Origin of the sequence: Gluconacetobacter johannae (assembly GCF_014174305.1) — a bacterium.
GTDB lineage: Bacteria > Pseudomonadota > Alphaproteobacteria > Acetobacterales > Acetobacteraceae > Gluconacetobacter > Gluconacetobacter johannae.
The window spans coordinates 55,301-111,307 of sequence record NZ_JABEQH010000013.1 but is presented as its reverse complement, the minus strand read 5'-3'; the positions used below and the strand labels follow the sequence as shown (position 1 = coordinate 111,307).

55 protein-coding genes and 2 tRNA genes (2 of these 57 only partly in view) are annotated in these 56,007 nt (G+C 67.6%); 36 read left to right on the top strand and 21 right to left on the bottom strand.

What is annotated here, in order from left to right:
• Together HLH21_RS10930 and HLH21_RS10925 are read right to left on the bottom strand one after the other, a co-directional pair.
• Window positions 1-282, bottom strand: the beginning of a protein-coding gene (locus HLH21_RS10930) for a 50S ribosomal protein L11 methyltransferase (RefSeq protein ID WP_182943785.1). 630 nt of this gene lie to the left of the window's left edge; 282 of the gene's 912 nt are visible here — the first part of the coding sequence; it begins with the start codon at window positions 280-282; the stop codon falls past the left edge of the window.
• Window positions 279-2,543 carry an ATP-dependent helicase gene (locus HLH21_RS10925; RefSeq protein WP_220789773.1) on the bottom strand — a complete coding sequence of 755 codons (2,265 nt, stop codon included), beginning with the start codon at window positions 2,541-2,543 and terminating at the stop codon, window positions 279-281. The genes HLH21_RS10930 and HLH21_RS10925 overlap by 4 nt, the downstream gene beginning before the upstream one ends.
• A gap of 35 nt (window positions 2,544-2,578) precedes the next feature.
• On the opposite strand from HLH21_RS10925, the gene HLH21_RS10920 reads away from it, so the two are divergent.
• The gene (locus tag HLH21_RS10920; protein ID WP_182943784.1) at window positions 2,579-3,313 is read left to right on the top strand and encodes a JAB domain-containing protein; all 735 of its coding nucleotides are present in this window, start codon (window positions 2,579-2,581) and stop codon (window positions 3,311-3,313) included.
• Window positions 3,314-3,317: 4 nt separating this feature from the next.
• On the opposite strand, the gene HLH21_RS10915 is transcribed toward HLH21_RS10920, so the two are convergent.
• Window positions 3,318-4,061, bottom strand: a complete 744-nt coding sequence (locus HLH21_RS10915) for an HAD hydrolase-like protein (protein ID WP_182943783.1) — start codon at window positions 4,059-4,061, stop codon at window positions 3,318-3,320.
• Between the two features lie 122 nt (window positions 4,062-4,183).
• Between HLH21_RS10915 and HLH21_RS10910 the strand changes: the two genes are divergently transcribed.
• Window positions 4,184-4,852 (top strand): JAB domain-containing protein, encoded by a 669-nt coding sequence (locus HLH21_RS10910; RefSeq protein WP_264812056.1) that lies wholly within the window; start codon window positions 4,184-4,186, stop codon window positions 4,850-4,852.
• A gap of 18 nt (window positions 4,853-4,870) precedes the next feature.
• Here HLH21_RS10910 and HLH21_RS10905 read toward each other — a convergent pair whose 3' ends face one another.
• A complete protein-coding gene (locus tag HLH21_RS10905; RefSeq protein ID WP_246379601.1) occupies window positions 4,871-6,631 on the bottom strand; it encodes a sensor domain-containing diguanylate cyclase in 1,761 nt (586 codons plus the stop codon).
• Window positions 6,632-6,795: 164 nt separating this feature from the next.
• Window positions 6,796-6,870, bottom strand: a tRNA-Thr gene (locus tag HLH21_RS10900).
• Window positions 6,871-7,237: 367 nt separating this feature from the next.
• Between HLH21_RS10900 and HLH21_RS10895 the strand changes: the two genes are divergently transcribed.
• The gene (locus tag HLH21_RS10895; RefSeq protein ID WP_246379599.1) at window positions 7,238-7,447 is read left to right on the top strand and encodes a hypothetical protein; all 210 of its coding nucleotides are present in this window, start codon (window positions 7,238-7,240) and stop codon (window positions 7,445-7,447) included.
• Window positions 7,448-7,475: 28 nt separating this feature from the next.
• Here HLH21_RS10895 and serA read toward each other — a convergent pair whose 3' ends face one another.
• The 3 genes from serA to HLH21_RS10880 form a co-directional block, all read right to left on the bottom strand.
• Window positions 7,476-8,741, bottom strand: a complete 1,266-nt coding sequence (serA, locus tag HLH21_RS10890; RefSeq protein WP_182943781.1) for a phosphoglycerate dehydrogenase — start codon at window positions 8,739-8,741, stop codon at window positions 7,476-7,478.
• Between the two features lie 99 nt (window positions 8,742-8,840).
• Window positions 8,841-9,653, bottom strand: coding sequence for an inositol monophosphatase family protein (locus HLH21_RS10885; RefSeq protein ID WP_182943780.1), 813 nt, complete (start codon window positions 9,651-9,653; stop codon window positions 8,841-8,843).
• On the bottom strand, window positions 9,650-10,183 hold the full coding sequence (locus HLH21_RS10880; RefSeq protein WP_182943779.1) for a c-type cytochrome: 534 nt from the start codon (window positions 10,181-10,183) through the stop codon (window positions 9,650-9,652). The genes HLH21_RS10885 and HLH21_RS10880 overlap by 4 nt, the downstream gene beginning before the upstream one ends.
• Before the next feature lie 177 nt (window positions 10,184-10,360).
• Between HLH21_RS10880 and HLH21_RS10875 the strand changes: the two genes are divergently transcribed.
• From HLH21_RS10875 to smpB, 4 genes are all read left to right on the top strand, one after another.
• A complete protein-coding gene (locus HLH21_RS10875) occupies window positions 10,361-11,104 on the top strand; it encodes a 3-deoxy-manno-octulosonate cytidylyltransferase (protein ID WP_182943778.1) in 744 nt (247 codons plus the stop codon).
• Window positions 11,101-11,982: a prephenate dehydratase gene (locus tag HLH21_RS10870; protein ID WP_182943777.1), complete on the top strand. Its 882-nt coding sequence runs from the start codon at window positions 11,101-11,103 to the stop codon at window positions 11,980-11,982. The genes HLH21_RS10875 and HLH21_RS10870 overlap by 4 nt, the downstream gene beginning before the upstream one ends.
• Window positions 11,983-12,164: 182 nt before the next feature.
• The gene (gene dapA / locus HLH21_RS10865) at window positions 12,165-13,058 is read left to right on the top strand and encodes a 4-hydroxy-tetrahydrodipicolinate synthase (protein WP_182943776.1); all 894 of its coding nucleotides are present in this window, start codon (window positions 12,165-12,167) and stop codon (window positions 13,056-13,058) included.
• 4 nt (window positions 13,059-13,062) lie between these two features.
• Complete coding sequence (gene smpB / locus HLH21_RS10860) at window positions 13,063-13,554, top strand: SsrA-binding protein SmpB (RefSeq protein ID WP_182943775.1); 492 nt, start codon at window positions 13,063-13,065, stop codon at window positions 13,552-13,554.
• Between the two features lie 216 nt (window positions 13,555-13,770).
• Here smpB and HLH21_RS17155 read toward each other — a convergent pair whose 3' ends face one another.
• On the bottom strand, window positions 13,771-14,442 hold the full coding sequence (locus HLH21_RS17155; RefSeq protein ID WP_182943774.1) for a cold-shock protein: 672 nt from the start codon (window positions 14,440-14,442) through the stop codon (window positions 13,771-13,773).
• A 367-nt stretch (window positions 14,443-14,809) separates the two neighbouring features.
• On the opposite strand from HLH21_RS17155, the gene HLH21_RS10850 reads away from it, so the two are divergent.
• Entirely contained in the window at window positions 14,810-15,823 is a 1,014-nt protein-coding gene (locus tag HLH21_RS10850) for a lipid A deacylase LpxR family protein (protein WP_182943773.1), read from the top strand.
• Window positions 15,824-15,886: 63 nt separating this feature from the next.
• Here HLH21_RS10850 and recG read toward each other — a convergent pair whose 3' ends face one another.
• On the bottom strand, window positions 15,887-18,001 hold the full coding sequence (gene recG, locus HLH21_RS10845; RefSeq protein WP_182943772.1) for an ATP-dependent DNA helicase RecG: 2,115 nt from the start codon (window positions 17,999-18,001) through the stop codon (window positions 15,887-15,889).
• A gap of 114 nt (window positions 18,002-18,115) precedes the next feature.
• Here recG and HLH21_RS10840 point away from each other — a divergent pair, with 114 nt between their 5' ends.
• Genes HLH21_RS10840 through HLH21_RS10830 form a run of 3 tightly spaced genes read left to right on the top strand, consistent with a single transcriptional unit; the run spans window position 18,116 to window position 22,720 of the window.
• On the top strand, window positions 18,116-18,427 hold the full coding sequence (locus tag HLH21_RS10840; RefSeq protein ID WP_182943771.1) for a succinate dehydrogenase assembly factor 2: 312 nt from the start codon (window positions 18,116-18,118) through the stop codon (window positions 18,425-18,427).
• The gene (gene mfd / locus HLH21_RS10835; RefSeq protein WP_182943770.1) at window positions 18,424-21,897 is read left to right on the top strand and encodes a transcription-repair coupling factor; all 3,474 of its coding nucleotides are present in this window, start codon (window positions 18,424-18,426) and stop codon (window positions 21,895-21,897) included. Before HLH21_RS10840 ends, mfd begins: the two co-directional genes overlap by 4 nt.
• Window positions 21,898-21,925: 28 nt before the next feature.
• Window positions 21,926-22,720 (top strand): SDR family NAD(P)-dependent oxidoreductase, encoded by a 795-nt coding sequence (locus HLH21_RS10830; RefSeq protein ID WP_182943769.1) that lies wholly within the window; start codon window positions 21,926-21,928, stop codon window positions 22,718-22,720.
• Window positions 22,721-22,740: 20 nt separating this feature from the next.
• Here HLH21_RS10830 and HLH21_RS10825 read toward each other — a convergent pair whose 3' ends face one another.
• Window positions 22,741-23,667 carry a hypothetical protein gene (locus tag HLH21_RS10825; protein ID WP_182943768.1) on the bottom strand — a complete coding sequence of 309 codons (927 nt, stop codon included), beginning with the start codon at window positions 23,665-23,667 and terminating at the stop codon, window positions 22,741-22,743.
• 154 nt (window positions 23,668-23,821) lie between these two features.
• Between HLH21_RS10825 and HLH21_RS10820 the strand changes: the two genes are divergently transcribed.
• Window positions 23,822-24,820, top strand: coding sequence for a bile acid:sodium symporter family protein (locus HLH21_RS10820; protein ID WP_182943767.1), 999 nt, complete (start codon window positions 23,822-23,824; stop codon window positions 24,818-24,820).
• Window positions 24,821-24,837: 17 nt separating this feature from the next.
• Here the strand turns inward: HLH21_RS10820 and HLH21_RS10815 are convergent, their stop codons facing one another.
• Window positions 24,838-25,635 carry an alpha/beta fold hydrolase gene (locus HLH21_RS10815; protein ID WP_182943766.1) on the bottom strand — a complete coding sequence of 266 codons (798 nt, stop codon included), beginning with the start codon at window positions 25,633-25,635 and terminating at the stop codon, window positions 24,838-24,840.
• Window positions 25,636-25,752: 117 nt separating this feature from the next.
• On the opposite strand from HLH21_RS10815, the gene HLH21_RS10810 reads away from it, so the two are divergent.
• A complete protein-coding gene (locus HLH21_RS10810; protein ID WP_182943765.1) occupies window positions 25,753-27,186 on the top strand; it encodes a pyridoxal phosphate-dependent decarboxylase family protein in 1,434 nt (477 codons plus the stop codon).
• A 14-nt stretch (window positions 27,187-27,200) separates the two neighbouring features.
• Here the strand turns inward: HLH21_RS10810 and cobT are convergent, their stop codons facing one another.
• From cobT to HLH21_RS10795, 3 genes are all read right to left on the bottom strand, one after another.
• Window positions 27,201-29,105, bottom strand: a complete 1,905-nt coding sequence (cobT, locus tag HLH21_RS10805; protein WP_182943764.1) for a cobaltochelatase subunit CobT — start codon at window positions 29,103-29,105, stop codon at window positions 27,201-27,203.
• Window positions 29,106-29,121: 16 nt separating this feature from the next.
• Window positions 29,122-30,153 (bottom strand): cobaltochelatase subunit CobS, encoded by a 1,032-nt coding sequence (cobS, locus tag HLH21_RS10800; protein WP_182943763.1) that lies wholly within the window; start codon window positions 30,151-30,153, stop codon window positions 29,122-29,124.
• Between the two features lie 114 nt (window positions 30,154-30,267).
• The gene (locus HLH21_RS10795) at window positions 30,268-30,870 is read right to left on the bottom strand and encodes a J domain-containing protein (RefSeq protein WP_182943762.1); all 603 of its coding nucleotides are present in this window, start codon (window positions 30,868-30,870) and stop codon (window positions 30,268-30,270) included.
• Between the two features lie 70 nt (window positions 30,871-30,940).
• Here HLH21_RS10795 and HLH21_RS10790 point away from each other — a divergent pair, with 70 nt between their 5' ends.
• Together HLH21_RS10790 and HLH21_RS10785 are read left to right on the top strand one after the other, a co-directional pair.
• Window positions 30,941-31,252: a BolA family protein gene (locus HLH21_RS10790; protein ID WP_264812055.1), complete on the top strand. Its 312-nt coding sequence runs from the start codon at window positions 30,941-30,943 to the stop codon at window positions 31,250-31,252.
• 14 nt (window positions 31,253-31,266) lie between these two features.
• Complete coding sequence (locus HLH21_RS10785) at window positions 31,267-31,857, top strand: LolA family protein (protein WP_373319733.1); 591 nt, start codon at window positions 31,267-31,269, stop codon at window positions 31,855-31,857.
• On the opposite strand, the gene lipB is transcribed toward HLH21_RS10785, so the two are convergent.
• Entirely contained in the window at window positions 31,830-32,534 is a 705-nt protein-coding gene (gene lipB / locus HLH21_RS10780) for a lipoyl(octanoyl) transferase LipB (protein WP_182943759.1), read from the bottom strand. The genes HLH21_RS10785 and lipB overlap by 28 nt on opposite strands.
• 55 nt (window positions 32,535-32,589) lie before the next feature.
• On the opposite strand from lipB, the gene HLH21_RS10775 reads away from it, so the two are divergent.
• From HLH21_RS10775 to moaA, 5 genes are all read left to right on the top strand, one after another.
• Window positions 32,590-32,675, top strand: a tRNA-Leu gene (locus HLH21_RS10775).
• Window positions 32,676-33,058: 383 nt separating this feature from the next.
• Window positions 33,059-33,937, top strand: coding sequence for a UTP--glucose-1-phosphate uridylyltransferase GalU (galU, locus tag HLH21_RS10770; RefSeq protein ID WP_182943801.1), 879 nt, complete (start codon window positions 33,059-33,061; stop codon window positions 33,935-33,937).
• Window positions 33,937-35,346, top strand: a complete 1,410-nt coding sequence (gene pgmG / locus HLH21_RS10765) for a phosphoglucomutase/phosphomannomutase PgmG (protein WP_182943758.1) — start codon at window positions 33,937-33,939, stop codon at window positions 35,344-35,346. The genes galU and pgmG overlap by 1 nt, the downstream gene beginning before the upstream one ends.
• A 144-nt stretch (window positions 35,347-35,490) precedes the next feature.
• The gene (locus HLH21_RS10760) at window positions 35,491-35,676 is read left to right on the top strand and encodes a DUF3553 domain-containing protein (protein ID WP_182943757.1); all 186 of its coding nucleotides are present in this window, start codon (window positions 35,491-35,493) and stop codon (window positions 35,674-35,676) included.
• A gap of 10 nt (window positions 35,677-35,686) precedes the next feature.
• Window positions 35,687-36,703, top strand: coding sequence for a GTP 3',8-cyclase MoaA (moaA, locus tag HLH21_RS10755; protein ID WP_373319732.1), 1,017 nt, complete (start codon window positions 35,687-35,689; stop codon window positions 36,701-36,703).
• Window positions 36,704-36,725: 22 nt separating this feature from the next.
• On the opposite strand, the gene HLH21_RS10750 is transcribed toward moaA, so the two are convergent.
• Complete coding sequence (locus tag HLH21_RS10750) at window positions 36,726-37,589, bottom strand: methyltransferase domain-containing protein (RefSeq protein WP_182943756.1); 864 nt, start codon at window positions 37,587-37,589, stop codon at window positions 36,726-36,728.
• Between the two features lie 50 nt (window positions 37,590-37,639).
• On the opposite strand from HLH21_RS10750, the gene HLH21_RS10745 reads away from it, so the two are divergent.
• The 5 genes from HLH21_RS10745 (at window position 37,640) to HLH21_RS10725 (ending at window position 41,157) form a co-directional block, all read left to right on the top strand.
• Window positions 37,640-38,494 (top strand): ComF family protein, encoded by an 855-nt coding sequence (locus HLH21_RS10745; protein ID WP_182943755.1) that lies wholly within the window; start codon window positions 37,640-37,642, stop codon window positions 38,492-38,494.
• Between the two features lie 57 nt (window positions 38,495-38,551).
• Complete coding sequence (gene grxC / locus HLH21_RS10740) at window positions 38,552-38,812, top strand: glutaredoxin 3 (protein ID WP_182943754.1); 261 nt, start codon at window positions 38,552-38,554, stop codon at window positions 38,810-38,812.
• An 18-nt stretch (window positions 38,813-38,830) separates the two neighbouring features.
• Window positions 38,831-39,280 carry a DUF1178 family protein gene (locus HLH21_RS10735; RefSeq protein ID WP_182943753.1) on the top strand — a complete coding sequence of 150 codons (450 nt, stop codon included), beginning with the start codon at window positions 38,831-38,833 and terminating at the stop codon, window positions 39,278-39,280.
• Between the two features lie 64 nt (window positions 39,281-39,344).
• Entirely contained in the window at window positions 39,345-39,887 is a 543-nt protein-coding gene (locus HLH21_RS10730) for a DUF2147 domain-containing protein (RefSeq protein ID WP_408871381.1), read from the top strand.
• A 34-nt stretch (window positions 39,888-39,921) separates the two neighbouring features.
• Entirely contained in the window at window positions 39,922-41,157 is a 1,236-nt protein-coding gene (locus HLH21_RS10725) for a lactonase family protein (RefSeq protein ID WP_182943752.1), read from the top strand.
• Between the two features lie 33 nt (window positions 41,158-41,190).
• Here HLH21_RS10725 and ubiG read toward each other — a convergent pair whose 3' ends face one another.
• Complete coding sequence (gene ubiG, locus HLH21_RS10720) at window positions 41,191-41,940, bottom strand: bifunctional 2-polyprenyl-6-hydroxyphenol methylase/3-demethylubiquinol 3-O-methyltransferase UbiG (protein ID WP_182943751.1); 750 nt, start codon at window positions 41,938-41,940, stop codon at window positions 41,191-41,193.
• A 157-nt stretch (window positions 41,941-42,097) separates the two neighbouring features.
• Here ubiG and HLH21_RS10715 point away from each other — a divergent pair, with 157 nt between their 5' ends.
• The 6 genes from HLH21_RS10715 (at window position 42,098) to prfA (ending at window position 49,169) form a co-directional block, all read left to right on the top strand.
• Window positions 42,098-43,351 (top strand): aspartate kinase, encoded by a 1,254-nt coding sequence (locus tag HLH21_RS10715; protein WP_182943750.1) that lies wholly within the window; start codon window positions 42,098-42,100, stop codon window positions 43,349-43,351.
• A 1-nt stretch (window position 43,352) separates the two neighbouring features.
• Window positions 43,353-44,408, top strand: a complete 1,056-nt coding sequence (locus tag HLH21_RS10710) for an NAD(P)H-dependent flavin oxidoreductase (protein WP_246379597.1) — start codon at window positions 43,353-43,355, stop codon at window positions 44,406-44,408.
• On the top strand, window positions 44,405-45,487 hold the full coding sequence (locus HLH21_RS10705) for a helix-turn-helix domain-containing protein (RefSeq protein ID WP_182943748.1): 1,083 nt from the start codon (window positions 44,405-44,407) through the stop codon (window positions 45,485-45,487). Before HLH21_RS10710 ends, HLH21_RS10705 begins: the two co-directional genes overlap by 4 nt.
• A gap of 124 nt (window positions 45,488-45,611) precedes the next feature.
• Window positions 45,612-46,772, top strand: coding sequence for a flavodoxin-dependent (E)-4-hydroxy-3-methylbut-2-enyl-diphosphate synthase (gene ispG / locus HLH21_RS10700; protein WP_182943747.1), 1,161 nt, complete (start codon window positions 45,612-45,614; stop codon window positions 46,770-46,772).
• A gap of 82 nt (window positions 46,773-46,854) precedes the next feature.
• Window positions 46,855-48,105 carry a histidine--tRNA ligase gene (gene hisS / locus HLH21_RS10695; protein WP_182943746.1) on the top strand — a complete coding sequence of 417 codons (1,251 nt, stop codon included), beginning with the start codon at window positions 46,855-46,857 and terminating at the stop codon, window positions 48,103-48,105.
• A 5-nt stretch (window positions 48,106-48,110) separates the two neighbouring features.
• A complete protein-coding gene (prfA, locus tag HLH21_RS10690; RefSeq protein WP_182943745.1) occupies window positions 48,111-49,169 on the top strand; it encodes a peptide chain release factor 1 in 1,059 nt (352 codons plus the stop codon).
• Window positions 49,170-49,185: 16 nt separating this feature from the next.
• On the opposite strand, the gene HLH21_RS10685 is transcribed toward prfA, so the two are convergent.
• On the bottom strand, window positions 49,186-49,650 hold the full coding sequence (locus tag HLH21_RS10685) for a hypothetical protein (protein WP_182943744.1): 465 nt from the start codon (window positions 49,648-49,650) through the stop codon (window positions 49,186-49,188).
• A 31-nt stretch (window positions 49,651-49,681) separates the two neighbouring features.
• Here HLH21_RS10685 and prmC point away from each other — a divergent pair, with 31 nt between their 5' ends.
• Together prmC and HLH21_RS10675 are read left to right on the top strand one after the other, a co-directional pair.
• On the top strand, window positions 49,682-50,554 hold the full coding sequence (prmC, locus tag HLH21_RS10680) for a peptide chain release factor N(5)-glutamine methyltransferase (protein WP_182943743.1): 873 nt from the start codon (window positions 49,682-49,684) through the stop codon (window positions 50,552-50,554).
• 271 nt (window positions 50,555-50,825) lie between these two features.
• Window positions 50,826-51,272, top strand: coding sequence for a DUF4167 domain-containing protein (locus HLH21_RS10675; RefSeq protein ID WP_182943798.1), 447 nt, complete (start codon window positions 50,826-50,828; stop codon window positions 51,270-51,272).
• A 55-nt stretch (window positions 51,273-51,327) separates the two neighbouring features.
• Here HLH21_RS10675 and HLH21_RS10670 read toward each other — a convergent pair whose 3' ends face one another.
• Window positions 51,328-52,593 carry an adenosylmethionine--8-amino-7-oxononanoate transaminase gene (locus tag HLH21_RS10670; protein WP_182943742.1) on the bottom strand — a complete coding sequence of 422 codons (1,266 nt, stop codon included), beginning with the start codon at window positions 52,591-52,593 and terminating at the stop codon, window positions 51,328-51,330.
• A gap of 69 nt (window positions 52,594-52,662) precedes the next feature.
• On the opposite strand from HLH21_RS10670, the gene HLH21_RS10665 reads away from it, so the two are divergent.
• Genes HLH21_RS10665 through bioD form a run of 3 tightly spaced genes read left to right on the top strand, consistent with a single transcriptional unit; the run spans window position 52,663 to window position 55,950 of the window.
• A complete protein-coding gene (locus HLH21_RS10665) occupies window positions 52,663-53,859 on the top strand; it encodes an aminotransferase class I/II-fold pyridoxal phosphate-dependent enzyme (protein ID WP_182943741.1) in 1,197 nt (398 codons plus the stop codon).
• On the top strand, window positions 53,849-54,535 hold the full coding sequence (locus HLH21_RS10660) for an alpha/beta fold hydrolase (RefSeq protein WP_306414195.1): 687 nt from the start codon (window positions 53,849-53,851) through the stop codon (window positions 54,533-54,535). The genes HLH21_RS10665 and HLH21_RS10660 overlap by 11 nt, the downstream gene beginning before the upstream one ends.
• Window positions 54,532-55,950, top strand: a complete 1,419-nt coding sequence (gene bioD, locus HLH21_RS10655) for a dethiobiotin synthase (RefSeq protein ID WP_182943740.1) — start codon at window positions 54,532-54,534, stop codon at window positions 55,948-55,950. Before HLH21_RS10660 ends, bioD begins: the two co-directional genes overlap by 4 nt.
• A 7-nt stretch (window positions 55,951-55,957) precedes the next feature.
• Here bioD and lexA read toward each other — a convergent pair whose 3' ends face one another.
• Window positions 55,958-56,007 carry the 3' end of a transcriptional repressor LexA gene (lexA, locus tag HLH21_RS10650; RefSeq protein WP_182943739.1) on the bottom strand. The gene runs 667 nt beyond the window's last position, so the window shows 50 of its 717 coding nt (coding positions 668-717); its start codon lies off the right edge, out of view — the gene reads right to left on this strand; it ends in the stop codon at window positions 55,958-55,960.

The following is a 56,007-nucleotide window of genomic DNA, read 5'->3' as shown; positions in this document are numbered from 1 at the left end:
GGCCAGCCAGCCCTCGGCCTCGGTCCGGGTGCGGTCCAACGTGGCCTCATGCCCGGTCACGGCGGCGGCTATGGCCAGGGCGCCGGTCAGTTCCACCTCGCCATGGCCGGCGTCGCGGACGCCTTCGACCCGCCAGAAGAGCTGGCTGTCATCCATTTCGAAGATGCCGATGGTCGTGCAGACGACGGCCAGCGCGTCCTCGTACGCCTCGACGGCTTCGGCCGGGACGGTGACGGAAATGGTTTCAAGTTCCGTCGCATGCCGACGGGTCAGTCTTGTCATGATGTTTTCTCAACGAAGGTATCGAGGACACGCTTCAGGCCGGCTTTCTCGAACGCGACCTCCAGCCGGTTTCCGTCTTTGGACGAGACCGTTCCGTATCCGAATTTCTGGTGGAACACCCGGCTGCCCACGGCGATGCCCCGTTCGGGGCTGGTGGCGCCGCCATCGGGCACATCCGTCACGCGCGGACGGCGCGCCATCACCGGGAAGGCGGTGGCGAAGACCGGGACATGCCCGTGCCCCCGCTGGCGGGCCTGCGACGCGGCGCCGCTGAGGGTGACATGTTCGGGCGGCAGTTCGTCGATGAACCGGCTGGGAATCGCCGACTGCCAGTTGCCGTAGATCCGGCGGTTGGCGGCATGGCTGATGATGGCGCGAAGCCGGGCGCGGGTGATGCCGACATAGGCCAGGCGCCGTTCCTCCTCCAGCCCCTTCAGGCCGCCCTCGTCCAACGTGCGTTGCGAGGGGAAGACGCCTTCCTCCCACCCCGGCAGGAAGACGGTGTCGAATTCCAGCCCCTTCGCCCCGTGCAGGGTCATGATGCTGGCCCGCTCGGCGCCGGCATTCTCCTCGTTCTCCATGACCAGGGCAACATGTTCCAGGAAGCCGGCCAGGCTTTCGAAATCGGCCAGCGCGCGGACCAGTTCCTTCAGATTGTCCAGCCGGCCGGGGGCCTCGGGCGAGGTGTCGGCCTTCCACATGTCGATATAGCCGCTTTCCTCCAGCAGGGTTTCGACCACCACCACATGACCCTCGCGCGGCAGGGCCTCGCGGCCCCGGGCCAGGCACGACATCAGGGCGGTCATCTGTTCGCGCGCGCGGCCCTTGAGTTCGTTGCGCGCGATCAGATCCATCACCGCGGCGGCCAGGGGCATCTGCCGCTCGCGCGCGGTCAGGTGGAATTTCTGCATCGCGGCCGCGCCGATGCCCCGCCGGGGCACGTTGATGATCCGCTCGAACGCCAGGTCGTCCGCCGGCTGGTTCATGACCCGCATATAGGCCAGCGCGTCGCGGATTTCGGCGCGTTCATAAAAGCGCAGTCCGCCCACCACCCGATAGGGGATGCCCAGCGTAATCAGCCGTTCCTCGAACGCGCGGGTCTGGAACCCGGCGCGGACCAGGATTGCGATTTCCGACAGCGAATGGCCGCCGGCGCGCGCGCGCTCGATCTCCTCGCCGACCAGGCGGGCCTCGTCGTCCGAATCCCAGACCGAGACGACCCGCACCTTCTCGCCCGTCGCATCGTCGCGTCCCGGACGCAGCGTCTTGCCCAGCCGTCCGTCGTTATGCGCGATCAGCCCGGATGCTGCGCCCAGGATCTGCACGGTCGAGCGATAGTTGCGCTCCAGACGGACGACCGCCGCGCCGGGGAAATCGCGTTCGAAACGCAGGATGTTCTCGACCTCGGCCCCGCGCCAGGAATAGATCGACTGGTCGTCGTCGCCCACGCAGCAGATATTGGCGGGCTGGCCGTCGCGCTGGGCCAGCAGGCGCAGCCACAGATACTGGATGGTGTTGGTGTCCTGATATTCGTCCACCAGGATATAGCGGAAGAACCGGTGATATTGCGCCAGCACGTCCGGATGGGTACGCATGATCTCGGTCATGTGCAGCATCAGGTCGCCGAAGTCGCAGGCGTTGAGCTGCGCCAGCCGGGCCTGGTAGTCGGTGTAGATCGCGCGGCATTTTCCACCCGCGAAATCGCTGTCCTCGGCCGGGGTGACGCGCGCGGGCGTCAGGCCGCGATCCTTCCAGCGCTGGATCACGCCTAGGATGCCCTGGGGCGGCCAGCGCTTGGTGTCGATGCGATAGGGTTCCATCACCTGCTTCAGCAGGCGAAGCTGGTCGTCGGTGTCGAGGATGGAAAAGCCGCTGGTCAGCCCGACATATTCCGCGTGCCGGCGCAGCATGCGCGCGCACAGCGCATGGAACGTCCCCAGCCACAGCCCCTCGACCGGCGCGCCCAGCAGGGCGCCCACGCGTTCGCGCATTTCGCGCGCGGCCTTGTTGGTGAAGGTGACGGCCAGGATCTGGTTCGGCCGCGCCCGGCCGGACAGCAGGATATGGGCGAATCGCGTCGTCAGGACGCGTGTCTTGCCGGTGCCGGCGCCGGCAAGCACCAGCAACGGACCATCCGTCGTCTCGATCGCCGTCCGCTGTTCGGGATTGAGCCGCTGGAGGTAATCGGGACTATCGGAAAGAGGGGGCGAAATCTGGGTCACGGTTTCCGTATAGGGCGTCCCGAGGCTATGACCAAGCATGTGGCGCGCGCGCCACGCACGAAACAGGGGGCCGGATGGCACGACAGGGCGGGAAAGGGACGACGACGCCCGCACGGGGCGTTCCGTTTCGCGATACCGGCCCGCAGGGACATCGGGCCCGCATGCGCGCGCGGGTGCTGACGGCGGGCGCGGACTCGCTGGCCGACTACGAAATCGTCGAGATGCTGCTGTTCCCGGGCATTCCGCGACGCGATACCAAGCCGTTGGCCAAGGCGCTGATGAACCGGTTCGGCAGCCTGGCGGCCCTGCTGTCGGCATCGTCGGGCGACTTGCGCGCGGCAGGCCTGTCCGATGGGGCCGCGCTGCCGCTGATGCTGCCCGCGTGCGCGGCCACCCGCCTGTCGAGGCAGGAGCCGGTGACGCGCGCGCATGTCGGGGACTGGGACGCCGTGATGACCTATTGCGACACGGTGCTGGCCGACGCGCCGCCGGGGCAGTTGCGGATCCTGTTCCTGGACAGCGGCAACCACGTCATCGCCGACGAGACGCTGACCGCGGCGCTGGATGGCGGCGAACTGGACGCCCTTCAGCGCCATATCCTGCTGCGGGCGCTGGACGTCCATGCCACCGCGTTCGTCGGCGTCCGCATCGCCGCGTCCTGGCCGCCGTCGGCAGCGCAGATCGACCGCGACACCGTACTGATGCAGGCGATATCGCACCATGCCCAGACCTTGTCGCTGACCGTGCAGGATCACCTCCTGCTGGGCCGGGGGCGGTGGATCAGCCTGCGGCAGGAACGGCGGCTATAGCGCGTCAGACCGTATCCTGTTCGTCGGTCCCAGGCAGGGCGTGCACGACCCCGGCATGCAGATGCGCCGCCGCCAGTTGTTCGCGGATCGCTGACAGCAGTTCGCCGGGATCGTTGACCAGCCCATCCGCGCCGGCCTCGGTCAGTTCGGTCTCGCCGCCATAGCCCCACAGCACGCCCAGCGCGCGGATATGGTTCGCATGCGCGCCGCTGATATCGAACCGGCGGTCGCCGACCATGACCGCGCGATTGGTCGGGATGGCGTGTTCGCGCAGCAGGTCCGCGATCAGTTCGGGCTTCTCGGCGCCGCTGTCGTCGGGGCGGGCGCCGTACAGGGCCGTGAAATATTTCGTCAGCCCCCGCAGGTCGAGAATCGCGCGCGCGAGGTGAACGGGCTTCGACGTGGCAAGGAACAGCCGCGCGCCGGAGGAAACCACGCTCTCGATGACCTCCTGCATGCCCGTGAAGACCGGGCTGCGATGCATGCCGTGCCGCTCGTAATGATAGCGGTACAGCTTGACGGCCTCCTCGGCGCGGTCGTCGCCGTAATGTTCCAGAACCCGCGCGACCAGGTCGTGCAGCGGGGGGCCGACCACCCAGGTCAGGTCTTCCTTCGGATCGGGTTCATGGCCAAGATCACGCAGCGAATCGTGTAGAGAGCCAATAATGCCGGCGCGCGAATCAACGATGGTGCCATCAAGGTCGAGAAGAACAGCGTCACGATGGCTCAGAAACGACTGGAAATTCATGCGGATTATGGTCCTTCAGGCTCCATGAGGCCCACATATAGCAACGACGCCACGCCGATGCGACCTGCCCCGCGCCACGATCCCGTGTCCGGTCGGGCCAGCCTCGGAATGGGGCGAAACGGGTGACGGCCGGGCAGGCGGTCGATCCTGCCCGCGCCGCGATCCTGGCGGGGACGGGGGACGAACTGGACGACGGGGCGCTGATGGTCGCGATCCTGTCCCTGGCCCTGCCGGCCAGCGCCGATCGTCCGGGCATCGCCGGCCGGCTGCTGGCCCGTTTCGGAACGGTCGGCGGTGTCCTGTCGGCCGATGCGGACGATCTGGCGGCGGTCGAGGGCCGTGCGCCGGTCGGCGTCGCCGTGCTGCTGCTGCGCGAGGCGGCGATGCGCCTGATGCGGGCGCGGATCAGGCAGGGGAACGTGCTGTCGTGCCATGCGGACCTGATGGCCTATCTGCAGGCGGCCCTGGCGCGGGACGATGTGGAACAGTTCCGGGTGCTGTTCCTGGACCATCAGGCCCGGCTGATCGCGGACGAGGTGCTGGCGCGCGGGACGGTCGATCATACCCCGGTCTACCCGCGCGAGGTCATGCGCCGCGCCATCCGGCTGAAGGCGCGCGAGTTGATTCTGGTGCATAATCATCCGGGATGGAACCCGATGCCGTCGCGCGAGGATGTCGCAATGACCCGCCGGCTGGAACAGATCGCGACCGTGCTGGGCCTGTCCATCCGCGATCACATCATCGTCGGCAACGGGGCGTCCACCAGCTTCCGGCAGTCCGGGCTGCTCTGAGGTGGCCGGGGGCCGATTTCAGGACAGGATCTGGTCCGAGGTCATGGACGCTTCCTCGAGGCGATTGCGCCCCATGCGCTTCGCGGCATAGAGCGCCTGGTCCGCCCGCGAAATCAGCGTGTCCCGGTCCTCGTGATCCGTGCGGGTGGCAAGCCCCATGCTGATGGTGACATGGACCGTCGGGCCCTCAGGCAGCACGATCGAAGCCGCCGAGACGGCGTGCAGGGTCCGGCGCGCCATCGCCATGGCCTGCCCATGGCTTTCGCCCACGATCAGGATCGCGAATTCCTCGCCGCCGATCCGTGCGACCATGTCGCACTCGCGCATCGTCGCGCGGACGGTCTGGGCGACTTGGCGCAGCACGACATCGCCGGCCGGATGACCGTACTGATCGTTGACGCGCTTGAAATGGTCGAGGTCGAACAGCGCGACGGTCAGGTCGGACGGCGCGGTGTCCGACAGATGGACGCCCAGCACCTGGAAGAATGCGCGGCGATTGGGCAATGCCGTCAGTTCGTCGGTATTGGCGGCGGTTTCATAGGCGGCGGTGATCTGCCGGTTTTGCGCCTCCAGCGTCATCTGGTCGGTCACATCGCGGATCAGGCCGCCGAAACCGTCCCCCTCGTCCAGCCGATAGGCCAGGATTTCGACATGGCGAACAGTGCCGTCGCGGCGGTGAATGCTGACGACCAGCTTGATCTCGTCCCGGGTGCCGTCCGTCAGTTCCGCCTGGGCCTGGGCCAGGGCCGGCCGGTCCTCGGGCACCACATCGTCCAGGACTGGCTGGCCCAGCTTGGTGGTGACGTCGAAGCCGGACATCCGCGCATAGGCGGGGTTCAGGTAGCACCACCGGCCGGCGGCATCGGCACGGAACAGCACGTCGCCGACCCGGTCGGCCAGATGCCGGAAATCCTGGAACCGCTGTTCCGCCAGATTGGCCTTCTGGTCGCGCTGGGTCAGCACGGCCCCCAAAGGCAGCGCGCAGAAGAAGATGGTCACCAGGTAAAGCTGAAAAATATAAATCTTCATCGCAGCGGGGCCGTGAACCTGAATCAGCGGCCCGGTCTGGGTCAGGATGAAGAAGCTGCCGATCACGGCGACGATGGCCACCGACAGCGCGGCCCCCTTCGCATTGAGATGATACGTCGCCAGCAAAAGCGAGGGCAGGATCAGGAACTGGATCGGATAGCGCGATTGCGAGAACACGGCGAGCGATGTCGCGGCGACGAAGGCCATCAGGAACAGCGTCGTTGCCATGTGCGGTTCGGCGGCCGCAAGGCGCTGCCTGTCGCGTTCGGGAGACAACGCCAGAAGCATGGGTACGATTATCAGCAGGCCGGGCAGGTGCGACATCATCCAGAATTTGCTGCCGGCGACCCACGGATGATGTTCGCTGAACGACAGCGCCCCGCCCGCAACCACGGCGGACCCGATGACCGAGATGAAGATTGCCACTGCGAAACGAAAGGCCCACCCCGGCTGTTCGAAGGAATGCGCGACCGGGCTGATCCTGCGGACCAGCAGGGCCGCCATGGTGACTTCGACCATGTTGGCCAGGGCAAACCCCAGGACGATGCCCCAGGGGCGGTGGTCCCCGATATTAATCAGGATCGTCATGACACACAGCGCCATGACGTAAAGCCGGCCGTCGGATCGGGACGACCGCAACATCGCAACGACGATGATGGCGTTGGCGGGCCAGATGGTGGCGACCCCGCCCGCATGCTTGGTCCAGGTGACACTGACGAACGCGCAGATCGCCGCCAGAGCGAAAACCATTACCTGCGCTGTCTTTTTGTTTTCAAACAAGATGTCAGTCATTGCCCATGACCTGCCGACGCCGCATCCGTCCTAACAGGAAATACGCGGCCCGAGAACTGGGGGCGTCGCGTTGGCCGAAAATCGGAGCCAGCGGCCTGGGGATAGTTGGACTATTGGTATTCTGGTGCCGGGTGAGGGATTTGAACCCCCGGCCTTCGGTTTACAAAACCGCTGCACTACCGCTGTGCTAACCCGGCGACGCCATGATAAAGCGTGACGTTTATCATGCGAAAAACCTCTGGCCGATCATTCCGGGACATATCCGGCATCCGTCGGCCATGCGCGCCTTTCTGCCTTTCCCGCCGGCCTCGGTCAAGGGCCGAGTATGCGCCCGGCCCGTCGCACGCACATCGCCGTGACGAGCGGGGACGCGCCACATTCATGCCGTCATTATTGCGTTGAACTGCCCCGCATCGCAGGGGCGAACCCGCTGGCTCCGATGGGGTTGGCATCGTTTGAAATTTACCCCGGCGGGCAACCGGCAAGCCATCCGGTCGTTCGTTTCCGGAAAAGGGAAGGGGCAATTCGCGCCCCTACATCGTTGCAGGCAGCTTGAGGTTTTTGATGATGCTGGAATCCACGATTATCGAAATAGACGGTGTTTTCCTCGGCGCGGCCATCCTGCTTGCCGGCAGCCGCCTGCTGCGGTTCCATGCGGTGCATGACAGCGTCCGCGCCCTGCACAACCATATCCTGCCGGACCTGGATTCGCTGCGCCGCAAGGTGGGGCAGCATTTCCGCAAGATGATGCGCCCCCCGTCGCGCGCGACCTGAAACGGGGGGCCTCGGAAGGACGGGCCGATCAGGGCTGCTGATACAGCAGCCTGGCCCGGATCGTGCCCTTGAGGTCGCGCAGGCGCGCCAGGATGCGATTGTCCTTTTCGATGTCGCGCCCGGTATCGGCCTCGACGACCACATAGCCCAGTTCGCCGTCGGTCTGCAGGTACTGGGCGGTGATGTTGCTGCTTTCGGACATGAAGATCTCGTTGATCTGCAACATGATGCCGGGAACGTTGCTGTGGACATGCATGAATCGCGTGCCGCGCGGGCTTTCGGGCAACTGCACCGTCGGGAAATTGACCGCCCCCAGGGTGGAGCCGATGTCCGAATATTCGATCAGCTTGCGCGCGACCTCGACACCGATGCGTTCCTGCGCCTCGGCGGTGGAACCGCCGATGTGCGGGGTCAGGATGACGTTGTCCAGTTCCTGCAGCGGCGAGGAGAACCGGTCGCCCGCACCCTTGGGCTCGGTCGGGAACACGTCGATCGCGGCCCCCAGCAGGTGCCCGTCACGCAGGGCCGCGGCCAGCGCGTCCAGATCCACGACATTGCCGCGCGCGTTGTTAATCAGGAATGACCCCGGCTTCATCGCGCGGATCTGCGCCTCGCCGATCAGGTTGGCCGTGCTGGCCACCTGCGGCACATGCAGGCTGACCACGTCGCTCTGCGCCAGCAGGTCGTGCAGGCTGTCGACCGGGGCGGCGTTGCCATGCACCAGCTTGTCGATGACGTCGAAATAGATCACCCGCATGCCGAACGCCTCGGCCAGCACCGAGAGTTGCGAACCGATCGAGCCGTAGCCGACGATGCCCAGCGTCTTGCCGCGCACCTCCCAACTGTTGGCCGCGGATTTGGTCCATCCCCCCGCGTGGCACTGCACGGACTTGGGGAAGATCTGGCGCATCAGCATCACGATTTCGCCCATCACCAGTTCGGCGACCGAGCGCGTGTTGCTGAACGGTGCGTTGAACACCGGAATCCCGTGGTGTCGCGCCGCCTGCAGGTTGACCTGGTTGGTCCCGATGCAGAAGCAGCCGATGGCGATCAGGCGATCGGCGGATGCGATCACCTCCTCGGTCAACTGGGTGCGTGAGCGGATGCCGACGATGTGCACGCCTTCCAGGGCCTCACGCAGCGCCGGGCCTTCCAGCGCCTTGGTCAGCCGGGTGACATTTTCGTAGCCGTTGTTCTTCAGCAGCGCCACCGCGCTGTCGTGAATGCCTTCGAGCAGCAGGATACGGATCTTGTCCTTGGAGAGGGAAAGGTGGCTGGTGGTCTCGCTGCTCATGTCGAATACTCGCGCCTATTCGAAGAAGATGTCGCTCCTATCCGATCGACGGATAAATGCCTAGGGGCCACACCGACATCGGAGGTATGTCGTCTGTGTTCAAGACCGCGTCGGACGCCCGCTGCACAGCAGCGCCGAGGCCGTGTCCAGCAACGCCGGGTCGCCGACCGCCAGTACCGTTCCATCGCCATCGGCTCGCAGGGGGCGGCCGCTCCAGTCCGTCACGCGGCCGCCGGCGCCTTCGATGACCGGCACCAGCGCCGCCCAGTCCCAGATTTTCATCGTGCATTCGGCGACGATGTCGATCTGTCCAAGCGCCAGCAGTCCGTAGGCGTAGCAGTCGCCGCCCCAGCTGACGCGCTTCGCGCTGTGTCGCAGGGCGTCCCAATGCGGCGTGGGGGCGCCTTCGATCATCTCGGGCGCGGTGCAGGACAGTTCGGCCTGTCCGATATCGGGGCACCGGCGGGTGCCGATCGTGCCGGGCCAACGGGAGTCATAGCGGGTGGGGCGCCCCCGCACGCCGATCCAGCGTTCGCCGGTCACCGGCTGGTCGATCACGCCCAGGACGGGGACCCCGTCCTCCAGCAACGCGACCAGGGTTCCGAAGGTCGGCCGGCCGGTCAGGAAGGCCCGGGTGCCGTCCACCGGGTCGATGACCCAGCAATAGCGCCCGCCGGGGCGTTCCTGCCCGAATTCCTCGCCCAGCACCCCATGGTCGGGCAGGCGTTCGGCCAGCACGGCGCGGATGGCGCGTTCGGCCGTGCGGTCGGCGATGGTGACGGGGCTGCGGTCGTCCTTGTCGTCGGCGCCGACGCCCTGGCGGAAGAAGGGACGGATCACGCAGCCCGCGACGTCCGCCGCCGCCACCGCCGCCGCGACCAGTCGGTCGCTGTCATGCAGGGCCATGGTCATTTCCCGCCATCGGACAGGCTACGCAGGAAGGCGATGATGGCGGCGCGATCATTTTCGTCCGCCACGCCGGGGAAGGCCATCCTGGTTCCGGCGGCGAAGGCCGACGGGCTCTGCAACCAGGCCGACAGGCTGTCGTCGGTCCAGGTGTCGGCCTTGTGGGCGGCGAGGGCCGGGGAGAATTCATAGCCGGGAAGGTCGCCGATGTGCGTGCCCACGACGCCATACAGCGCCGGGCCGATCAGGGCCGGGCCGTCCTTGGCGAAGCTGTGGCACATGGCGCACATGCGCGCCGCCAGCGCCTGTCCGGCCTTGGGGTCGGCATGGGCCACCGCGTCGGCGATGGAATGCGGGGCCGCGGCCGGCTCCGGCGCTGCGGACGGGGATGCCGATGCGGGCGCGGGCAGGACGAAGGCCGGATGCGCCGGGGTAGCGGCCGGTACCGCCAGATATCCGGCGCCCCAACTGCCGCCCAGGGCCAGGGCGGCCACCAGGATGGCGGCTGCGATACGGTTGGCGTCCTTGCTGTCCAATACGATGCTCCAGCTGGGGGTACGGTTGCATGAGGGCGGGTCCTTACCTAGACTGCCGCCCGCCTTGTGTGAAGCATTGCCGGATTGTCCCGTAAAGGCGGGATTCCCATGTCCGCACCGGCAGTTCCGTCGTCCGGATCGTTTCCGCCGCTTCCGACCTGAGGCCCCGCTTCCCGCATGAACCCGATCGTTGTCATCCCCGCCCGCATGGCCTCGACGCGGCTGCCGGGCAAGCCCCTGGCCATGATCGGCGATCGCCCCATGATCCTTCATGTGCTGGACCGCGCCCGGGCGGCGGATATCGGCCCCGTCGTCGTGGCGGTGGCGGACGCCGAACTGGCCCGGATCGTCGAGGCGGCGGGGGGCGTGGCCGTCAGGACCGATCCGGCGCTGCCGTCCGGATCGGACCGCGTGTGGCAGGCGCTATGCCAGGTCGACCCGCAGGCGCACCACGATGTCGTGGTCAATCTGCAAGGCGACCTGCCGGGGCTGGACCCGCGCGCCCTGGCCGCGGCACTGCGTCCCCTGACCGATCCGGGGGTCGATATCGGCACGCTGGTCGCCCCCATGACCGACCCCGGGGAATCGGGGCGCGAGTCGGTGGTCAAGGCCGCCTGCGCCTTTGACGGCGACGACGCGGGGGCGGTGGCCCGGGCGCTGTATTTTTCGCGTGCTTCGGTGCCCTGGGGGCAGGGGCCGTTGTGGCACCATGTCGGGATCTATGCCTATCGCCGGCAGGCGCTGGCCCGCTTCGTCGGCCTGGCGGAATCGGCGCTGGAGAGGAGGGAGAGGCTGGAACAGCTCAGGGCCCTGGAGGCCGGAATGACGATCGGATGCTGCCGCGTCGCCACCGCGCCCTTCGGGGTGGACACGCCCGACGATCTGCAACGGGCCCGCCAGGTGCTGGCAGGTGCGCGATGACCGCACCGTCCTCCACGCCGCCTGGCGGCACGATCGCGTTCCAGGGGCAGCCGGGCGCCTATTCGGACCTGGCCTGCCGCCAGGCGCGGCCGGGCTGGACGACGCTCCCGTGCGCCACGTTCGCCGATGCGATCGCGGCGGTGCATGACGGCCGGGCCGATCTGGCGATGCTGGCCTGTGAAAACAGCCTGGCGGGGCGGGTGCCGGACATCCATGCCCTGTTGCCCCAGGCCGGCCTGTATATTGTCGGCGAGCATTTCCAGCGGGTCGAGCACTGCCTGATGGGGGTGCCGGGCGCCCGCCTGTCCGATGCGCGGCGGGTCCACACGCACCCTGTCGCCATGGCCCAGATCAGGGGGATCATCAGCGAACTGGACCTGACCCCGGTCGTGGAATTCGACACCGCGGGGGCCGCCGAACTGGTGGCGCAATGGGGCAATCCCGAGGACGTGGCCGTGGCCTCGTCCCTGGCGGCGGACCTGAACGGCCTGACGATCCTGCGCCGCAACGTCGAGGACGCGGCCCACAACACGACCCGATTCTACATCGCATCGCGCGAGGCGCTGCGCCCCGCGCCGGGACAGGCCGGCACGATCACGACGGTGCTGTTCCGCGTCCGCAATACGGCAGGTGCGTTGTACAAGGTCCTGGGCGGCTTCGCGACCAACGGCGTCAACATGACGCGACTGGAAAGCTACATGCTCGACGGGTCGTTCGCCGCGACCCAGTTCCTGCTGGATGTCGAGGGCCATCCCGACGACCCGGCGCTGGGCCGCGCCCTGACCGAACTGGCGTTTTTTTCCGAAGTGTCGACGATCCTGGGCGTCTATCCCGGATCGCCCTTCCGCCGGACGGTGGAACAGGGCGCGGCCGGCTAGACCGCGCCGGCGGAACCGCCGGTTGGCCCGTGCTGCGGCGGGCCTTATGATGCGGATGGGGGTGGACGGTTGTCTTCCGGGGGCGTCCCGCATTAACAGGACAGGCAGGATTGCCGTCTATCCGCTGCATCGGCCCGCTGTAGCGAATGGGCGGCGCATTTTTTCAGAACGTACGACATCAAATGGAAACGACCATGTTCAAGGGTTCCATCACCGCCCTGATTACGCCGATGAACGAAGACGGATCGCTGGATCTTCCGGCGTTCGGCCGATTTGTCGACTGGCAGGTCAAAGAGGGATCGTCGGGCGTGGTCCCCGTCGGCACGACGGGCGAAAGCCCGACCCTGACGCATGACGAGCATGCGCGCGTGGTCGAATACACGGTCGAGACCGTGGCCGGGCGCGTCCCCGTGATCGCCGGGGCCGGCTCGAACAGCACCGCCGAGGCCGTGGGCATGGCGCGGCATGCGAAGCGGGTCGGGGCCGATGCGGTCCTGGTCGTGACCCCCTATTACAACAAGCCGACGCAGGAAGGGCTGTACCGCCATTTCATGGCGGTTGCCGACGCGACGGACCTGCCGTTGATCCTGTATAATATTCCCGGCCGTTCGGTGGTCGAGATCGCGGTCGACACCATCGCGCGGCTGGCCCGGCACGCCAATGTCGTGGGCGTCAAGGACGCCACGGCCAATCTGCTGCGTCCGCTTCAGGTCCGCCAGGCCATCGGACACAAGCCGTTCAACCAACTGTCCGGCGAAGACGGTACGGCGGTGTCGTTCCTGGCGGCTGGCGGCGACGGCTGCATCAGCGTCACGTCGAACGTCGCGCCGCGCCTCTGCGCGGAGATGCAGCGTGCATGGCAGGACGGGCGGGTGGCGGACGCAATGGCGATCCAGGACCGGCTGCTGCCGCTGCATGATGCGCTGTTCTGCGAAAGCAGCCCCGTTCCGGTGAAATATGCGGCAAGCCTTCTGGGCCTGGCCAATGAGGCCTGCCGCCTGCCGCTGGCGCCCCTGGCGGAGGCGTCGCGCGCACGGGTGCGGGACGCCCTGCGGCTTGTCGGCCTGCTGGACTAGGATCATGGCCGAAAAACGCAAGAGCGGCATGATCTCGACCGGGATCGCGGCCCAGAACCGGAAAGGCCGTTTCAACTATACGATCCTGGAGACGATCGAAGCCGGGCTGGTGCTGAAGGGCCCCGAGGTCAAGAGCCTGCGGCTGGGCCGGGCCACGATCAACGAGGCCTATGCCGGGGATCGCAACGGCGAGATCTGGCTGTTCAACAGCTATATCCCCGAATATCAGGGCGGCGTCCTGTCGCGCTTCGAGACGCGCGCGCCCCGCAAGCTGCTGCTGCACGGCAAGCAGGTGGACAAGCTGCTGGGGGCCGTGGCGCGTGACGGCGTGACCCTGGTGCCGCTGGACATCCATTTCAACGCGCGCGGGCTGGCCAAGGTGACGCTGGGGATCGGCGAGGGCCGCAAGAAAGCGGACAAGCGGCAGGCGATCGCCGATCGCGACTGGCAGCGCGACAAGGCGCGGCTGATGCGGAACAAGGGCAGGGGCGACTGAGGGGCAGTACGCCTCAGGGCGCTGCCCTGAAACCCACCAAAGGGCATCGCCCTTTGGAAACCCAGTCGTTTCATTCATGATCGGGGCCCAGGGCCTCAGGCCCTGGTGGGTTCGGGCAAAGCCCGACTGTCCCGGCGCGGCAGGCATCCCCCGAAAACGCAGACAGGGCCACCCGAGGGCGGCCCTGTCCTATGTTCGCCGGTAAACCGGGGTCCGTCAGTCGACGCTGATGGACGCGGCCTCGGGGCCCTTCTGGCCCTGAACCACCTGGACGTTGGCCGTCTGGCCTTCGGTCAGGCCGGTCAGGCCCGAACGCTCCAGAGCGGACGCATGGACGAAGATGTCCTTGCCGCCGGTTTCCGGCGTGATGAAGCCGAAGCCCTTGGTCGCGTTGTACCACTTGACCACGCCGCGCATCTCCTGCGCGTGCGACAGGTCAGGGGCCGGGCGGGACGGACGGGCGCCGCCGAAACCACCGGGGGCACGCGGGGCGCCGAAACCGCGGGGGCGCTCGGGCTGGGCCGTGCTTTCATCCACCGAAACAACGGCCGCGACCTGGCGACCCTTGGGGCCCTGGCCGATCTTCACGACCAGCGTCGTGCCGGGGGACACGGAGTCATGGCCGCTCTGCGCCAGCGCGTTGGCGTGGAGGAACACATCCCCCGAACCATCGGCCAGCTCGACGAAGCCGAAGCCCTTCTCGCCGTTGAACCACTTGACGGATGCACCAATTTCCGGCCCCGAGGCGAGAACCTGAGAAGGGCTGCTCCCCATCGGACGACGAGGTGCGCCGCCGCGATCGCCAAACGAAGGCGACGGCATGAAATCGTCATCAAATCCGCCGCGGCGCGGGGAGCGGGGGCTGCGGTCGGTCCTGTTACTTCTCAACGGTCGTAATCCCGAGGTCTAGATGGCGGGTCCCTGTCCCAGGAAACCACCTGATGAAAACTTTTTTGCAGAACAAGGCGTCCTGTCCCCATGCCCCTGCCGTGACGGATGGCCGGGCCGGAAAGCATCCTTGTTCCGCATGGACCCTAGCACGAAAGCGCCGGTGTCCGATACAGATAAGCATATAGGCCGCCCGGGGTTCCATCATGATTTGACGTCCCTGACCGGTTCGTGAGCACAAGAATTATGTCAGCTCGGCGATCACGATTGTCCGTTCCGGGCTTTCTCGGAAAGGCCGAACGATTTAGAGAGGTCAAAACAGATCTTTAGGAGCGAGGAGCCGATGAGCCAGCCGAGGATTTCGACAATGACCGACTGGCTTCTGCGGGTGGGCGCGCTGGCGGCGGGTTTCGGCGGCCTGGCGACATGGGCGGCGCCGGCCGGCGCGACGCCGCTGCAGGATCCGTACGGCACCTGGACCCTTCAGGGCGAGAACGACGCGGTCAGCACCCTCAAAGGCACGTCGGACCAGAACTACACCAGCGGCCTGCGGCTGAACTGGACATCGGGCACCGACAACCAGCCCGCGCCGATCGAGACGATCAACCACGCGATCATGGGCCGCGGCGTCACCCGCATCAGCCTGGGCGTCCAGCAACTGATCTTCACGCCGCACGACACCCAGACCCCACTGCCCCAGCCGCATGACCGTCCCTATTCCAGCCTGCTGCTGGGCACCGTCAACCTGATTAACGATACGGACCTGTCGCGGACGGTGTTTGGCATCCAGTTCGGCGTCATGGGGCCTGCGGGCCTGGGGCGGCAGCTGCAGAACGGTTTCCACGGCGCGATCGGCGATACCAAGAACCAGGGCTGGAACCATCAGCTGCAGAACCAGCCGATCTTCCAGGTCCAGATGGGCCGGACGTGGCGCCTGCCGCTGGCCGACGTGTTCGGTATCTCGATGGACATGCTTCCGGCGGCCTCGGCGGCGGTGGGCGATTACCGCATCTACGGATCGGTGGCCGACACGTTCCGCATCGGGCAGGGGCTGAACAGCGATTTCGGCACCCCGACCATCGGGCCGGGCGTCGACGGGACGGATGCCTATACCCTGACGCGCCCGGTCGCATGGTACGCGTTCGGCAACGTCACGGGCAGCGCCGTGGGGTATGACGCCACGTTGCAGGGCAATACCGTACGCAGCAATTCGCCGCACGTGCCCGTCAACTGGGACGTGGGCGAGATCCATGCCGGCGTCGCGGTCATGTGGCACGGCATGCGCCTGTCCTACAGCCAGGTCTGGCAGACCCAGCAGTTCCGTGGGCAGCGCAGCGGCCTGTTCAACTACGGATCGCTGGCGCTGTCGGCGAAATTCTGACCTGACGCCGGGGTGTGTCGCGACCCGGATCGACCGGTCGCGGCACACCCCATTCCGTTCGGGTCATCCGGACCGCAGGGTGCGGGCCGCGTCGTTCCTGGCGAACAATTCCAGCAGCATGGCCAGCGCGTCGCGCCGGGGGCCGGTGATCCGGCCGTCGGGCGCCACCACCCGTTCCGCGTCCTGCGTCGCCAGCGTCACCAGCAGGTCGAGGCGCGCACCCGTCGCCAGCCGCAGGTCCGGCAGGCCGGACTGGCGCCGGCCGGTCAGGTCGCCACCGCCGCGCAGGCGGAAATCCTCATCCGCGATCAGGAAGCCGTCATCGGTGTCGCGCAGCAGGGCCAGCCTGCGCCGCGCGGTCTGTCCCAGCGCGTCATCGTGCAGCAGCAGGCAGAACGATTCGCCGGCCCCGCGTCCGACACGCCCGCGTAGCTGATGCAACTGGGCCAGGCCGAAACGCTCGGCATGCTCGATGACCATGACCGTCGCGGCCGGAATGTCCACCCCGACCTCGATGACCGTCGTCGCCACCAGCAGGCGTGTCCGCCCGGCGGCGAAATCGGCGATCGCGGCCTCGCGCACCGCGATGTCCTGCTGGCCGTGCGCCAGGCCGACGATGGGGCCGAAACGTTCGGTCAGGGCGGCGAAGCGGGCCTCGGCCGCCGCGATGTCCATCGATTCGCTTTCGGTGACCAGCGGACAGACCCAGAAGATCCGCGCACCCCGCCCGATCGCGCGACTGACTCCGTCCAGCAGGTCGGCAATCGACGCCATGCCGTGCAGCGAGGTGCGTACCGGCTGCCGGCCGGCCGGTTTCTGGTCCAGGCGGCTGACCTGCATTTCCCCCCATTGGGTCAGCAGCAGGGTGCGGGGGATGGGGGTGGCGGTCATCACCAGGACGTCGGTCAGATGGCCCTTTTCGCCCAGCAGCAGGCGTTGCTCGACGCCGAAGCGATGCTGTTCGTCGATGACGGCCAGCGCCAGGTCGTCGAACGCCACCTTGTCCTGGAACAGCGCGTGGGTGCCGATCACCAGCGGGGCCGCGCCCTGGGCGATCTCCTCCAGCACCGTCTTGCGGGCGCGTCCCTTGATGCTGCCGCTGAGGAAGGCCACGGGCACCGGGGCCAGCTTCTGGAACGTTGCGTAATGCTGCCGCGCCAGGATTTCGGTCGGCGCCATCAGCACGGCCTGGTGGCCGGCCTCCGCCACGCCCAGCATCGCCATCAGCGCGACCAGTGTCTTGCCCGCGCCCACATCGCCCTGCAGCAGCCGCATCATGGGGTTCGGGGCGGCCAGGTCCTGGTCGATGTCGCGCAGCGCGCGGATCTGCGCGCCGGTCGGCGCATGGCCGAAACGCGCCAGGGCGGTCTCGCGCAACGCGCCGGTTCCCGCGATCGCGCGGCCGGGCCGGTTGCGGTTGCGCCGCCGCGCCTCGACCATCGCGATCTGCCCCGCCAGCAATTCGTCGCAGGCCAGGCGCAGGCGCGCGCGCTCGGCGGCGGCCGTATAGGCATCATCGCGCAGCAGTTCGGCGAAGGCGGCCGGGCAGTGCAGATGCCGCAGCGCCGTTTCGAAATCGGGCCAGTGGCGGCGCGCCACCAGCGCGGGGTCCAGCCATTCGGGCACCGCCGGAAACCGCAGGAACGCCTGGTGCAGCGCCCCGCGCACATGGCGGGGAAACAGGCCCGCCGTCAGCGGCCAGACCGGTTCAAGGGCGGGAATCGAGTCGGCGCGGTCCTGCGGGACGATATGGTCGGGATGGGCCATCGACAGCCGGTCGCCGAATTTCTCCAGCATGCCGGACACCACGATGGCCGAACCCACGACCATCTGCCGCGCCTGGTAGGGCGAGAAGAACACCAGGTCGGCCACGCCGCTGTCGTCCGCCACCTGGACACGCCAGGGCTGGCGTGTCCCCCGCGCGGGGGCGTCGATCCGCCGGACGGTGACCGCCAGCGTGCAGATCCGCCCCGGCACGGCGTCGCGCAGCAGGGGGCGATAGCGGCGGTCGATGACCGATTCCGGCAGGTGGAACAGCAGGTCCATCACCCGCTCGCCCCGCACGGCCCGCGCCAGCAGCCGCGCGACCGCCGGCCCCACCCCCGGCAGGGTGTCAAGCGGGGCAAGCAGCGGGGCGAGGTTGTTCCCCCGGCCGTCCTGAAGGATGATGCCCGACACGCGTTCCTTGTCCGCTCTTTCCAATGCCCCCAGCCGGGCTGACAGAACCCTGTCGCAGGGCTATAGGACAGCGACGCCAGGGAACAAAACGAAACCATGTCTGGGCAGGGTACTATGGCTGTCGATACTTCCGATCTCGCGACCCTCGATCCGCGCCGCCGCCGGATCTACTACCGCGCCACCCATCGCGGCACGCATGAGACCGATATCCTGATCGGCGGCTTCGTCGCCCCGCGTCTTGCCGGCATGACCGATGCCGAGCTGGACGCGCTGGAGGCGGTGATGGACCTGCCGGACGCCGACCTGGCGGATTGGCTGAGCGGCCGTCGCCCGGTCCCGGCGGACGTGGATGGACCGATGATGCGGGCCATCATCGCCGATGCGAACGACCCCGCCCGCCAGGCCGCGATCCGGGGAGTGCGATGACCGCGGCGGCCGGATCGCCGTCGCCCGCCATCGCCACCATATGGGGCGTGCCGGACGGCTATGACGCCTTCCTGCTGGCCCGCCGCCTGGGCGAGCATGGCGGCCCCATCCTGCATGTGGCGCGGGACGATGCCGGGATGGCGCGGATCGGCGACCAGCTGGCCCTGGTCGCGCCGAACGCTGAAATCCTGCGGTTTCCGGCCTGGGACTGCCTGCCGTACGACCGCGTATCGCCCAACCCCGCCATCGTCGCCGAGCGCGTGGCGACCCTGACCCGGCTTCTGGAGCCGGCGACGGCGCCCCGGGTGGTCCTGACCACGGTGGGCGGGCTGGTGCAGCGCGTGGCCCCCCGCGCGGCCTTCCAGGGCCAGTCCCTGACGCTGGCCACCGGTGAAAGCCTGGACCAGGCTTTCCTGATCGAATTGCTGGTCGCCAATGGCTACAACCGCACCGATACGGTCATGGAGCCCGGCGAATTCGCCACCCGGGGCGGCATCTTCGACATCTTTCCGGCCGGCGAGGCCGAACCCGTGCGCCTCGACCTGTTCGGCGACGAGGTCGAGAACATCCGCCGCTTCGACCCCGCCACCCAGCGATCGACGGAACGGCTGGACCGGTTCGTCATGCGGCCGGTGGCCGATTTCTCGCTGGACCAGGCCAGCGTGTCGCGCTTCAGGACCGGCTGGCGCGACCTGTTCGGCCCGGCGGCGGCGGCCGATCCGATCTATCAGCATGTCTCCGACGGGCGGCGCCATGCCGGGCTGGAACATTGGCTGCCGCTGTTCCACGAGCATCTTGAAACGCTGATCGACTATCTGCCCGGCGTGTCGGTCATCCTGGCGCATCAGGCGCAGGATGTGCTGACCGCGCGGCTGGAAATGATCGCCGATCATTTCGAGGCCCGCCGCCAGCCGGTGCGTGAGGGCGAGGTCCCGTACCGCCCCCTGCCGCCGCATCTGATGTATCTGGACCGCAAGGGCTGGGACGGAGTGCTGTCCGGCCGCCCGGTCATGGCGTTCAGTCCCTTCGCCCGCCCCGATGACGGCCCGGGAGTCGATGCCGGCGGTCGGCCGGGCATCCTGTTCGCGCGCGGCACCGGCACCGACTCCCGGGAAAACGTGTTCGCGCTGCTCGAGACGCAGGTGCGGCAGTGGGCCGAGGTCGGGCGTCGCGCCTATGTCACGGCCTGGAGCCGCGGCTCGCGCGAGCGGATCGCCACCTTGCTGCGCGAACATGGCATGATGGTCGAAACCTACCCGGACTGGACGCGCGCCCGCGACCTGAAGCCTGGGGCGATCGGCCTGCTGACGATGGGGCTGGAACGCGGATTCGTCGCCGACAATCTGGCCTTCGTGTCCGAGCAGGACCTGCTGGGCGAGCGGATATCGCGTCCGCCCCGCCGCCGGAAGAAGGCCGACCAGTTCATTGCCGAGGCGTCGGAAATCGCGGCGGGCGACCTGGTCGTCCATCAGGATTACGGAATCGGCCGCTATGATGGGCTGGAGACGATCGGCGTGGGCAGCGCGCCGCACGACTGCCTGCGGCTGGTCTATGACGGCAACGAAAAGCTGTTCCTGCCGGTCGAGAACATCGAGCTGCTGAGTCGCTTCGGCTCGGACCAGGCAGGGGTGGCGCTGGACAAGCTGGGCGGGGCCTCGTGGCAGAACCGCAAGGCCCGGATGAAGCAGCGCATCCGCGACATGGCGGGCGAGCTGATCCGCACCGCCGCCCTGCGCGCCCTGCGCGAGGCGCCCAGCCTGACGCCCGCCGAAGGCCTGTGGGACGAATTCTGCGCCCGCTTTCCCTTTGTCGAGACCGAAGACCAGTCGCGCGCCATCGCCGACGTGCTGGAGGACATGGGGTCGGGTCGCCCGATGGACCGCCTGGTCTGCGGCGACGTGGGGTTCGGCAAGACCGAGGTCGCGCTGCGCGCGGCCTTCGTCGCCGCCATGTCCGGCGCGCAGGTGGCGGTGGTGGTGCCGACGACCCTGCTGGCGCGCCAGCATTTCCGCACCTTCTCCGCCCGGTTCGCGGGCTTGCCGGTGACGGTCGCGCAACTCTCGCGCATGGTCACCGCCAAGGACGCCACAGCCGTACGCAAGGGCCTGGCCGACGGGACGGTCAACATCGTCATCGGCACCCATGCGCTGCTGGCCAAGACGGTGCAGTTCGCCGACCTGGAGCTGCTGATTATCGACGAGGAGCAGCATTTCGGCGTCGCCCACAAGGAGAAGCTGAAGGCGCTGCGCGAGGACGTGCACGTCCTGACCCTGTCGGCGACGCCGCTGCCACGCACCCTGCAACTGGCGCTGACGGGGGTGCGGGAAATGAGCCTGATCGCGACCCCGCCGACCGATCGCCTGGCGGTACGCACCTTCATCATGCCGTTCGACAGCGTGGTGATCCGCGAGGCGATCCAGCGCGAACGATTCAGGGGCGGGCAGATCTTCTGCGTCGTGCCGCGGATCGAAGACCTGGACCGGATGGCCACCCGCCTGCACGACATCGTGCCCGACGCCCGGATGGTGCAGGCCCACGGACGCCTGTCGCCGACCGAGCTGGAACGGGTCATGACCGAGTTCAGCGACGGCAAGTATGACATCCTGCTGTCCACCAACATCGTCGAGAGCGGGCTGGACATGCCGGCGGTGAACACGCTGATTATCCACCGCGCCGACATGTTCGGGCTGGGGCAGTTGTACCAGTTGCGCGGCCGGGTGGGGCGCGGCAAGCAGCGCGGCTATGCCTACCTGACCTGGCCGCAGACCCATGTCCTGTCCGCCGCCGCCGAAAAGCGGCTGGAGGTCATGCAGACGCTGGACACGCTGGGCGCGGGCTTCACCCTGGCCTCGCACGATCTGGACCTGCGCGGCGCGGGCAACCTGCTGGGCGACGAGCAGTCGGGGCACATCCGCGAGGTCGGGATCGAACTCTACCAGCAGATGCTGGAAGACGCGGTCGCCGAGATGCGGGCCGAGAAGGGACGCCGCAAGATCCAGGACCGCGACTGGACGCCCAACATCATCCTGGGCCTGCCGGTGCTGATCCCCGAAACCTACGTGACCGACCTGCCGGTGCGGCTGGGCCTGTATCGCCGGATCGCCGCCCTGGCCGGCGACGCGGAAATCGAGGCGATGGAGGCCGAACTGGTCGATCGCTTCGGCACCCTGCCGGACGAGGTCCGGAACCTTCTGGACGTGGTCGCGATCAAGCGACTGTGCCGCGAGGCCGGGGTGGAACGGCTGGAAGCCGGGCCGAAGGGCATGGTCATCCAGTTCCGGGGCAATCATTTCGCCAATCCGGGTGGGCTGGTGACGTGGATCGCGACGCAGAAGGAGGGCAATGTCCGCCTGCGCCCGGACCACAAGCTGGCCCTGGTGCGGGAGATGACGAACGCGCAGCGCATTCGTCTGGCCAAGGACACTGTCCTGACGCTCGGCCGGCTGGCAGGCCAGGAGAAGGCGGCCTGACGCGGACAATACGAAAGGAACAGGCGACATGAAGATCGATCTGACGGGCCGGACGGCCATCGTCACGGGCTCGACGGCGGGAATCGGGCTGGCCATCGTCGTGGCCCTGGCCGAAACCGGGGCGGAGGTCGTCGTGAACGGACGCGGCCAGGACCGGGTGGACGAAGCCCTGGCCCATGTCCGCGCCCGCGTGCCCACAGCGCGGCTGCGCGGGGTTGCGGGCGACCTGGGGACCGAGGCGGGGGTCGCCGCCTTCATCCAGACGGTGCCGCGGGCCGATATCCTGGTCAACAATCTGGGCATCTTCGAGCAGGCCGAATTCCTTCAGACGCCCGATTCCGCCTGGCAGCATTTCTTCGACGTCAACGTCATGAGCGGCGTCCGCCTGACCCGCCACTACCTGCCGGGGATGGTGGAAGGAAAATGGGGGCGGGTGGTCTTCATCTCCAGCGAATCCGCCCTGAACATTCCGGCGGACATGATCGCGTATGGCTTCAGCAAGGCCGCCCAGGTCGCGATCGCCCGCGGACTCGCGGAAAGCGTTCCGGGCACCGGGGTCACCATCAATTCGGTCCTGCCCGGCCCGACCCGGACCGAGGGCGTGATGGCGATGTTCGAGCACGCCGCCCGCGAGAGCGGCCGCCCGGTCGCCGAGATCGAAGCCGAGTTCATCCCGGCGCACCGTCCGACCTCGCTGATCCGCCGCCTGGCGGAACCGGAGGAGATCGCCAGCATGGTGGCCTATGTCTGTTCGCCGCAGGCGTCGGCGACGACCGGGGCCACGCTGCGGGTCGAAGGCGGGCTGCTGCGCCACCCCGGCTGAGGGGACTCAGCCTCGGAGAGTCAACGCAGGGGCAGGGGGATCTGGTTGACGGTCAGGATTCCCCCCTGCCACGCCACGTCCCACGAGGTCTCGCCAGGGTCGGCGTGATGCCCCACCAGATTGGCCAGGATCAGCGCGGTGGCCACGCGGGTCTGCCCCATGGCGCGGACGGCGGCGATCAGGACGGGCAGGTTACGCATGCTCATGTGTCCGCTTGCCGAGGCGGCGTCGGGGTTGCCGGTCAGGACCGCCGACCCGCTGCCGTCCAGGCGCATGTCCGAACGCTGGGCCGACAGGCTGCGAATGGTGACGGGCACGGCGACGCCCTGCGCCGGCCGCCCGCTGACGGCGGCCAGAAGCGGACCGATGGACCGGGCCGGGATCGAGAAGACCGAGTGCGCCTGCTGCGGCAGCACGGGCGACAGGCCGCCCTGGCCGTCCGTGGATGCATCCTGGATATCGAGGGAGGCCACGACCGGCATGTCCGGCCCGGCGCCCGCCAGGTGCAGATGGATGGTCCGGAACGAAATCCGGTTCGGTCCATTGACGATCACGGGGCTGGACCAGGCCAGGTCGTAGGACCCGTCGGCCCCCAGCCCGTGCAGGACGGGGCCGACGGTGTCGGCGAAATAGCCGGGCGTGCAGCCTGCGGCATGGTGGTTGGTCAGCGCGCCCAGCAGCACCACGGACGCCGCGTCGAGGATATCCCGGCCGGGCGTCGCGGCCGCGCCGTCGCCCTTGACACTGACGGTGGCGGCGTGGAGAGAAGGGGACGCCATGCCGCCGGAAAAGCGCAGGCGATAGCCATGGGCCGTGGTGGCGCCTCCGCTGTCAGCCCCTGCGACCGCGCAATCGCCCGGCAGCGGCGCGGCCCTGGCGGATGGGGCTGTCGCCACGGCGGTGCCGAGGACGATGGCCAGAACGACGGCGGGGGAAAGGATTCGCATTTTCATCATCTCGGCCAGACAGTGACGCGCACGCGTCCATAAGGCAATTTGGCATGAGAGTGTGGCGGCCCGGAGGCGATATACCGTAGCGGTATCCCCTCGGTCGGCCGATGTTTCAACGTGCTTTCCTCTACTGCACCGGGGCCCCCATCAAATGCTCAAGCCGGATCCGTTTCTGCTCAGCCTTGTCTGCACTGTCATTCTCGCGTCGATCGTGCCGTGTCATGGCGCCGCCGTGCCGCTGTTCCAGGATCTGGCGATCGCGGTCATCGCGCTGATGTTCTTCATGCAGGGCGCCCGCCTGTCGCGCGACGCCGTGTTGGGCGGCATCGTGAACTGGCGGCTGCATCTGGCAATCCTGCTGTGCACCTTCGCCCTGTTTCCCGTGCTGGGGCTGGGGCTGCACGCGCTGTTCCCCAACCTGCTGGAACCGTCGGTCTGGCTGGGCATCCTGTTCCTGTGCTGCCTGCCGTCCACCGTGCAGTCGTCCATCGCGTTCACCTCCATTGCCCGTGGCAATGTTCCGGCGGCGGTCTGCTCGGCCACGACGTCCAATATCGTTGGAATTTTCATCACCCCGATCCTGACCGGGCTGGTGCTTGCCCGGCATGGCGCCTCGGCCGGGCATGGCGGCGTCCTGGCGATCATGACGCAGTTGCTGCTGCCCTTCATCCTGGGGCAGGTGCTCCAGCCCTGGCTGGGGGCGTGGGCGCACCGCAACAAGAAGCTGCTGTCGATGAGCGACCGGGGGTCGATCCTGATCGTCGTCTACACCGCGTTCAGCGAGGCCGTGGTGCAGGGCCTGTGGCACACGCTGCCGCTGTCGCAGATCGGCCTGGTGCTGGTCGTCGACAGCGTTCTGCTGGCGCTGGTGCTGCTGGCGACCACGCTGGGCAGCCGGGTGCTGGGGTTTTCCAAGGATGACGAGATCGCCATCGTCTTCTGCGGGTCGAAGAAGACGCTGGCGTCGGGCGTGCCGATGGCCAACGTGCTGTTCGCCCCGAGCACGGTCGGCCTGGTGGTGTTGCCCCTGATGATCTATCACCAGATCCAGCTTTTCGTCTGCGCGATACTGGCCCGGCGCTATGCGGCGGCGCAGGACGCGGCCCGCAGCCGGACGGAGGGGGCCACACCCTCGCTGACGTCGCGATAAGCCGGCCGGGCGCGCGGTCAGGCCGGCCCCAGGAATCCGGCCAATGCGCCTGCCAGGGCCTGCGGCGCTTCCTCGGGGACGTAATAGCCGCAGTCCAGTTCCAGGCCCGTCACGCTGCCGCCCGTGTAGGGACGCCAGAGATCGCAGGGATCGTACCAGCCGCCGATACGGCCATGGCGCGACCAGACCACCAGGAGCGGGCAAGCGATCCGCAGGGTGCCCGGATACGGCGGAAAGCGGGAATGGCCCGCGCTTCCCGGAGCCTGCCCGGGGGCGGCCTCCAGATAATCGGCCACCGCCGAAGGGTTGAACGGCCCCGGCGAATCGCCGTCCGGCTGGGTCCATTCATCGGGAATCGCAACCGTCGTGGATTCGGGCTTGGGATGAAGCTGGGCAAACCAGCACGCCTGATAGCGCGAGAGTTCGAACGCCAGATCGGCGCGACCGTGGTGGCCGGGCGAGGGGATGCATTCGATTTCCGCCAGATGGCTGACCCGGTCGGGCGCGGCGGCGGCGGCATAGGCGCCGACATGCCCCCCGGTGCCGTGCCCGGCGATGGACAGGGTCTCGTGCCCCAGCGCGGTGGCCAGGGCCAGCAGGTCACGGGCCTGGGCCGCAAAATCGCTGTCCGGGGGCAGGTCGGGACAGACCACCGTGTGGGTGGCGGTCAGCAGCGGCGCTACCTCATGCCATGCGGCGTGGCTCTGCATCCGTCCGTGCAGCAGCACCAGCAGGGGGCCGCTGCCGCCGATCCGCGCGCGGCGGCGGGTGGTGCCCCACGCCAGTTCCGTCAGTTCGAGTTGGCCGAAAAACATGGCAGATCCACAAAAGACACGACCCGATTATAAGGGCATTATCCGACAATGGACAGAACCGGGTGCATCGCCCGGATCGCGTAGCCTATCACACAGGCAGAAGGACGGCGGGGCCGCATGACCGGACTGGACCCGGAGAATTGGGACGAATTGCGGGGCCTGGGGCACCGGATGCTGGACGACATGATCGACCGGCTGGCGACGCAGCGGGCCGGGCCGGTCTGGCGCCCGATGCCCGACGCCGCCCGCGCGGCGCTGCGGACCGGCCTGCCGGTCGAACCGACATCGCCCGAAGTGCTGTACGATCGTTTCAGCGACCTGATCGCGCCCTACGCCACCGGCAACACCCATCCCGGCTTCATGGGGTGGGTGCATGGGGGCGGCACCGCGGTCGGCATGCTGGCCGAACTGCTGGCGGGCGGCCTGAACGCGAATTGCGGCGGACGCGACCATGCGCCGATCGAGGTCGAGCGCGAAGTGATCCGCTGGGCCGCCGATATGCTGGGCTTTCCCCAGGACTGTTCCGGCCTGCTGGTCACGGGGTCGTCGATGGCGAACATGATCGCCGTCATCACCGCCAGCCGGGCCACGCCCGACGGCCAGGCGCTGCGCCGGGCGGGAGTCGGCGGTCGCCGGCTGGTCGGATATGCCGCCGCCACCGCCCACGGCTGCATCGCCCGCGCGTTCGACCTCGCCGGGCTGGGGACCGACGCCCTGCGGATCATCCCCGTGGACGAGCGTCATCGCATGGACCTTTCCGCGCTGCGCGCCGCGATCCGGGCCGACCGCGACAGCGGAGCGGAGCCGTTCATCGTGATCGGCACGGCGGGAACCGTCGATACCGGCGCGATCGACGATCTGGACGGGATTGCCGCCATCGCCCGGCAGGACGGGCTGTGGTTTCACGTCGACGGCGCCTTCGGCGCGCTGGCCATGCTGTCGCCGGACCTGCGCCCGGCCCTGCGCGGGCTGGAGCGTGCGGACAGCGTGGCGTTCGATTTCCATAAATGGGCGCAGGTTCCCTACGACGCGGGCTGCATCCTGGTGCGCGAACCGGGGCGGCAGGCGGCGGCCTTCGCGCAATCCCTGGCCTATCTGTCGCGTGAGGATCGCGGGCTGGCGGGAAACGCGCCATGGTTCTGCGACCTTGGCCCCGACCTGTCGCGCGGCTTTCGCGCCCTGAAGGTCTGGATGACGCTGGGCGCCTACGGCACGGCCCGCATGGGGCGCATGGTCGAGGACTGCTGCGCCGTGGCGCGCCATCTTGCCGAGCGGGTGGCGCGCGAACCCCTGCTGGAACTGCTGGCCCCGGTCACGCTGAACATCGTCTGCTTCCGGGTTCGCCTGGCGGGGATGGACCTGGACGCGCTGAACGGCGAACTGGTCAAGGATCTGCACGAATCCGGCGTCGCCGCGCCATCGACCACCATGGTCGGTGGGGTGAAGGCGATTCGCGCCGCGATCGTCAACCACAGGACCGTGCCGGGGGATGTCGACCGGATGGTGGATGAAGTACTGCGCCTGACCAGGCTGCGGCGCGGGGTTATATAGGCTCCCGGCCGACGTCAGGCGACGCGCCGCCGCCCCGCCGCCGCTGCCTTTTCGTCGAACAGTTCGGACAGTTTCTGCATCATCGTGCCGCCCAGTTCCTCGGCGTCGGTGATCGTCACCGCCCGCCGGTAATAGCGGGTCACGTCGTGGCCGATGCCGATGGCCACCAGTTCGATGGCGCTGCGTCCCTCGATCTGCCCGATGACCTCGCGCAGGTGGGATTCGAGATACGATCCCGGATTGACCGACAGCGTGCTGTCATCCACCGGCGCGCCGTCGGAAATGACCATCAGGATCTTGCGGCTTTCCGGCCGCCCCTGCAGCCGCCGCCACGCCCACAGCAGGGCCTCGCCGTCGATATTTTCCTTCAGCAGCCCCTCGCGCAGCATCAGGCCCAGATTCTTGCGCGCCCGCCGCCAGGGCATGTCGGCCGCCTTGTAGACGATGTGCCGCAAATCGTTCAGCCGCCCCGGATTGCGCGGCTTGCCGTTCGCGACCCAGCGTTCTCGGCTCTGTCCGCCCTTCCAGGCGCGGGTGGTGAAGCCCAGGACCTCGACCTTCACGGCGCAGCGTTCCAGTGTCCGGGCCATGATATCGCCGCACATCGCGGCGACCGAAATCGGGCGTCCGCGCATCGAGCCCGAATTGTCGATCAGCAGCGTGACGACGGTGTCCCGGAAATCGGTGTCCCGTTCATGCTTGTAGGACAGCGACAGGGTCGGGTTGACCACCACCCGCGACAGCCGGCCGGCATCGAGGATGCCTTCCTCCAGGTCGAATTCCCATGCCCGCGTCTGCTGGGCCAGCAGGCGCCGCTGCAACCGGTTGGCCAGCCGCGACACCACGCCCTGCAGGCTGACCAGTTGCTGGTCCAGCTGCTGGCGCAGGCGCGACAGTTCGTCGGCGTCGCACAGGTCCTCGGCCCCGACCTCCTCGTCGTAGGCGGTGGTGTAGGCGTGATAGGCCAGGGCCGGGTCGGGGCCATCGTGGTCTTCGCCCGAACGCGGGCCGCCGGCCTGGTCCGACCCCGATGCCGTACCGGATTCGGAATCGTCCGCCTCGTCGTCGCCCACCCCGGCGCCCTGCGCCATCTGGGGTTGCAGGCCGGTTTCGTCCTCCTCCTGGCCGGTGCCGTCTTCTTCCTGCTGCCGGGGCTTTTCGGGGGCCTCGCCCGGTTCCTCCTCGGCCTGGTCCGAGGGGGCGGTGTCGTCGCCTTCGGGGCTGTCCTCGATTTCGGCTTCGCCCTCGATCAGGTCGCAGGCCACCAGAAGACGCCGCGCGGCGCGGGCGAATGCTGCCTGGTCGTCCTGGGTGGCGGCCATGTCGTCCAGGGCGCGGCGGGCCGCCGCGCCCAGGTGGTCGCGCCATTTGTCGGCGATGGCCCGCATGAAATCGGGCGCCGGTTCGCCCGACAGGCGTTCCCGTGCCAGAAGACCCAGCGCCACCTGGATGGGCAGTTGATCGACCGACTGCGCCTTGTCGTAGCCGCTGTCGCGATAGTCCTGCGCCAGCCGGTCGCGCAGGTTGGCGGCGACACCGGCCATGTAGCGCGCGCCGACGCTTTCCACCCGCGCCTGTTCCAGCACGTCGTATGCGACACGCGCGTCGCCAGGGTCGGGACGGGCGGAATCGTGGATCGCCTGGTTGTGGTGACGCAGTTGCAATGCCGCGGCGTCGGCCGCGCCGCGCAGCCTGCGGATATCGGCCTCGGGCAGTTGCAGGCCCGGCTGGGGCAGGCGGACATGATCGCCGCTCAGCGCCCCCGCCGGCGGGATCGGCCCGCTCTGGAACGTGACCTCGGCCGTGGCCCGGCCGCCCAGGGCCCGGACCGCGCCGACGGTGGCGCGCTTGAATGCATCGGCGCGCTCGGCCGCGGCGTTGGCGTGCCTGTGACGGCTGTTGTCTTTCCTGTCCGGCATGCGTGTGTCCGCCCGGTCAGCGCGCCCGCAACGCCGTGCCGGCCGGATCGACGTTGAAGCAGCGCTGGTAATATTCGGCCACGGTCGGGCGTTCCGCCTCGTCGCACTTGTTCAGGAACGACACGCGGAAGGCGAATTCCAGATCCTTGAAGATCCGGTAATTTTCCGCCCAGCTGATGACGGTGCGCGGGGACATGACGGTGGAAATATCCCCGGCGATGAAGCCCGACCGGGTCAGGTCGGCCAGCGCGACCATGCTTTCGATCCGCTTGCGGCCCGGGGCGTCGCTGGCATCGACGGCCATCTTGGCCATGATGATCGCGGTTTCCTCGGCATGGGGCAGGTAATTCAGGGTGGTGACGATATTCCAGCGGTCCATCTGGCCCTGGTTGATCTGCTGGGTGCCGTGATACAGGCCCGTGGTGTCCCCCAGGCCGACCGTATTCGCCGTGGCGAACAGCCGGAAGAAGGGGTGGGGCCGGATGACGCGGTTCTGGTCCAGCAGGGTCAGGTGGCCTTCGATTTCCAGCACGCGTTGGATGACGAACATGACGTCCGGCCGGCCGGCGTCATATTCGTCGAAGACCAGCGCGCAGGGGTGCTGCAGGCCCCAGGGCAGCAGGCCCTCGCGGAATTCCGTCACCTGCATGCCGTCGCGCAGGACGATGGCGTCCTTCCCGATCAGGTCGATGCGCGAGATATGGCTGTCGAGGTTGATGCGGACGCACGGCCAGTTCAGCCGCGAGGCCACCTGTTCGATATGCGACGACTTGCCCGTGCCGTGATACCCCTGGATCATCACCCGGCGGTTGAAGGCGAACCCGGCCAGGATGGCCAGCGTGGTGTCGTGGTCGAACCGGTAGGTCGGATCGGCGTCGGGCACATGATCGGTCCGTACCGAAAACGCGGGCACCTGCAGGTCGCTGTCGATGCCGAAGACATCGCGCGCCGAAACCATGCGATCGGGGGCGGACAGGACCGAGATCGGCGGAAGCGCGTCTCCGTTTTCGGCTACGGATCCGGCGGTCAGGGTGGCTAAATCATTCATCAGGATGGCATCCGTCACGGCTGGTTCGTCCCGGCGGCGTCGCAATGCGCGCACTGCGACGGGGGGCCTCGTCTTCTCGGGGGAGTATAGACCGGATCGGCCGCGTGGCCATGCTTATGCGGTCTTTTCCAGATCAGCCTGCCGCGAGGACGCAAGATGGGTCCGCACGGTGGTGTAGGCGACATTGATGATCTTCAGCCGTTCCTCGGCGTGGCGGTCGCCGCCGTTGGCGTCGGGGTGGTGGCGGCGCGCCAGGTCCTTGTAGCGGACCTTGAGCTCATCCATCGACAGCGGCCAGTCCAGGCCCAGCGTGCTCAACGGCTGCCGCAGGGCCTCGGGCGCCTCGGGGCGCTGCGGGGTCGCGCCGCGCGCGCCCGGACGACGCGCGCCGTTCAGCAGGTCCAGCGGATCGAGCACGTCTTCTTCCGCGAAGTGCGCGCCGCGCTGGCCCAGCCGCCATGACGGCCGGTTCCACGAGACGTCGTCGCGGATATGCGCCTCGATCTGGCCGGGGGACATGCCCTTATAATAGTCCCACTTGGCATTATATTCCCGGACGTGGGGCAGGCAGAACCAGAAATACTCGTTCAGGGTCTCACGCGACCGGGGCGCACGGTATCCGGCTGGATCGTCGCAGCCGGCCATGTCGCAGCACCGTTCCGGCGCATCCGGATCGGGATCGAAAGCCCTGTGTCGTGTGTTCCTTCGGCTCATCATCTGGCGTTATGTGCGTCCGAACCGTATTCGTGCAAGAGAGAAGCGCACGCTCAGACAGGAAGGCAGATCAGTGACCCAGACAGGACAGGACCGCGCAGCCCGGATCGGACGCGCCATTCACGACCGCCTTGCGCCGGTCACGCTGGATATCGTGGACGACAGCGCCCGCCATGCCCACCATGCGGGCGCACGCGAAGCCGGCAAGGGGGGCGAGACGCATTACAATGTCCTGGTTGTCAGCACGGGGTTCGAGGGCATGGGGCGCGTCCAGCGGTCGCGGCTGGTGCACGACCTGCTGGGCGGGGAGTTCGCCTCGGGCCTGCATGCCTTGTCCCTAACCCTGCGTACGCCCGACGAGCACGAGCGGATGCCGCGCGGATGAATGCGCCACGCCCCGTGACCCGGCGCCTTGTCCTGGGGGCGCCCCTGGCGCTCGCGGCCTGCCAGGCCATGCCGGGAGCGGGAGGCGGACATGACGTCGCGCGGATCGCACATTATCTGAACACCACCCGGGGACTGACCGCGCACATGGTCCAGACCTGGCCGGACGGCGGCGTGGGCGAGGGACGGTTGTCCTACGATCCGGGCCACCTGCGCCTGGATTACGACACGCCCCACCCCATGAAACTGGTGGCGGCCGGCGGCCATCTGGTGTTCCGCGATTCGCTGCGCCAGTCGGTGACGCGCATGACGCTATCCCGCCAGCCGCTCGGCCTGCTGCTGGCTACCCCGGTGCAGCTCGGCGGGGCGATTACGGTGACATCGGTGCAGCATGGCAGCAATGTCGTGCAGGTCTCGCTGGCCCGGACGTCCAACCCGTCGCAGGGCCTGTTGACGCTGGGGTTTTCCGACTTCGCGGGCCAACTCACGCTGGTCGCGATCGAGATCCTGGACGAGCGGCGGAACCGCACGCGGCTCCATCTGACGGACGTGCGGACGGGCAGCGCATTCCCCGACGGCTATTTCTCGCTGTCCGCCGGCGAATAGGGGACGCTGCCGAACAGCTCCTGCCAGCATGCGCGCAACGCGGCGTCGGCCTCGGCCATCGTGACGGTCCGCCCCAGCGCATGCAGGCTGGTGACGCCATGTTCGCGAATGCCGCAGGGTACGATCCCGCCGAAATCATCCAGGCGTGGCGCGACATTCAGTGCGACGCCATGCCAGCTTGTCCAGCGCGACACCCTGACCCCGAGGGCCGCGATCTTGTTTTCCGTCCCGGTGCGGGGGTCAACGACCCAGACGCCGATGCGACCGTCGCGCCGTTCGCCCGTCACATCGAAACGCCGCAGGGTGCGGATCAGCCATTCTTCCAGCGCCTGGACATAGTCCCGCAGATCCCGCGCGGGCACGACGCCGTGCGGCCGGGTCAGGTCCAGCATGACATAGGCGACCCGTTGCCCCGGCCCATGATAGGTCCATTGTCCGCCACGCCCTGCGGCATAGGTCGGAAAGCCCTGGGGGTTGAACAGATCCTCGTCACGGGCGGATGTTCCGGCCGTGAAGGTGGGCGGATGTTCCAGCAGCCAGACCCGTTCGGGGGCGGTGCCGTTGCGAATTCCCGCCACCTGGCGCTCCATCTCCGCGATGGCGTCGGGATAGGGCACGAGGTCGCCGCTGGAATTCCACAGAATCGTGTTTTCGGTCATTGCCCGTCGGTCATGCATCAGTTATACGGCCTCCGTCACACGGTATCGCCCAGGCGGCGGCCGTTGTCACGGTGCGGTCGTGGCGGAATGGTAGACGCGCAAGCTTGAGGTGCTTGTGGGGGAAACCCCGTGGAAGTTCGAGTCTTCTCGACCGCACCAATGTCCTGTCCCGCCGGGGATGGTCGATGGAAATCCTTCCTTGAAAAATCCGCAGGCGGGCCGTTAACCCGCATTGCACGATGCCGTTGCGGGAATGGTCGCTCCGCGCGGCCATGCACCTATTTTTTCGCATTCCCGCAACGCTGGAACACGTTCCATCGTTAATCCCGAGGCTGGCAAACAGCAGTTCGGATGCGCTTGAAAATCGGGGCATGATGACCGGAAAACCGCGTCAACTGTGTAACGATGCCTCACATAAGTCATTTTTTTTTTCAAGATTTGCGGATAGAGCATTTCAGGAGCAACCGGTTAACACTGTTGTTTCCCCCCGATGGAAGCGACTGAATGTTCTGGATTCATAACGCGGATAGAAGGTGACGTTTGTGATAAAGCCCTTGCGAAAAGCCGTCCTTCCGGTGGCGGGCCTTGGCACGCGATTCCTGCCGGCGACCAAGGCGATGCCGAAGGAAATGCTGCCTGTCGTCGACAAGCCGCTGATCCAGTATGCGATTGACGAGGCGCGCGCCGCCGGCATCGACCAGTTCTGTCTGATTACGGGGCGGGGCAAGGATTCGCTGATCGATTATTTCGACGTCGCCTTCGAACTGGAAACGACCCTTCGCGAGCGCAACAAGATCGAGGCGCTCGAGGCGCTCGCCCCGACCAGCATCGAAGCCGGGGCGCTGAGCGCCGTCCGCCAGCAGGAACCGCTGGGCCTGGGCCACGCCATCTGGTGCGCCCGCAGCTTCATCGGGGACGATCCCTTCGCGATCCTGCTGCCCGACGATATCGTCAAGAGCGACGTGCCGTGCCTGAAGCAGCTGGTGGATGCCTACAACCAGACCGGCGGCAACGTGGTGGCGGTAACCGAGGTCCCGCGCGAGCACACCAACCGCTACGGTATCCTCAAGACCGGCAAGGATGACGGAAAGCTGGTCGAGGTGGCGGGACTGGTCGAGAAGCCGAAGCCGGAGGAAGCGCCGTCGAACCTGTCCATCATCGGACGCTACATCCTGACCGCCGACGTCATGCCGCATCTGGCGAAGCTGGAGCGCGGCGCGGGCGGGGAAGTCCAGTTGACCGACGCGATGGCCAAGGTCATCGGACAGGTGCCGTTCCACGGCCTGCGCTACGAGGGACGCCGCTTCGATTGCGGCAACAAGATCGGCTTCCTGGAGGCCCAGATCGCGTTTTCGATCGACCGCCCGGACCTGGGTTCGGCGGTGCGCGAATTCCTGAAAACCTACACCGGTGAAATTTGATGTCTTTCACGCATAAGTTCGATCCGACCAGCCTGCGCGAGTACGATATCCGCGGAATCGTGGGCAAGACCCTGCACCCCGAGGACGCCTTCGCGATCGGCCGGACGTTCGGCAGCATCGTGGCCCGCAAGGGTGGCCGGACGGTCGTGATCGGATATGACGGCCGTCTGTCGTCCCCGTCGCTGGAAGATGCGCTGGTCAAGGGCGCCCTGGCCTCGGGCGTCGAGGTCGTGCGGGTGGGGCGCGGTCCGACGCCGATGCTCTATTTCGCCTCCGTGACGCTGAAGGCCGACGGCGCGATCATGGTGACCGGCAGCCACAATCCGCCGAACTATAACGGTTTCAAGATGATGCTGTCCGGCAAGCCGTTCTTCGGCGAGCAGATCAAGGAACTGGGCGCGCTGTCCGCCGCCGGCGACGTCGTGCCGGAAGCCGAGGGAACCGTCCGCAGCATCGACATCAAGGACGATTACATTGCCCGCCTGATCCAGGACTGGGACGGGGGCACCCGCAAGCTGAAGGTCGTCTGGGACAACGGCAATTCGGTCGCGGGCGAGGTCCTGGCCGAACTGGTCAAGAAGATTCCGGGCGAGCACACCATCCTGAACGGCGAGATCGACGGAACCTTCCCGGCTCATCATCCGGACCCGACGGTTGCCAAGAACCTGGAACAGCTGATCGCCAAGGTGGGCGAGACGCATGCCGATATCGGCATCGCCTTTGACGGCGACGCCGATCGCATCGGCGTTGTCGACGACAAGGGACAGATCCTGTGGGGCGACCAGATCCTGGTCATCCTGGCGCGCGACGTCCTGCGCGAACGCCCCGGTGCGACGATCATCGCGGACGTGAAGGCCAGCCAGGTCCTGTTCGACGAAATCGCCAAGGCCGGAGGCACGCCGCTGATGTGGCGTACCGGCCATTCGCTCATCAAGTCGAAGATGGCCGAGACCGCGTCGCCGCTGGCGGGTGAAATGTCGGGGCATATCTTCTTCGCCGACAAATGGTATGGCTTCGATGATGCCCTGTATGCCGCGATCCGGCTGCTGGGCATTGTCGCCCGCCTGGACGTGCCGCTGTCGGCGGTGCGTGACGCGCTGCCCGAAACGATTTCCACCCCCGAATTGCGGTTCGACTGCGACGACACCCGCAAATTCGCGGTGATCGAGGAGGTAGCGGCCCGCCTGAAGGAAAGCGGCGCCGACGTCTCGCTGATCGACGGGGTCCGCGTCAACACGAAGGACGGCTGGTGGCTGCTTCGGGCTTCCAACACCCAGGCGGTGCTGGTGGCGCGGGCCGAGGGCAACACCGAAGCCGGCCTGGAGCATCTGAAAAGCGCGCTGACCGAACAACTGGAGAAATCGGGCATCGCCGCACCGGATTTTTCCGGGGACAATGCCGGCCACTGAGCCCCGGCTTTCATAGGCTTTGAATATTCGGAAACGGCTTGGTATCCTGCCAAGCCGTTTTTCGTTATGGCCGACGGGGCGCGTGCACCCCATGTGTCGATCGCCGCCCGCGCGGCGCGACCCGGTCCGGAGTTCCACGATCTCATGCCCGCTCCCTCAGCCTTCCGGTCGTTCCTGGAACCTGGACAGTCCGTCGCCCATCCCGATCATCCGGAATGGGGACGGGGACAGGTGCAATCGGCTATTGCCCACCGCGTGACGGTCAATTTCGAGCATCAGGGAAAAGTGCTGATCGACGCGTCCGTGATTACGCTGACCCTCCTGTCCTGAGATCCATGCCGTGATGACGCCGTTTCAGGATTCCTTCGGTCGATCGGTAACCTATCTGCGCGTATCGGTGACCGACCGGTGCGACATGCGCTGCGTCTATTGCATGTCGGAAAACATGGAGTTTCTGCCGAAGGCCGAGATCCTGTCCTTCGAGGAGTTGGAACGCATTTGCGCGGCATTCATCCGCAGTGGCGTGACGCGCCTCCGCGTTACCGGGGGCGAGCCTCTGGTTCGCCGAGATATCGGCTCGTTTTTCAGCGCTTTGGGGAAATATATTCATAAACCAGGTGAGGGTGGTCATCTGGAGGAACTGACCCTTACGACCAATGGTTCACGCCTGTCGCTGCATGCGGACATGTTGCGCCGGGCAGGGGTCCGACGGGTGAATGTCAGCCTGGATTCCCTTGATTTTGAACGATTCAGTCGCATTACCCGCCGTGGCCGCCTTGACCAGACACTGGAGGGTATCCGCGCCGCGCGGAACGCTGGCCTTGCGGTGCGGATCAACACCGTCGCCATGGCGGGCGTAAACGACGACGAATTCGACGCGCTGCTGTCCTGGTGCGGCGAGATCGGCGCTGATCTATGCCTGATCGAGACGATGCCGATGGGCGAGACCGGCGAGGACAGGACCGATCGCTATCTTCCACTCTCGACGGTCCGGGCCGATCTGGCACGGCGCTGGACCCTGGAACCGCTGTCCCTTCGGACGGGCGGGCCGGCGCGGTACATGCGGGTTGCCGAAACCGGGCGATTGCTGGGCCTGATAACGCCGATGACGCATAATTTCTGCGAAAGCTGCAATCGGGTCCGGCTGTCCTGCACAGGGCAGTTCTATACCTGCCTGGGACATGAGGGGGCGACCGACCTGCGTCGGCCGGTGCGGGACGGGGTCGACGATGCGGAATTGCTGACTCTGGTCCACGACGCCATAGGCCGCAAGCCGAAGGGTCATGATTTCGTGATCGGCCGCCGGCCGGACGACCCCGCCGCCATCAGACGGCACATGAGCGTCACCGGCGGATAGATTTTATTTTATTATCATATGACTATTTCATGTTTTTCAGAACATCCTCCAGCGGCGTCGTGAACTGTCCGGGGCGCAGCGGCTTCGGCTGACCGGCGTCGGGGGCCCAGCCGGTCATGATCGCAAGACGCAAGGGCACCGTCAGGTGGGTGTCGCCGTCGGACGATGCCAGATCCGCCAGCGCCGCCGGAAACAGGCTGACGGGTGCGAAGCGGCGGCTTCGCAGGGTCAGGGCATTGGTTTCCCCGGCGGCCCGCAAGTCCCGCAGCAGGCCCATGGGCGTGCGATAATCCAGCGTGATCGTGTCCGCGTCCGCGACCGGCAGCGCAAACCCCGCCCGTTGCAGCAGCGACGCGCAATCCCGCAGGTCGGGGAACGGCGACACGCGCGGCGAGGCGCCGCCCAGCAGGGCGCATTCCGCCTCGGTCAGCGCATGCCGCAGACCCGACAGGCTGGGTCGCACCGGCAGGCTGGCCAGGAACAGCCCGTCGGGTTTCAGGGCATGGCGGATCTGCGCCAGGGCGCCGGGCAGGTCGTTGACCCAATGCAGCGACAGGTTGGCCACCACCAGGTCGAACGCGCCGGGTCCGAACGGCAGCCATTCCTCGTCGGCGCACAGGCAGGGCGTGCCGTTCAGCCGGGCCATGTCCGGCGACAAATCGCACGAGATCACACTGTCGATGCCCCGGCCGCGCAGGCGCGGGGCGACGACGCCGCGCCCGCCGATATCCAGGGCCGCGGCGAAACGATAGGTCGTATCGTCCAGACGATCGAGCAGGCGTTCAGCGGCCTCGTCCAGGATCGCGGTGACGCTGCCCACCTGCCGTGCGGCGCGATCGCGATGCTGGCGCACGGCGCGGCGATCGAAAATCACGGAATCGTTCATAGGGGGGATGTGCTCTTTCGACCCGGCGCCGCCAATGGCACCTTTGCGTGATGAGTCTGTATCGCGACACCGGGGCAGTCGTCGCCCGGGGAATCATCCCCGGCGCGACACGCGTGCTGCGCCGGGTGGGATCGGCGTTGCTCGATACCCTTCTGCCGCCGGATTGCCCATCGTGCCATGGGGACGTGGATCGGGCCGGACATTTCTGCCCGGCCTGTTTCAGGCAACTGACCTTCATCGCCGACCCGTGCTGCACGCGGTGCGGGCAGCCCTTCGTATCGGCATCGTTCGGCGGAACGCGGATGATATGCGCCCCGTGCGAGGAAGCCCCGCCGCCCTGGCGCGCCGGGCGGGCCGCACTGGTCTATGACGACTGGTCGCGTTGCCTGGTCCTGGGGCTGAAATATGGCGACCGGACCGAACTGGCGCCGATTCTGGCGACGCATATGGGCCGGATCGGCCAATCCCTGCTGGCGCGTGCGGACATCGTGGTGCCGGTTCCGCTGCACCGGGGGCGGCTGTTCAGGCGCCGCTACAACCAGGCGGCCCTGCTGGCCTGGGCGCTGGCCCGGCAGGCGGGCATCGCCGTGGGGCCGGACCTGCTGGTCCGTGTCCGTTCGACCGCACCGCTGGCGCGGCTGGGCCGTGCGGCGCGGCGCGACGTCCTGCGCGGCGCCATCGCGATCAGGCCCCGGCGGCGTGACGCCATCGCGAATCGGCACGTTGTGCTGGTGGACGACGTCATGACGACAGGTGCGACCCTGGGGGAATGCACGCGAGTCCTGCTGGCCGCCGGGGCGGCGTCGGTCGATGTGCTGGTTGCGGCCCGCGCGCCCGCGCCGGACGAACCCCGCCACCCAGAGAAAAGTGCCGCATCGCGGGAACGGTATGCCGTGGCGGGATGAATGCGCTATGTTTACCTTCTCATGTCTGACACCCCATAGGCCAAGCCGAGGACAAGCATGCCCAAGATCGAGATCTACACCCAGCCGGGTTGCCCCTACTGCATCCGCGCCGTTCGCCTGCTCGAACAGAAGGGCATGAAATTCACCGAGATCCGCGCCCTGCACGGCACGTCGGAACGCATCGAGGCCCGCGAGCGCTCGGGCGGCCGCACGACGGTGCCGCAGATCTTCATCGACGGACGGCATATCGGCGGGTGTGACGATCTGATGGCGCTGGAACGCAGCGGCGAGCTCGATCCGCTTCTGTCCGTCGCCTGACAACCCACGGGAGGTCACGTGATCCGCTATCAGTTGCGTTGCGGGGACGGGCACGGGTTCGATGGCTGGTTTCCCAGCAGCCACGCATTCGACGACCAGGCCCGGCGGGGGTTGCTGTCCTGCCCGCAATGTGGCGCCACCGACGTGGCCCGCGCGCTGATGGCCCCGGCGGTCCGCACCGGGCCGGCAGCGCGGCCGGCGCCGGCCGGAGACCAGACGCCACCAGCCGAACCCGACGCGGCGATGCCGGCCGCCATGCTGGCCGCATTGCAACGATTGCGCCAGGAAATCGAACAGCGATGCGAGAATGTCGGTGATCGTTTCGCCGAGGAAGCACTGAAGATTCATCGGGGCGAGACCGAAGATCATGGCATTTACGGCAACGCCACCGAGGAGGAGAAGGAACGCCTGGCCGACGAGGGCGTGGACATCATATCGGTGCCCTGGGTCAGGCGCGCCGACAGCTGAGGATTATCGGGGACTGATGTGCGTGGCGACGCGGCCTGATGCAGGACCGGGGAAAGTGGTACGTATGCGGGACAGAAAAGACAGGCCGGACGCGGCTTTCCTTGCCTGGAACCGACGGATGCCGGGGTGGCTGCCCCGTTGGGTCGCGGCAGCGGGGATCATTGCCACGATCGCCACCCTGGGCGGATTTCCGGCGATGCCGGCGCGGGCGGATGACCCGAACAACACGGTAACGTTATCCGCCCTGGGGTTGTGGGAAACCCAGGAACACGATGGTGTATTCGAAGTAAAGTCCTGCGGGGACGGACAAATCTGCGGCCGCCTGGTGGGCATGCGCTATACCGGCGAGGTCCCGAAGGCCAAGGATGGTGGCTCGGAATGCGGTTTGCTGATGCTGACCGGATTCACGCCCGATTCCGACAGGGCCGGCCGGTGGAACGGACATATTCTCGATCCCGATACGGGTCGGGTCTATCACGCGCAGATCTGGTCCCCACGGGAAGGCGTGCTGAAGCTGCGCGGCTATATCGGTATTCCCCTGTTCGGCGAGACCCATACGTGGACGCGCTATACGGGAACGATCGGGCCGCGCTGCCAGATGCCGTGACCTGTTCCCTTCTGTCAGCCGAGACCGCCGATTCATGAGCCTGCCCCTTTCACGACGTGCCCTTCTCCTCTCGCTTGCGGCGACCGGCGCGGCGCCGCTGTTCCGGCCCGCGCCGGCACGGGCCGCCATACCGGGCGGGTCCCGCACGATCTGCTATATCGGCGGCTATAACAAGCATGCCCCGCCGGGCGGCGCCGGCAACGGGCAGGGCATCTCGGTATTCGAGATGAACCGGGACACGGGGGCGCTGACGCCGGTCACCACCTATGTCGACATCGCCAGCCCGTCATTCCTCACGCTGTCGGCCGATACGCGTTTCCTCTACGCCCTCAGCGAGATCGACGATTTCAATGCGGCCCGCGACGGGTGCGTCACGGCGTTTTCGGTCGACCGGACGTCGGGCGAACTGAACATGCTGAACCGGGCCACCTCGGGCGGGTCCATCCCGGCGCATCTCAGCCTGGATCATTCCGGGCGCTATGTCCTTGTCGCCAACTATGTCGGCGGCAGCATCGGCGTCCTGCCCATCCGGCCCGACGGCAGCCTGGGGAATCCGACGGACGTGGTGCACAACACCGGCCCGAGAATGCCGGAACGCGCGGAGGACAATCCGCCGGGCAACTATGCCGTCAGCGATCATTCCGGGCCCCATCCGCACATGGTGGCCTGCGATCCGTCCGGCCGCTATGTGCTGGCCTGCGACGCCGGGCTGGACCGGGTGTATATCTGGACGCTGGACCTGCCGACGGGAAAATTGCGGCCGGCCGCGACGCCTTATGTCGCCCTGATGCCGGGATCGGCCCCCCGTCACTTCGCCTTCGGCCATGACGGGCGGATCGTCTATATCCTGTGCGAACAGGATTCGAAGGTGATCGTGGCGACCTTCGATTCCCGGACCGGCGCGCTGGTGCCGCAGCAGAAGGTCAGCACCGTGACCCCCTATTTTCAGGGAAGCACGCTTGCGGCCGAAATTCTGGTGTCGCCGAATGGCCGCTATGTCTATGCCTCCAACCGGCTGGGCGATTCGCTCGCGATTTTCCGGGTCAGTCCCGATGGCTCGCTGACCCTGATCGACGAGGTCTGGATGCATGCCGATTACGGGCGGGCGATGATGTTCGACCCCAGCGGAAAATTCCTGTTCTGCGCCAACCAGCGCAGCGATTCGGTGACATCCTTCAGGGTCGACCAGGAAACCGGCGCCCTGGATTTCACCTGGCATTTCACCCCCGTGGGCAGCCCGACGACCTTCGCCTTCATGCACACCGCCTGAACCATCCGAAACCGCCCCGCATGGGGCGGACACTCAGTCCGCTACCATGCAGGCGATGTAGTTCACGCCCAGGTCATGGCTTTCGCGCCAGCCGCGAAGGCCGGGCACCATGCCGGCGATGTCGGACACCCGCAGGCCCGCCTGGCCGGCGAGGCCGCCCAGTTCGACCGGGGTGATGAATTTCCGCCATTCGTGCGTCCCCGGTGGCAGCAGGCGCAGGATGTATTCCGCCCCGATCTTGGCCGTCGCCAGCGCGCGCAGCGAACGGTTCATCGTCGACACGATGAGGGTGCCGCCAGGGCGCAGCATGCCCGACAGCAGGCGCAGGAAGGCGGCGGGGTCGGTCACGTGCTCGATCACCTCCAGCGCCGTGATGGCGTCGAAGCGTGCTCCTTCGGCCTGAAGATCTTCGGCGCTGCCGACGCGGTAGGACAGGGGGCCGCTGCCGGGGGGCAGGGGGTTGCGCTCGACGTGCATCCGCCCCGCGGAAATCGCCGCCGCCGCCGCATCCAGCCCCAGCACGTCATACCCCAGCCGGGCGAGGCCCTCGCTGGCCAGACCGGCGCCGCATCCGATATCCAGCACCTGCCGCAGCCGTCCGGCGTCGTCGCGGGGCGGGGGAAGGTGCCGGCGCGCCCAGTCGATCCGCAGGCCGTTCATGGCATGCAGGGGGCGCATCGGACCGGACGGGTCCCACCACCGGTCGGCCAGGGCGCTGAAGCGCGCGATTTCGTCCGGTGCGACGGACAATCCTGCCGGAAGGGACGAATCGTTGAGCTGCATGGCGCCACTGCCTTTCCACTTGCCATCTCCCGCTGGACGGCGCAGCGGGGGAAGGCTATGTGACGCGCCTTACACATAACCGCAATGCCCCGGCTGCCGCCCCGGCGGTGCCCGTCGGGCTGGATCGGCCGTCACGCCGAGCTGGAGAGCCTCGTCCATGTTTCCTACCGTACCGCGGATCGTGATGAAATTCGGTGGCACTTCGGTGGCCGATATTGATCGCATTCGCGCCGTAGCGGAAAAAGTACGCAAGCAGGTCGCGTCGGGCTGCGAGGTCGCGGTCGTCGTCTCGGCGATGTCCGGAGTCACGAACCGCCTGGTCGGCTATTGCCAGTCGCTGTCGGCGTTGCACGATGCGCGCGAATATGATGCCGTCGTCGCAACGGGCGAACAGGTCACCAGCGGCCTGCTGGCCATTGCCCTGCAGGCGATCGGGGTGGACGCGCGCTCCTGGCAGGGGTGGCAGATTGCCCTGAACACCGACGACGCGCACGGCAAGGCCCGGATCGGGTCGATCAATGGCGGGGCGCTGATCGAGCGGATGCGGGCGGGGCAGGTGCCCGTCATCGCCGGCTTCCAGGGAGTCGCCCCCGACGGCCGGATCACGACTCTGGGCCGGGGCGGGTCGGATACCTCGGCGGTCGCGCTGGCGGCGGCGCTGAAGGCCGATCGCTGCGACATCTATACGGACGTCGATGGAATCTACACCACCGACCCGCGCATTGTTGCGAGGGCACGGAAGCTGGATAAGATCACGTACGAGGAAATGCTCGAACTGGCGTCGGTCGGGGCCAAGGTGCTCCAGACCCGCAGTGTCGAACTGGCGATGAAGGAACGGGTGCGTGTGCAGGTGCTGTCGAGCTTCGTCGACGGCCCGGCGCCCACGGAAGGCAGCCTGCCGGGTTCATTAGTGGTGGATGAGGACGAAATAGTGGAAAAGGAACTGGTCGCCGGCATCGCCTATTCCCGCGACGAAGCCAAGATTTCCGTAAGAAGGGTGCCCGATCGCCCAGGGATCGCGGCCGCGATTTTCGGACCGCTGACGGCCGCGAACGTCAATGTCGACATGATCGTGCAAAGCACGGGCGCCGACGGCCTGACGAACATGACGTTCACCACCAGCAAGTCGGACCTCGCCCGCGCCATCCAGGCCCTGGAGCAGGCCCGCGGCATCATCCAGTACGGCGAACTGGTCACGGACGACGACGTGGTGAAGATCAGCGTCGTCGGCGTCGGCATGCGGTCGCACGCGGGGGTGGCCAACACGATGTTCCGCACCCTGTCGGACCGCAACATCAACATCCAGGTCATCTCCACCAGCGAGATCAAGGTTTCGGTGCTGATCGCGGCGGAATATACCGAACTGGCGGTTCGTGCCCTGCACACCGCCTATGGCCTCGACGCCGCCTGACATGAAGATGGATGACACGGCCCAGCGGGCCGCCGCCCGGGCCAGGCTGGACCGGCTGTGGGCCGACGGCACCGCCTTTCTCGGCACCGAGTTCGCCATCCTGGCCGGCGCGATGTCGTGGGTCAGCGAACGGAACCTGGTGTCGGCGATCTCCAACGCCGGGGGGTTCGGGGTGCTGGCCTGCGGGGCGATGGAACCCGACCGGCTGGCCGAGGAAATCGCCGCGACGAAGGCCCTGACCACCCGCCCGTTCGGCGTCAACCTCATTACGATGCATCCGCGCCTGGACGACCTGGTCCGCGTCTGCATCGAGGCCGGGGTGACGCACGTGGTGCTGGCCGGCGGCGTTCCGCCGGGGCCGGCGATCCGCGCCATCAAGGACGGCGGGGCAAAGGTGATGGCCTTCGCGCCCGCCCTGGTGCTGGCCAAGCGCCTGGTCCGCCTGGGCGTCGATGCCCTGGTCATCGAAGGGGCCGAGGCCGGCGGCCATGTCGGCCCGGTGTCGCTGACGGTCCTCGCACAGGAAGTCCTGCCGTTCATCCGCTCGGTGCCGGTCTTCGTGGCCGGCGGGCTGGGGCGGGGCGAGGCCATCCTGTCCTATCTGGAGCAGGGCGCGGCCGGCGCGCAGCTGGGGACCCGCTTCGCGGCCTCGGAGGAGAGCATCGCGCACGAACGCTTCAAGGCCGCGTTCGTGCGTGCCAACGCGCGTGACGCGGTGACCTCGGTGCAACTGGATGAACGCTTCCCCGTCATCCCGGTGCGGGGCCTGTCGAACGCCGGCGGGCGTCGGTTCCTGCAGCATCAGGCCGAGACGATCCAGCGGTTCCTGAGCGGCGAACTGACGCGGGAGCAGGCGCAACTGGATATCGAACATTTCTGGGCGGGCTCGCTGCGTCGCGCGGTCATCGAGGGGGATGTGGAAAACGGATCGGTCATGGCCGGGCAGTCGGTGGGCATGATTTCCGCCGTGCAGCCGGTCGCCTCCATCATTGCCGAACTGGTCGACCAGGCCGTCGATGCGCTGGTCCGGCGCGAGGCCCCGGCGGGGGAATCGTGACGGAAGGCGGCGGCGCGACGGACCCGGCCGCCGGGACCCGGTCGGCCGACGCCCCGCACCATGTCGGGCCGACCCTGCGCGCGCGCCGCGAACAGCTAGGCTGGACCCTGCCGGACGTGGCCACCTGGCTGCGGATCCGCCTGTCGTTTCTCGAGGCCCTGGAAGAGGGGCGCCTGAGCGATCTTCCGGGCAACGTCTATACCGTGGGCTTCCTGCGGACCTACGCGACGGCGCTGGGGCTGGATGGCGAGGCGATGGTCCATCGTTTCAAGGCCGAAGCCCGAGGCAGCATCGAGTACAAGCCGGAACTGTCGTTTCCGGCCCCTGTGCCCGACCGGACCGTGCCGGCCGGGGTCATCGCTCTGTTGGGCGGTCTGGTCGTCATCGGGGCGTATATCGGCTGGTATCGGATGACGGGGTTCCAGACCACGCCCCCGCAGCAGGTGCCGTCCGTCTCGTCGGCGATTCCGGGCATGGCCCATCAGGCCGCGACCTCGCCGCAGGTGGCCTCGGTCCTGCCGCCACCGGACCAGGCGCCGGTTCGTCCGCCGCAGCCTCTGTCCAGCGCCGAAAAATCGGCCATCACCGGGGACAGCACCGCGTCCGCACCCGTATTGCCCGCGCCGATGCCGCCGCCCCCCGCGACGAGTGCCCCGGCGCCCGTTCCCGCCGCCGGACCGGCCGTCACGCCGCCACCCACTGTTTCGCCGCCCGCGCCCCCGGCCGCCGGTCCGGGCCAGATAACCCTGAGCGCCTCGGCCCAGAGCTGGGTGCAGGTCAGGGTTGCAGGCGGTCCGGTCATCTACGACCATATCCTGCAAGCCGGCGAAAGCTGGTCCCCGCCGGCGGACAAGGGCAATCTGCTGCTGACGGTCGGCAATGCCGGCGGACTGGTGGTGAGCAGCGGGGGCGTGACCACCCAGCCCCTGGGCCGGAATGGCGCCGTCCGCCGGAACCTACCGCTGACGCCCGATGCGATCCGCAGCGGGGCCATCGTCGCCGCACCGCCGGCGCCCGCCGCGCCACGCCCCGCCGCGAACCCGCCGGCCTCGACTGTCCAACCCGGCGCCGGTCACTGATCTTGTTCCGGTGCGGGCTGGTCAAGAGAGACGCTTTTTGGCAGGAAGCACCGACGGGAAGGCACCTGGCCGTCAGGCCGTCGGATAGAACCGTGTTATCATCGCCTCATCCGGAGGGCAGACCATGAGCAGCTATCGTCCGTATCAGCATATCGAACGTCGCAAGTCGCGGCAGATTCATGTCGGCAAGGTCCCCGTCGGCGGCGACGCACCGGTGTCGGTGCAGACGATGACCAACACCCTGACCACCGACGCCGAGGCGACGATCGCCCAGATCCGCCGGGCCGAGCTGGCGGGCGTCGACATCGTGCGCGTGTCCTGCCCCGACGAGGAAAGCACCGCCGCCCTGGCCGAGATCGTGCGCGAAGTGAACGTGCCGATCGTCGCCGACATCCATTTCCACTACAAGCGCGCGATCGAGGCCGCCCAGGCCGGCGCCGCATGCCTGCGGATCAACCCCGGCAACATCGGCAGCCCCGAGCGCGTGCGTGAGGTCGTGAAGGCGGCGAAGGATCATGGCTGCTCGATCCGGATCGGCGTGAATGCCGGGTCGCTGGAAAAGCACCTGCTGGAAAAATACGGCGAGCCGAACCCCGACGCGCTGGTCGAAAGCGCGCTGGAACATGCCAAAATCCTGCAGGATCACGATTTCCACGAATTCAAGATCAGCGTGAAGGCGTCCGACGTCTTCCTGGCTGTCGCCGCCTACCAGCAACTGGCCGAAGTCTGCGACCATCCGCTGCATATCGGCATCACCGAGGCCGGCAGCCGGCGCGCCGGCACCGTCAAATCCTCGATCGGCCTGGGCAATCTGCTTTGGGCGGGCGTGGGCGACACGATGCGCGTGTCCCTGTCGGCCGAACCCGAGGAAGAAGTCCTGGTCGGATGGGACATCCTCAAGTCGCTGGGCCTGCGCCATCGCGGGGTGAAGATCATTTCCTGCCCGTCCTGCGCGCGCCAGGGGTTCAACGTCATCCAGACCGTGCAGACGCTGGAAGACCGGCTGGCGCACGTCCAGACGCCGCTGACGCTGTCGATCATCGGCTGCGTGGTCAACGGCCCCGGCGAGGCCCTGATGACCGACATCGGCCTGACCGGCGGCGGATCGGGCCGCCACATGGTCTATTCCGCCGGTCGTCAGGACCACACCATCCCGGCCGACGACATGATCGAGCACATCGTCGATCTGGTCGAAAAGAAGGTCGAGGCCCTGCAGGCCGAGGACGCCGCCCGCAAGGCGAAAGCGGAAGCCGAGGCCCAGGCCGTCCTGTCCACCGCGCTCTGACGGTCCCGGGCCGTCCGAAGACGACACCGGCGGCCGCGGGCTGACCCGCGGCCGCGCCTTGTCCATGTCAGGAATTTCATTCGTGAGCAGCTTGCAACCCGTCCGTGGCACCCATGACCTGATCGGCGAGACGCAGCGGCGTCATGCCCATGTGGTCGAGACCGCGCGGCGGATTGCCGGCCTGTACGGGTTCGACGAATGGGCGACGCCGATCTTCGAGGATACGCGCGTCTTCGCCCGCTCGCTGGGCGACACCTCGGACGTCGTGTCCAAGGAGATGTATTCGTTCGAGGATCGCGGCGGCGAATCCCTGACCCTGCGGCCCGAGGGCACGGCGGGGGTGTGCCGGGCGCTGGTGACCAACGGCCTGACGCAGTCACTGCCCCAGAAGGTGTTCTACGCAGGGCCGATGTTCCGCTACGAACGCCCGCAGAAGGGACGGTACCGGCAATTCCATCAGATCGGGGTGGAACTGATCGGCGCGGCCGAACCTTTGGCGGACGCCGAAGCCATTGCGATGGGCCGCGACATCCTCCAGGCGCTGGGCATCGCGGACGAGACGGTGCTGGAGCTGAACACGCTGGGCGATGCCGAAAGCCGGACCGCATGGCGCGCCGCGCTGGTCGCCTATTTTACCGAGGTCAAGGACCAACTGTCCGAGGACAGCCGTACCCGCCTGGAACGCAATCCGTTGCGTATCCTCGACAGCAAGGCGCCGCAGGACCGGGCGCTGGTCGCCGATGCGCCGATGATCGGCGCGTTCCTGACCGACGACGCGCGCGCCTTCTGGGACGGGCTGCGCTCGGCCCTGGACCTGCTGGGGGTGCCGTTCCGCGAAAATCCGGGCATCGTGCGTGGCCTGGATTATTACGGCCACACCGCCTTCGAATTCGTGACCGAACGCCTGGGCGCACAGGGCACCGTCCTGGCGGGCGGCCGCTATGACGGGCTGGTGGCCGAGATGGGCGGGCCGCGCACGCCGGCCATCGGCTGGGCCGGCGGGATCGAGCGGCTGTCGATGCTGCTGGAGGCGACGCCGCCCGCGCCGCGCCCCGTGGCGATCGTGCCGCTGGGCGATACCGCCGGCGGCGTTTCCGTCACGCTGCTGCAGGCCCTGCGCGCCAACGGCGTCCGGGCCGAGATCGCCTATCGCGGCAATGCCAAGCGCCGGCTGGAGCGGGCAAACCGGATCGGGGCGACCCATGCCGTCCTGATCGGCGAAGACGAGATCGCGCGCGGCGTGGCGCAGGTCAAGGCACTGGATGAAGGAAGCCAGGCCGAAATCGCGCTGGACGCGGTGGCCGCCTACCTCGCCGGGGCCGTGCGCGGGTAACGATCATGGGGCTCGACGACAGGCTGGACAGGATCGTCGCACGGTCCGAAGAATTGCAGGCGATGCTGTCCCAGGGGCTGGATGGCGAGGCCTTCAGCAAGGCCTCGCGCGAATATGCCGACCTCGAGCCGATCGTGGCGAAGATCGGCGAACTGCGCCAGGCCGAGCAGGAGGAACGCCAGTCGCAATCCCTGCTGTCCGACCCCGAAATGCGGGAACTGGCGGAGATGGAGCTGCAGGCGCTGCGCGCGCGCATTCCCGATATCCGGCAGGATATCCGCATCGCCATGCTGCCGCGCGACGAGGCCGACGAACGCAGCGCGATCCTGGAAATCCGCCCGGCGGCCGGTGGGGACGAGGCCGCCCTGTTCGCCGCGGCGCTGTTCGACGCCTATCGCCGCTATGCCGCGTTGCGGGGCTGGCGGTTCGAGGTCATGGAATTCGACGAATCCGAACTGGGCGGCCTGCGCGAAGGCATCGCCAACATCACCGGGCGCGGCGTCTTCGCGCGGCTGAAGTACGAATCCGGCGTGCACCGGGTCCAGCGCGTGCCCGCGACCGAAAGCCAGGGGCGCATCCATACCTCGACCGTAACCGTGGCCGTCCTGCCCGAGGCCGGCGACGTCGATGTCCACATCAATGACGGCGACCTGCGGATCGACGTCTATCGCGCGTCCGGTGCGGGCGGCCAGCATGTCAACAAGACCGAAAGTGCGGTACGCATCACCCATCTGCCCACCGGGCTGGTGGTGGCGATGCAGGAAGAAAAGAGCCAGCACAAGAATCGCGCCAAGGCGATGAAGATCCTGATGGCCCGGCTGTACGAACGCGAACGCGCCGCCGCCCACGCCACCCGCGCCGCCGATCGCAAGTCGCAGGTGGGAACGGGCGACCGGTCGGAGCGGATCAGGACCTATAATTTCCCACAGGGCCGGGTGACCGACCACCGCATCAACCTGACAGCCTACAAGATCGATCGGGTCATGGCCGGCGAACTCGACGAATTCGTCGATGCGTTGACCCAGGACGAGCAGGCGACCCTGCTGGCGGCGGAAGGGCTGTAGGCAGCGGGCCGGACCGTCACGAGGATGGCGTCGCGCACACGCTGGACCGGCCGGCATGGCGTTCCACCACCGTAGGGTCCTCGGGGTCGGACAGATAGAATTCGGTGAAATTCCGCGACCCCAGGGCGTCGAGCGTGTGCCCGTCGGGGTGATGCAACAGTCCTGCGCCGTTGACCTCGTGGATTTCGGTGCGCCCGTCGGCCAGGCGCAGGGTAATCTCGCCACACAGCACATAGCTGTGGTTCACGCGTTCCGCCGGAATCTCGATCCTGGCCATCTGCTGCGGGTGGTCGGCATCCAGGCTGAACGTGGCGACAAGCTGGTCATCGACATAAAGGCGGGATATTTCCGATACCTCGGACTGGGCCCGCACATCGACCACGACGAACGACCCGGCCTGGGCCTGCCGCAGCGGTACCGCCAGGGCCAGGCCGGACAACAGCACGCAAACGCATATCCGTGGACGGACGGGAACGTTCATGGAGGCAAGATTAGGATGGATCATCGTTGAAATGAAAGGGGCGGATACAGCAGGCCATCAGGCGCCGGGGCCGCTTCTCGCCGAAGGGGCCGAACGTCTGCGGGCGGCCGGCCTGGACAATCCGCGGCGCGAGGCACGGCTGCTGCTGGCCCATGTCCTGCGGACCGACCTTGCCGGCCTGCTGGCGCGGCACAGCGTGGACATGTCGGCGCGCGGGGCGTTCCTCGACGCGATCGACCGCCGGGCGGCGCATGAACCGATCGCCTATATTACCGGTCGTGCCGGTTTCTGGTCCCTGGACCTGGAAACCTCGCCGGCGACCCTCATTCCTCGCCCCGACAGCGAAACGCTGGTCGAGGCCCTGCTGCACCACCGTCCGGATCGCGCGTCGGTCCGCAGCGTGCTGGATCTGGGCACGGGCACGGGCTGCCTGCTGCTGGCCGCCTTGTCCGAATATGGCGACGCCTGGGGGATGGGGGTCGATATCTCGCCCGACGCCGCCCGGCTGGCGGCCCGTAACGCGCGCCATACCGGACTGGCGGCGCGGTGCGCCATGATAAACGCCAGCTGGGCATCGGCGATCGACGGCAGATTCGACGTCGTGTTCAGCAACCCGCCCTATATTCCACATGGGGACCTGGCGGGCCTGATGCCCGACGTCCGCGACCATGAACCCGCACGGGCGCTGGATGGCGGGATCGACGGGCTGGACGCCTACCGTATCCTGACGGCGGCGCTACCGTCGCTTCTGGCGCATGACGGCATTGCGATTTTCGAAATTGGGATCGGCCAGGAAGGCGACATGCCGGCGCTGGCGCGGCAGGCAGGACTGGAAATCCTGGACGTCCGTGCCGACCTGGGCGGTATTCCGCGTGCAGTCCTGATGCAGCTGCGCGGCTGTTGAACAAAAAACCATTTGGCAGAGCGTGTATAAGGGAATAAATTGCCCGTGGAATGCTGGCAGGGGGCATATGGCCCCTTATAACTGCCGCGTCCCGATCCTGAACGCGTGACAACGGGTCTGACCGCAAAGGCGGCAGAAAACTGCGATTGTTGCGTAGGGCGATGGGATCACATGCCGGGTGGTATGCCGGGCACCCAAAAGGGCAATAGGGGACTGGTGGTCCCGACGGTTTCCGATGGCGACCGTTAACAGGAAAGTGCTGCGACAGCTTATGAACATGAAACGCATGCGAGGCCGTCACCATCGTTCGGGCGGCAGCAGTGGCGGCGGTGGCGGCAGTGTACGCCAGCAAAACGGCCAGATCCCGCTGAACCGGAACCATGTGTTCGACAGCAATGGCCCCGATCTGCGTATTCGCGGAACGGCCCAGCAGTTATTTGAAAAATATCTGCAACTGGGCCGCGATGCCAGCGGTTCGGGCGACCGGGTCATGGCGGAAGCCTACTTCCAGCATGCCGAACATTATTTCCGCATTCTCAACGCCATGACCCAGGCGGCGCAGCAGAACCAGCAGGAACGCCAGGCCCGCCAGCGCCCCGCCGCCGCCATTACGGAAAGCGACGACAGCGAAGGCGACGAGCCCGCACCGGCCGAAGACGTGTCGAACGACAAGGGCAAGCCGCAGGCCGACGTGGAACTGGCTTCGGCCGAGGTCTGATTTCCCGCGATCGGGCCTGTCCGGGACGCATGACCCGGACAGGCCCGATCGCCGATCAGGCCGGATCGGACAATACGGTCCGGATGGCGCGGGTCAGATGCGCCAGTTCGGACGGCGCGATGGTGAAGGATGGCGTCAGATAGACGATCGTCCGGAACGGGCGGATCCAGACGCCCTGGTCGACAAGACGCGCCTTCAGGCGGTTCATGTCTTCGATCCGCTCCAGTTCCACGACACCGATGGCCCCCATGACCCGCACGTCCCGGACGCCCGGCAGGTGGCGACACGATTCCAGTTCCGTGTGCATCTGCGCGCCGATCGCCGCGACCTGTTCCAGGCGCGGCTCGCGCGCGAACAGGTCCAGCGACGCGTTGGCGCACGCGCAGGCTAGAGGATTGGCCATGAAGGTCGGGCCATGCATCAGGGCATGCAGCGGATTATCGGACAGGAAGGCCTCATAGACATGCCGCCGGGCGACGGTCGCGGCCAGGGGCACGGTGCCGCCCGACAGCGCCTTGGACAGCGTCACGATATCCGGCACCACCCCGGCCTGCTGGCAGGCGAAGAACGTGCCGGTGCGTCCGAACCCGGTGAAGATTTCATCGAAGACCAGCAGGATTCCATGGCGATCGGCGAGGGCGCGCAGATGACGCAGGGTCGCCGGATCGTGGAAGACCATCCCGCCCGCACCCTGGACCAGCGGTTCGACCAGGATCGCCGCCACAGTTTCGCCTTCGGTGACCAGCAGGGCGTCCAGCGCCGCCCGCGATGCGTCGTCGCGGGGCAGGTCGGCAATGAGATGCGTCGGCAGGACCCCTGAAAACAGGCTGTGCATCCCTTCCTCGGGGTCGCAGACGGCCATCGTCGCCAGGGTGTCCCCGTGGTAGCCGCCACGAAACGCCACCAGGCGGGTGCGCCGGTTCTCGCCCCGGTTCAGCCAGTACTGGATCGCCATCTTGATCGCGACTTCGACGGCGACGGACCCGGAATCGGTGAAGAACACGCGCTCCAGGTCACCCGGCAACAGGCCGGCCAGGCGATGCGCCAGACGCAACGCCGGTTCATGCACCAGCCCGCCGAACATGACGTGCGGCATGCGCGCCAACTGCTGGGTGGCGGCCTGCCGGATGTAGGGATGGTTATATCCGTGGCAGGCCGTCCACCAGGACGCGATGCCGTCGATCAGTTCGCGACCGTCGGCCAGCCGGATCCGGCAGCCGTCGGTCGCGACGGCGGCCAGCGGAGGCGATGCCGTGTGCATCTGCGTGTAGGGCAGCCAGATATGGGGCAATCCGGCCTCGAACCAGTCCGGCGCGGTCATCGCTGCGTCCTCCGACATGATAGACGGGAATTGACCGGCACCTTGGGGTCCGGCAGAAAACGTCGCTTCATGACCCGTTTCGATCCTTTTTTCCAGAGCGCCCTGGACGACCTGTCCCGACGACAGGTGCGTCGCAGCCTGTCGCCGGTCGGGCGCGAGGGGCCGGTGGTCGTTCGCAGGGACGGCGCAAGGCTGCTGAATTTTTCATCGAACGACTATCTGGGCCTGTCCTGGCATCCCGCCCTGCGCCGGCGCGCCGCCGAATGGACCGACCGGTTCGGAACCGGCAGCGGCGCGTCGCGGCTGGTGACGGGCACCAGCACGCAGCATCTGTCGGTCGAGGACAAGCTGGCCCGTTTCAAGGGCACGGAGGCCGCCTTGCTGCTGGCATCGGGCTGGCAGGCCAACGCGGCCGTCCTGCCGGCGCTGTTCCGCCTGTCGGCCGAGCAGACCGGCGCCCCGGCCGTGGTCTTTACCGACCGGCTGAACCACGCCAGCCTACATCATGGCTGCATGGCCGCCGGCATACGGCAGATCCGCTTCGCGCATAACGATATCGACCATCTCCAGCGTCTTCTTGAACAGCGCCGGGCCGAGCCGGGCCTGCGCTTCATCGTGACCGAAAGCGTGTTCAGCATGGATGGCGACCGTGCGGACGTCGCGGCCCTGCGCGCGCTGGCCCATCGGCACGATGCGTTCCTGTATCTGGACGAGGCCCACGCGACCGGCGTCCTGGGGCCGGGCGGCCGGGGGTTGTCCGTCGCGGCCGGCGGCGTCGACCTGACCATGGGAACGTTCAGCAAGGCCCTGGGCGGGTTCGGCGCCTATATCGCGGGGTCACGGGCGCTGTGCGACTGGCTGACCAGCACCTGTTCGGGCTTCATCTATACGACCGCCCTGCCGCCAGGGGTCCTGGGCGCGATCGACGCGGCACTCGACCTCGTGCCGAGCCTGGACGACGAACGGCGCCGCCTGGCCGGCCTGGGTGACCGGGTGCGGTCGGCCGTCGCGGCCCTGGGCCTGTCCACCGGCGCGTCCAGCACCCAGATCGTCCCTGTCATGGTGGGGGAATCCGGAGCGGCGCTGGCCCTGGCGCAGGCATTGGCGGCACGCGGCATCGTCGGCACGGCGATCCGCCCACCGACGGTGCCGGCGGGCGGGGCGCGCATCCGCCTGGCGCTCAGCGCCGCACATGGGGACGACATGATCGACAGCCTGCTGCATGCGCTGGGCGCCGCCGTGAAGGACCTCGGCCTTGGCGTCTGATCGGGCAGGGACGGAGCCCGGCCTGATGTTCGTGCATGGCTGGGGATTCGCCCCCGGTTTCTGGACCCCCATCCGCTCCGCCCTGGGCAGGACAGATGGAATTGACCTCGATTTCGGATTTTTCGGGCCGGAGCGGATGGCGGCACGTCCGGCGCGCCCCTTCGTCGCCGTCGGTCATTCGCTGGGGGCGCTGTGGCTGCTGCGCCATCCTCCTGAAGGGTGCGTCGGGATGGTGCTGATTAACGGTTTTGCCCGCTTCAGCGCGGCGGCGGATTTTCCGGCGGGCGTTCCGCCCCGCGTCGTCGGGCGCATGATCCAGGGCCTGGAACAGAATCCCGACGACGTTGTCCTGACATTCCGCCGCCGCGCCGGAATCGCGGCCGACCTGCCGGGCCCGGCCCAGGCCGGGCGACTGGCGGCCGGGCTGGCAATGCTGCGTGACGAAGACGCCCGCCCCGCGCTGGACGAGGCGGCGATCGGTGCGACGCTGCCGCCCATGGCCGTTCTTGCGGGGCTGGACGACCCAATTGTGACGGCGAACATGACCCGGACCTGTTTCAGTACCGCCGTGCCGATCGAGTGGGTGGCGGATGGCGGACATCTGCTGCCGTTGACCCATCCGGACATCTGCGCCGCCGCCATATCGCGGATGACGCGCAGGGGCCTGGGCGCATGACGACACGCCGCCAGGCGATCGCCGCGCGATTCGGCGGCGCCGATTCGTATGATGCCGTCGCGCGGGTCCAGTTGCTGGTGGCGCGCCGTCTGGCCGATCGCATCGCCTCGGCCTATCCGGCCGCCCCACCGGCCCGCATCCTGGAAATCGGGTGCGGCACCGGCTTCCTGAGCGACATGCTGCGCCGGATGTTCCCCGATGCCGCCCTGACGGTGACCGACCTGGCCCCCGCGATGGTCGCGCGCGCGCGACGGCGGCTGGCCCCGCTGGGGGGCGATACCCGTTTTCTGGCAATGGACGCGGAAAGCCCGGCCCTGGCGGGCGAGAGCTTCGACCTGGTCTGTTCCAGCCTGGCGATGCAATGGTTCGGGGACCGCGCGGGCGCACTCGGTCGGCTGGCTGGTCTGCTGGCGCCGGGGGGCATGCTGGCGTTGTCCACCCTGTGCGCTGGCAGCTTCGCCGAATGGCGCGCGGCCTACGCGCGACGGGGCCTGGCCTGCCCGGTGCCGTCCTATCCGGACCTGCGCCAACTGGATGCGGACCGGCCCTGGCCGCTCCAGGGCAGGTGGGCCGGCGAGACCATCCTCGACCGTCCGGCCACGGCGCTCGATTTCGTGCGGGAATTGCGCCAGATCGGCGCCTCGCTGCCGCGTGAAGGGGCACGGCCCGCCGATCCAGGCACGTTGCGGCGCCTTCTGGGCGACCTGGGGCAGGACGGGGCGGTCACCGCGAGCTATGAGATTGGCTACGGGCTTTTTCGCAGGCCCGCACGGCAGGGGGTCTTCGTCACCGGTACCGATACCGGTGTGGGCAAGACCCTGGTCTCGTCCTGCCTGCTGCGGGCGTGGGATGCGTCCTACTGGAAACCGCTGCAAACCGGCATTGCCGAGGAGACCGCCGACAGCGACACGGTCACGGCGCTGGCCGGCCTGGACACCGCGCGCCTGCACGCGCCCGCGGCCGTCCTGGCGGCGCCCCTGTCGCCCTTCGATGCGGCGGAACGGGAAGGGACCGCGATTGATGCCGAGGCCATCGTCCTGCCGGCCGCGATCGACGACGGGCCGCTGGTGGTCGAAGGGGCAGGGGGGATCATGGTTCCCGTCAGCGCGGATTGCCTGATGATCGACTTGATCGCCCGCTTCGCCCTGCCGGTGGTCCTGGTCGCACGCAGCCAGTTGGGCACGATCAACCACACGCTGATGAGTTTGTCGGCCCTGCGGCAAAGAGGGATTGCGGTGGCCGGGGTGATCCTGAACGGACCACCGTCCGCCGAGGCCCGACGGGCGATTGCACTGTTCGGCGCAACCAGGGTCCTGGCGGAATTTCCGCATCTGGAGACGATCGGACCAGAACAGGTCGGACAACTGGCCGGGATGCTGCCGCCCTTCGACGCCCTGTGGCGGGGACGCCTTTAAGCAACCTCTAATATTGTCGCAGCAGGCCGACCAGAAGCCCCTGGATACGCACGCGGT

Coding starts and splice junctions, on each gene's coding strand:
- HLH21_RS10925 (WP_220789773.1), bottom strand. CDS start 2,543: ATGCTTGGTCATAGCCTCGGGACGCCCTATACGGAAACCGTGACCCAG.
- HLH21_RS10920 (WP_182943784.1), top strand. CDS start 2,579: ATGGCACGACAGGGCGGGAAAGGGACGACGACGCCCGCACGGGGCGTT.
- HLH21_RS10915 (WP_182943783.1), bottom strand. CDS start 4,061: ATGAATTTCCAGTCGTTTCTGAGCCATCGTGACGCTGTTCTTCTCGAC.
- HLH21_RS10905 (WP_246379601.1), bottom strand. CDS start 6,631: ATGGTTTTCGCTCTGGCGGCGATCTGCGCGTTCGTCAGTGTCACCTGG.
- HLH21_RS10895 (WP_246379599.1), top strand. CDS start 7,238: ATGATGCTGGAATCCACGATTATCGAAATAGACGGTGTTTTCCTCGGC.
- serA (WP_182943781.1), bottom strand. CDS start 8,741: ATGAGCAGCGAGACCACCAGCCACCTTTCCCTCTCCAAGGACAAGATC.
- HLH21_RS10885 (WP_182943780.1), bottom strand. CDS start 9,653: ATGACCATGGCCCTGCATGACAGCGACCGACTGGTCGCGGCGGCGGTG.
- HLH21_RS10875 (WP_182943778.1), top strand. CDS start 10,361: ATGAACCCGATCGTTGTCATCCCCGCCCGCATGGCCTCGACGCGGCTG.
- HLH21_RS10870 (WP_182943777.1), top strand. CDS start 11,101: ATGACCGCACCGTCCTCCACGCCGCCTGGCGGCACGATCGCGTTCCAG.
- dapA (WP_182943776.1), top strand. CDS start 12,165: ATGGAAACGACCATGTTCAAGGGTTCCATCACCGCCCTGATTACGCCG.
- smpB (WP_182943775.1), top strand. CDS start 13,063: ATGGCCGAAAAACGCAAGAGCGGCATGATCTCGACCGGGATCGCGGCC.
- HLH21_RS10850 (WP_182943773.1), top strand. CDS start 14,810: ATGACCGACTGGCTTCTGCGGGTGGGCGCGCTGGCGGCGGGTTTCGGC.
- HLH21_RS10840 (WP_182943771.1), top strand. CDS start 18,116: ATGGCTGTCGATACTTCCGATCTCGCGACCCTCGATCCGCGCCGCCGC.
- mfd (WP_182943770.1), top strand. CDS start 18,424: ATGACCGCGGCGGCCGGATCGCCGTCGCCCGCCATCGCCACCATATGG.
- HLH21_RS10830 (WP_182943769.1), top strand. CDS start 21,926: ATGAAGATCGATCTGACGGGCCGGACGGCCATCGTCACGGGCTCGACG.
- HLH21_RS10825 (WP_182943768.1), bottom strand. CDS start 23,667: ATGCGAATCCTTTCCCCCGCCGTCGTTCTGGCCATCGTCCTCGGCACC.
- HLH21_RS10820 (WP_182943767.1), top strand. CDS start 23,822: ATGCTCAAGCCGGATCCGTTTCTGCTCAGCCTTGTCTGCACTGTCATT.
- HLH21_RS10815 (WP_182943766.1), bottom strand. CDS start 25,635: ATGTTTTTCGGCCAACTCGAACTGACGGAACTGGCGTGGGGCACCACC.
- HLH21_RS10810 (WP_182943765.1), top strand. CDS start 25,753: ATGACCGGACTGGACCCGGAGAATTGGGACGAATTGCGGGGCCTGGGG.
- cobT (WP_182943764.1), bottom strand. CDS start 29,105: ATGCCGGACAGGAAAGACAACAGCCGTCACAGGCACGCCAACGCCGCG.
- cobS (WP_182943763.1), bottom strand. CDS start 30,153: ATGAATGATTTAGCCACCCTGACCGCCGGATCCGTAGCCGAAAACGGA.
- HLH21_RS10795 (WP_182943762.1), bottom strand. CDS start 30,870: ATGATGAGCCGAAGGAACACACGACACAGGGCTTTCGATCCCGATCCG.
- lipB (WP_182943759.1), bottom strand. CDS start 32,534: ATGCATGACCGACGGGCAATGACCGAAAACACGATTCTGTGGAATTCC.
- pgmG (WP_182943758.1), top strand. CDS start 33,937: ATGTCTTTCACGCATAAGTTCGATCCGACCAGCCTGCGCGAGTACGAT.
- HLH21_RS10760 (WP_182943757.1), top strand. CDS start 35,491: ATGCCCGCTCCCTCAGCCTTCCGGTCGTTCCTGGAACCTGGACAGTCC.
- HLH21_RS10750 (WP_182943756.1), bottom strand. CDS start 37,589: ATGAACGATTCCGTGATTTTCGATCGCCGCGCCGTGCGCCAGCATCGC.
- HLH21_RS10745 (WP_182943755.1), top strand. CDS start 37,640: ATGAGTCTGTATCGCGACACCGGGGCAGTCGTCGCCCGGGGAATCATC.
- grxC (WP_182943754.1), top strand. CDS start 38,552: ATGCCCAAGATCGAGATCTACACCCAGCCGGGTTGCCCCTACTGCATC.
- HLH21_RS10730 (WP_408871381.1), top strand. CDS start 39,345: ATGCGGGACAGAAAAGACAGGCCGGACGCGGCTTTCCTTGCCTGGAAC.
- HLH21_RS10725 (WP_182943752.1), top strand. CDS start 39,922: ATGAGCCTGCCCCTTTCACGACGTGCCCTTCTCCTCTCGCTTGCGGCG.
- ubiG (WP_182943751.1), bottom strand. CDS start 41,940: ATGCAGCTCAACGATTCGTCCCTTCCGGCAGGATTGTCCGTCGCACCG.
- HLH21_RS10715 (WP_182943750.1), top strand. CDS start 42,098: ATGTTTCCTACCGTACCGCGGATCGTGATGAAATTCGGTGGCACTTCG.
- HLH21_RS10710 (WP_246379597.1), top strand. CDS start 43,353: ATGAAGATGGATGACACGGCCCAGCGGGCCGCCGCCCGGGCCAGGCTG.
- ispG (WP_182943747.1), top strand. CDS start 45,612: ATGAGCAGCTATCGTCCGTATCAGCATATCGAACGTCGCAAGTCGCGG.
- prfA (WP_182943745.1), top strand. CDS start 48,111: ATGGGGCTCGACGACAGGCTGGACAGGATCGTCGCACGGTCCGAAGAA.
- HLH21_RS10685 (WP_182943744.1), bottom strand. CDS start 49,650: ATGAACGTTCCCGTCCGTCCACGGATATGCGTTTGCGTGCTGTTGTCC.
- prmC (WP_182943743.1), top strand. CDS start 49,682: ATGAAAGGGGCGGATACAGCAGGCCATCAGGCGCCGGGGCCGCTTCTC.
- HLH21_RS10675 (WP_182943798.1), top strand. CDS start 50,826: ATGAACATGAAACGCATGCGAGGCCGTCACCATCGTTCGGGCGGCAGC.
- HLH21_RS10670 (WP_182943742.1), bottom strand. CDS start 52,593: ATGACCGCGCCGGACTGGTTCGAGGCCGGATTGCCCCATATCTGGCTG.
- HLH21_RS10665 (WP_182943741.1), top strand. CDS start 52,663: ATGACCCGTTTCGATCCTTTTTTCCAGAGCGCCCTGGACGACCTGTCC.
- bioD (WP_182943740.1), top strand. CDS start 54,532: ATGACGACACGCCGCCAGGCGATCGCCGCGCGATTCGGCGGCGCCGAT.